At 60.9% G+C, this 54047-nt stretch carries 59 protein-coding genes (2 of these 59 cut by a window edge); 32 read left to right on the top strand and 27 right to left on the bottom strand.

The annotated features are described in order from the left end of the window. The 4 genes from groL to AC2FNL_RS13990 form a co-directional block, all read left to right on the top strand. Positions 1–790 carry the 3' portion of a chaperonin GroEL gene (gene groL / locus AC2FNL_RS14005; protein ID WP_093964651.1) on the top strand. Its footprint begins 854 nt before the window's first position, so the window shows 790 of its 1644 coding nt (coding positions 855–1644); the start codon falls outside the window, past its left edge; its stop codon occupies positions 788–790. A 220-nt stretch (positions 791–1010) separates the two neighbouring features. Continuing rightward, on the top strand, positions 1011–1853 hold the full coding sequence (locus AC2FNL_RS14000) for a DMT family transporter (RefSeq protein ID WP_496834014.1): 843 nt from the start codon (positions 1011–1013) through the stop codon (positions 1851–1853). Positions 1854–1891: 38 nt separating this feature from the next. Continuing rightward, a complete protein-coding gene (locus tag AC2FNL_RS13995; RefSeq protein ID WP_496834013.1) occupies positions 1892–2665 on the top strand; it encodes an alpha/beta fold hydrolase in 774 nt (257 codons plus the stop codon). Next, positions 2662–3822, top strand: coding sequence for an alpha-D-ribose 1-methylphosphonate 5-triphosphate diphosphatase (locus AC2FNL_RS13990; protein ID WP_496834012.1), 1161 nt, complete (start codon positions 2662–2664; stop codon positions 3820–3822). Before AC2FNL_RS13995 ends, AC2FNL_RS13990 begins: the two co-directional genes overlap by 4 nt. Here AC2FNL_RS13990 and AC2FNL_RS13985 read toward each other — a convergent pair. From AC2FNL_RS13985 to AC2FNL_RS13975, 3 genes are all read right to left on the bottom strand, one after another. Then, complete coding sequence (locus tag AC2FNL_RS13985) at positions 3819–4886, bottom strand: 5-(carboxyamino)imidazole ribonucleotide synthase (RefSeq protein WP_496834011.1); 1068 nt, start codon at positions 4884–4886, stop codon at positions 3819–3821. The genes AC2FNL_RS13990 and AC2FNL_RS13985 overlap by 4 nt on opposite strands. Further along, positions 4879–5367 (bottom strand): 5-(carboxyamino)imidazole ribonucleotide mutase, encoded by a 489-nt coding sequence (purE, locus tag AC2FNL_RS13980; protein ID WP_480695658.1) that lies wholly within the window; start codon positions 5365–5367, stop codon positions 4879–4881. The genes AC2FNL_RS13985 and purE overlap by 8 nt, the downstream gene beginning before the upstream one ends. A gap of 81 nt (positions 5368–5448) precedes the next feature. Then, on the bottom strand, positions 5449–5673 hold the full coding sequence (locus AC2FNL_RS13975; RefSeq protein WP_496834010.1) for a YdcH family protein: 225 nt from the start codon (positions 5671–5673) through the stop codon (positions 5449–5451). A 165-nt stretch (positions 5674–5838) separates the two neighbouring features. On the opposite strand from AC2FNL_RS13975, the gene AC2FNL_RS13970 reads away from it, so the two are divergent. The 4 genes from AC2FNL_RS13970 (at position 5839) to AC2FNL_RS13955 (ending at position 8341) form a co-directional block, all read left to right on the top strand. Next, the gene (locus AC2FNL_RS13970) at positions 5839–6252 is read left to right on the top strand and encodes an Hsp20 family protein (RefSeq protein WP_093964658.1); all 414 of its coding nucleotides are present in this window, start codon (positions 5839–5841) and stop codon (positions 6250–6252) included. A gap of 3 nt (positions 6253–6255) precedes the next feature. Next, on the top strand, positions 6256–6480 hold the full coding sequence (locus tag AC2FNL_RS13965) for a DUF1150 family protein (protein WP_093964659.1): 225 nt from the start codon (positions 6256–6258) through the stop codon (positions 6478–6480). 107 nt (positions 6481–6587) lie between these two features. Then, positions 6588–7475, top strand: coding sequence for a PhzF family phenazine biosynthesis protein (locus tag AC2FNL_RS13960; protein ID WP_496834009.1), 888 nt, complete (start codon positions 6588–6590; stop codon positions 7473–7475). Then, on the top strand, positions 7472–8341 hold the full coding sequence (locus AC2FNL_RS13955; protein WP_496834008.1) for a hypothetical protein: 870 nt from the start codon (positions 7472–7474) through the stop codon (positions 8339–8341). Before AC2FNL_RS13960 ends, AC2FNL_RS13955 begins: the two co-directional genes overlap by 4 nt. A gap of 37 nt (positions 8342–8378) precedes the next feature. Here the strand turns inward: AC2FNL_RS13955 and AC2FNL_RS13950 are convergent, their stop codons facing one another. From AC2FNL_RS13950 to trxB, 4 genes are all read right to left on the bottom strand, one after another. Next, positions 8379–8936: a hypothetical protein gene (locus AC2FNL_RS13950; protein WP_496834007.1), complete on the bottom strand. Its 558-nt coding sequence runs from the start codon at positions 8934–8936 to the stop codon at positions 8379–8381. Positions 8937–9130: 194 nt separating this feature from the next. After that, the gene (locus AC2FNL_RS13945; protein ID WP_496834006.1) at positions 9131–10849 is read right to left on the bottom strand and encodes a bifunctional sulfate adenylyltransferase/adenylylsulfate kinase; all 1719 of its coding nucleotides are present in this window, start codon (positions 10847–10849) and stop codon (positions 9131–9133) included. A gap of 195 nt (positions 10850–11044) precedes the next feature. Further along, on the bottom strand, positions 11045–12736 hold the full coding sequence (locus AC2FNL_RS13940) for an adenylate/guanylate cyclase domain-containing protein (protein ID WP_496834005.1): 1692 nt from the start codon (positions 12734–12736) through the stop codon (positions 11045–11047). Positions 12737–12845: 109 nt separating this feature from the next. Further along, positions 12846–13787, bottom strand: a complete 942-nt coding sequence (trxB, locus tag AC2FNL_RS13935; RefSeq protein ID WP_170598760.1) for a thioredoxin-disulfide reductase — start codon at positions 13785–13787, stop codon at positions 12846–12848. Between the two features lie 222 nt (positions 13788–14009). Between trxB and AC2FNL_RS13930 the strand changes: the two genes are divergently transcribed. Then, complete coding sequence (locus tag AC2FNL_RS13930; RefSeq protein ID WP_093964666.1) at positions 14010–14510, top strand: Lrp/AsnC family transcriptional regulator; 501 nt, start codon at positions 14010–14012, stop codon at positions 14508–14510. A 122-nt stretch (positions 14511–14632) separates the two neighbouring features. Here AC2FNL_RS13930 and AC2FNL_RS13925 read toward each other — a convergent pair whose 3' ends face one another. The 5 genes from AC2FNL_RS13925 to lgt all read right to left on the bottom strand — a co-directional run bounded on the left by AC2FNL_RS13925 (position 14633) and on the right by lgt (position 18853). Further along, on the bottom strand, positions 14633–15415 hold the full coding sequence (locus tag AC2FNL_RS13925) for a Hint domain-containing protein (protein ID WP_496834004.1): 783 nt from the start codon (positions 15413–15415) through the stop codon (positions 14633–14635). 1 nt (position 15416) lies between these two features. After that, positions 15417–15602, bottom strand: coding sequence for a hypothetical protein (locus AC2FNL_RS13920; RefSeq protein ID WP_093964668.1), 186 nt, complete (start codon positions 15600–15602; stop codon positions 15417–15419). A gap of 544 nt (positions 15603–16146) precedes the next feature. Continuing rightward, positions 16147–16905 carry a peptidoglycan editing factor PgeF gene (gene pgeF / locus AC2FNL_RS13915; RefSeq protein ID WP_496834003.1) on the bottom strand — a complete coding sequence of 253 codons (759 nt, stop codon included), beginning with the start codon at positions 16903–16905 and terminating at the stop codon, positions 16147–16149. Then, a complete protein-coding gene (locus tag AC2FNL_RS13910; RefSeq protein WP_496834002.1) occupies positions 16902–17969 on the bottom strand; it encodes a class I SAM-dependent methyltransferase in 1068 nt (355 codons plus the stop codon). Before AC2FNL_RS13910 ends, pgeF begins: the two co-directional genes overlap by 4 nt. Next, positions 17966–18853, bottom strand: coding sequence for a prolipoprotein diacylglyceryl transferase (lgt, locus tag AC2FNL_RS13905; protein WP_170585447.1), 888 nt, complete (start codon positions 18851–18853; stop codon positions 17966–17968). The genes AC2FNL_RS13910 and lgt overlap by 4 nt, the downstream gene beginning before the upstream one ends. Positions 18854–18950: 97 nt before the next feature. Between lgt and AC2FNL_RS13900 the strand changes: the two genes are divergently transcribed. The 5 genes from AC2FNL_RS13900 (at position 18951) to AC2FNL_RS13880 (ending at position 22158) form a co-directional block, all read left to right on the top strand. Next, positions 18951–19199 (top strand): accessory factor UbiK family protein, encoded by a 249-nt coding sequence (locus AC2FNL_RS13900; RefSeq protein WP_093964673.1) that lies wholly within the window; start codon positions 18951–18953, stop codon positions 19197–19199. Between the two features lie 322 nt (positions 19200–19521). Further along, entirely contained in the window at positions 19522–20022 is a 501-nt protein-coding gene (locus tag AC2FNL_RS13895) for a type III secretion system chaperone family protein (RefSeq protein WP_093964674.1), read from the top strand. 39 nt (positions 20023–20061) lie between these two features. Continuing rightward, positions 20062–20877 carry a pyrroline-5-carboxylate reductase gene (proC, locus tag AC2FNL_RS13890; protein ID WP_170340011.1) on the top strand — a complete coding sequence of 272 codons (816 nt, stop codon included), beginning with the start codon at positions 20062–20064 and terminating at the stop codon, positions 20875–20877. Then, on the top strand, positions 20870–21208 hold the full coding sequence (locus AC2FNL_RS13885; protein ID WP_496834001.1) for a tRNA-binding protein: 339 nt from the start codon (positions 20870–20872) through the stop codon (positions 21206–21208). The genes proC and AC2FNL_RS13885 overlap by 8 nt, the downstream gene beginning before the upstream one ends. Further along, positions 21208–22158 (top strand): 2-hydroxyacid dehydrogenase, encoded by a 951-nt coding sequence (locus AC2FNL_RS13880; RefSeq protein WP_496834000.1) that lies wholly within the window; start codon positions 21208–21210, stop codon positions 22156–22158. The genes AC2FNL_RS13885 and AC2FNL_RS13880 overlap by 1 nt, the downstream gene beginning before the upstream one ends. Here the strand turns inward: AC2FNL_RS13880 and AC2FNL_RS13875 are convergent. After that, on the bottom strand, positions 22155–22733 hold the full coding sequence (locus AC2FNL_RS13875; protein ID WP_496833999.1) for a thymidine kinase: 579 nt from the start codon (positions 22731–22733) through the stop codon (positions 22155–22157). The genes AC2FNL_RS13880 and AC2FNL_RS13875 overlap by 4 nt on opposite strands. Before the next feature lie 356 nt (positions 22734–23089). Between AC2FNL_RS13875 and AC2FNL_RS13870 the strand changes: the two genes are divergently transcribed. Then, the gene (locus AC2FNL_RS13870; RefSeq protein ID WP_093965032.1) at positions 23090–23551 is read left to right on the top strand and encodes a hypothetical protein; all 462 of its coding nucleotides are present in this window, start codon (positions 23090–23092) and stop codon (positions 23549–23551) included. A 91-nt stretch (positions 23552–23642) separates the two neighbouring features. Here AC2FNL_RS13870 and AC2FNL_RS13865 read toward each other — a convergent pair whose 3' ends face one another. Both AC2FNL_RS13865 and AC2FNL_RS13860 read right to left on the bottom strand, forming a co-directional pair. Beyond that, a complete protein-coding gene (locus AC2FNL_RS13865) occupies positions 23643–24332 on the bottom strand; it encodes a hypothetical protein (RefSeq protein WP_496833998.1) in 690 nt (229 codons plus the stop codon). A 193-nt stretch (positions 24333–24525) separates the two neighbouring features. Then, positions 24526–25650 (bottom strand): beta-ketoacyl-ACP synthase III, encoded by a 1125-nt coding sequence (locus AC2FNL_RS13860; protein ID WP_496833997.1) that lies wholly within the window; start codon positions 25648–25650, stop codon positions 24526–24528. Positions 25651–25816: 166 nt separating this feature from the next. Here AC2FNL_RS13860 and AC2FNL_RS13855 point away from each other — a divergent pair, with 166 nt between their 5' ends. Genes AC2FNL_RS13855 through AC2FNL_RS13845 form a run of 3 tightly spaced genes read left to right on the top strand, consistent with a single transcriptional unit; the run spans position 25817 to position 30377 of the window. Then, complete coding sequence (locus AC2FNL_RS13855) at positions 25817–26284, top strand: MarR family winged helix-turn-helix transcriptional regulator (RefSeq protein ID WP_093964681.1); 468 nt, start codon at positions 25817–25819, stop codon at positions 26282–26284. After that, positions 26281–27318, top strand: coding sequence for an efflux RND transporter periplasmic adaptor subunit (locus AC2FNL_RS13850; protein WP_496833996.1), 1038 nt, complete (start codon positions 26281–26283; stop codon positions 27316–27318). Before AC2FNL_RS13855 ends, AC2FNL_RS13850 begins: the two co-directional genes overlap by 4 nt. Positions 27319–27329: 11 nt before the next feature. Further along, the gene (locus tag AC2FNL_RS13845; protein ID WP_496833995.1) at positions 27330–30377 is read left to right on the top strand and encodes an efflux RND transporter permease subunit; all 3048 of its coding nucleotides are present in this window, start codon (positions 27330–27332) and stop codon (positions 30375–30377) included. Between the two features lie 56 nt (positions 30378–30433). Here AC2FNL_RS13845 and carB read toward each other — a convergent pair whose 3' ends face one another. Continuing rightward, complete coding sequence (carB, locus tag AC2FNL_RS13840) at positions 30434–33787, bottom strand: carbamoyl-phosphate synthase large subunit (protein WP_496833994.1); 3354 nt, start codon at positions 33785–33787, stop codon at positions 30434–30436. Between the two features lie 172 nt (positions 33788–33959). Here carB and AC2FNL_RS13835 point away from each other — a divergent pair, with 172 nt between their 5' ends. The 3 genes from AC2FNL_RS13835 to AC2FNL_RS13825 are packed head-to-tail and all read left to right on the top strand — an operon-like array spanning position 33960 to position 36363. Continuing rightward, entirely contained in the window at positions 33960–35093 is a 1134-nt protein-coding gene (locus AC2FNL_RS13835; protein ID WP_496833993.1) for an aminodeoxychorismate synthase component I, read from the top strand. Continuing rightward, entirely contained in the window at positions 35048–35695 is a 648-nt protein-coding gene (locus AC2FNL_RS13830; RefSeq protein ID WP_496833992.1) for an aminotransferase class IV family protein, read from the top strand. Before AC2FNL_RS13835 ends, AC2FNL_RS13830 begins: the two co-directional genes overlap by 46 nt. Further along, entirely contained in the window at positions 35692–36363 is a 672-nt protein-coding gene (locus tag AC2FNL_RS13825) for a CPBP family intramembrane glutamic endopeptidase (RefSeq protein WP_496833991.1), read from the top strand. The genes AC2FNL_RS13830 and AC2FNL_RS13825 overlap by 4 nt, the downstream gene beginning before the upstream one ends. 5 nt (positions 36364–36368) lie before the next feature. Here the strand turns inward: AC2FNL_RS13825 and AC2FNL_RS13820 are convergent, their stop codons facing one another. Next, positions 36369–37595 (bottom strand): class I SAM-dependent methyltransferase, encoded by a 1227-nt coding sequence (locus AC2FNL_RS13820; protein ID WP_496833990.1) that lies wholly within the window; start codon positions 37593–37595, stop codon positions 36369–36371. 205 nt (positions 37596–37800) lie between these two features. Here AC2FNL_RS13820 and aspS point away from each other — a divergent pair, with 205 nt between their 5' ends. Then, positions 37801–39576, top strand: a complete 1776-nt coding sequence (gene aspS, locus AC2FNL_RS13815; RefSeq protein WP_496833989.1) for an aspartate--tRNA ligase — start codon at positions 37801–37803, stop codon at positions 39574–39576. A 263-nt stretch (positions 39577–39839) separates the two neighbouring features. Here the strand turns inward: aspS and AC2FNL_RS13810 are convergent, their stop codons facing one another. Further along, the gene (locus tag AC2FNL_RS13810; RefSeq protein WP_496833988.1) at positions 39840–40559 is read right to left on the bottom strand and encodes a response regulator; all 720 of its coding nucleotides are present in this window, start codon (positions 40557–40559) and stop codon (positions 39840–39842) included. Between the two features lie 134 nt (positions 40560–40693). Between AC2FNL_RS13810 and mce the strand changes: the two genes are divergently transcribed. Together mce and AC2FNL_RS13800 are read left to right on the top strand one after the other, a co-directional pair. Continuing rightward, entirely contained in the window at positions 40694–41098 is a 405-nt protein-coding gene (mce, locus tag AC2FNL_RS13805; protein WP_170340045.1) for a methylmalonyl-CoA epimerase, read from the top strand. A gap of 22 nt (positions 41099–41120) precedes the next feature. Then, positions 41121–41396 (top strand): DUF1467 family protein, encoded by a 276-nt coding sequence (locus tag AC2FNL_RS13800; protein WP_093964691.1) that lies wholly within the window; start codon positions 41121–41123, stop codon positions 41394–41396. On the opposite strand, the gene AC2FNL_RS13795 is transcribed toward AC2FNL_RS13800, so the two are convergent. Both AC2FNL_RS13795 and AC2FNL_RS13790 read right to left on the bottom strand, forming a co-directional pair. Then, on the bottom strand, positions 41397–42098 hold the full coding sequence (locus AC2FNL_RS13795; RefSeq protein WP_176432506.1) for an EI24 domain-containing protein: 702 nt from the start codon (positions 42096–42098) through the stop codon (positions 41397–41399). Then, complete coding sequence (locus tag AC2FNL_RS13790; protein ID WP_093964692.1) at positions 42095–42673, bottom strand: nitroreductase family protein; 579 nt, start codon at positions 42671–42673, stop codon at positions 42095–42097. Before AC2FNL_RS13790 ends, AC2FNL_RS13795 begins: the two co-directional genes overlap by 4 nt. Positions 42674–42796: 123 nt before the next feature. On the opposite strand from AC2FNL_RS13790, the gene AC2FNL_RS13785 reads away from it, so the two are divergent. Further along, a complete protein-coding gene (locus AC2FNL_RS13785; RefSeq protein ID WP_093964693.1) occupies positions 42797–43072 on the top strand; it encodes a DUF167 domain-containing protein in 276 nt (91 codons plus the stop codon). Here AC2FNL_RS13785 and AC2FNL_RS13780 read toward each other — a convergent pair. Next, complete coding sequence (locus AC2FNL_RS13780; protein WP_093964694.1) at positions 43069–43308, bottom strand: DUF8831 family protein; 240 nt, start codon at positions 43306–43308, stop codon at positions 43069–43071. The two genes, AC2FNL_RS13785 and AC2FNL_RS13780, sit on opposite strands and share 4 nt — an antisense overlap. Before the next feature lie 118 nt (positions 43309–43426). On the opposite strand from AC2FNL_RS13780, the gene AC2FNL_RS13775 reads away from it, so the two are divergent. The 5 genes from AC2FNL_RS13775 to AC2FNL_RS13755 all read left to right on the top strand — a co-directional run bounded on the left by AC2FNL_RS13775 (position 43427) and on the right by AC2FNL_RS13755 (position 45355). Next, a complete protein-coding gene (locus tag AC2FNL_RS13775; protein WP_093964695.1) occupies positions 43427–44125 on the top strand; it encodes a M48 family metalloprotease in 699 nt (232 codons plus the stop codon). Beyond that, complete coding sequence (locus tag AC2FNL_RS13770; RefSeq protein ID WP_093964696.1) at positions 44122–44490, top strand: YigZ family protein; 369 nt, start codon at positions 44122–44124, stop codon at positions 44488–44490. Before AC2FNL_RS13775 ends, AC2FNL_RS13770 begins: the two co-directional genes overlap by 4 nt. Positions 44491–44559: 69 nt before the next feature. After that, the gene (locus AC2FNL_RS13765) at positions 44560–44811 is read left to right on the top strand and encodes a DUF6455 family protein (RefSeq protein WP_093964697.1); all 252 of its coding nucleotides are present in this window, start codon (positions 44560–44562) and stop codon (positions 44809–44811) included. 17 nt (positions 44812–44828) lie between these two features. Continuing rightward, positions 44829–45101 carry a DUF6455 family protein gene (locus tag AC2FNL_RS13760; protein WP_496833987.1) on the top strand — a complete coding sequence of 91 codons (273 nt, stop codon included), beginning with the start codon at positions 44829–44831 and terminating at the stop codon, positions 45099–45101. Beyond that, positions 45098–45355 carry a DUF6455 family protein gene (locus AC2FNL_RS13755; protein WP_093964699.1) on the top strand — a complete coding sequence of 86 codons (258 nt, stop codon included), beginning with the start codon at positions 45098–45100 and terminating at the stop codon, positions 45353–45355. The genes AC2FNL_RS13760 and AC2FNL_RS13755 overlap by 4 nt, the downstream gene beginning before the upstream one ends. 5 nt (positions 45356–45360) lie before the next feature. On the opposite strand, the gene AC2FNL_RS13750 is transcribed toward AC2FNL_RS13755, so the two are convergent. Continuing rightward, positions 45361–45603, bottom strand: coding sequence for a CDGSH iron-sulfur domain-containing protein (locus AC2FNL_RS13750; protein ID WP_093964700.1), 243 nt, complete (start codon positions 45601–45603; stop codon positions 45361–45363). A 229-nt stretch (positions 45604–45832) separates the two neighbouring features. On the opposite strand from AC2FNL_RS13750, the gene AC2FNL_RS13745 reads away from it, so the two are divergent. Continuing rightward, on the top strand, positions 45833–46021 hold the full coding sequence (locus AC2FNL_RS13745; RefSeq protein ID WP_244952318.1) for a hypothetical protein: 189 nt from the start codon (positions 45833–45835) through the stop codon (positions 46019–46021). A gap of 58 nt (positions 46022–46079) precedes the next feature. On the opposite strand, the gene rimO is transcribed toward AC2FNL_RS13745, so the two are convergent. Next, positions 46080–47471, bottom strand: a complete 1392-nt coding sequence (gene rimO, locus AC2FNL_RS13740) for a 30S ribosomal protein S12 methylthiotransferase RimO (RefSeq protein ID WP_093964702.1) — start codon at positions 47469–47471, stop codon at positions 46080–46082. 98 nt (positions 47472–47569) lie between these two features. On the opposite strand from rimO, the gene AC2FNL_RS13735 reads away from it, so the two are divergent. Further along, on the top strand, positions 47570–49549 hold the full coding sequence (locus AC2FNL_RS13735) for an AsmA family protein (protein WP_496833986.1): 1980 nt from the start codon (positions 47570–47572) through the stop codon (positions 49547–49549). A 30-nt stretch (positions 49550–49579) separates the two neighbouring features. On the opposite strand, the gene AC2FNL_RS13730 is transcribed toward AC2FNL_RS13735, so the two are convergent. The 4 genes in view from AC2FNL_RS13730 to AC2FNL_RS13715 are tightly spaced (at most 15 nt apart) and all read right to left on the bottom strand, a layout consistent with a single transcriptional unit that may run on beyond the window. Continuing rightward, complete coding sequence (locus AC2FNL_RS13730) at positions 49580–51076, bottom strand: phosphomannomutase/phosphoglucomutase (protein ID WP_496833985.1); 1497 nt, start codon at positions 51074–51076, stop codon at positions 49580–49582. Positions 51077–51091: 15 nt separating this feature from the next. Further along, the gene (kdsA, locus tag AC2FNL_RS13725) at positions 51092–51925 is read right to left on the bottom strand and encodes a 3-deoxy-8-phosphooctulonate synthase (RefSeq protein ID WP_496833984.1); all 834 of its coding nucleotides are present in this window, start codon (positions 51923–51925) and stop codon (positions 51092–51094) included. A 5-nt stretch (positions 51926–51930) separates the two neighbouring features. Beyond that, positions 51931–53505 carry a KpsE/RkpR family capsule polysaccharide export protein gene (locus AC2FNL_RS13720; RefSeq protein WP_496833983.1) on the bottom strand — a complete coding sequence of 525 codons (1575 nt, stop codon included), beginning with the start codon at positions 53503–53505 and terminating at the stop codon, positions 51931–51933. Then, positions 53483–54047 carry the 3' portion of an ABC transporter ATP-binding protein gene (locus AC2FNL_RS13715; RefSeq protein WP_093964707.1) on the bottom strand. Its footprint extends 95 nt past the window's final position, so the window shows 565 of its 660 coding nt (coding positions 96–660); its start codon lies off the right edge, out of view; the stop codon is at positions 53483–53485. Before AC2FNL_RS13715 ends, AC2FNL_RS13720 begins: the two co-directional genes overlap by 23 nt.

Genomic DNA, 54047 nt, shown 5'->3' with positions numbered 1-54047 from the left:
CAAGGCAATGCTGCAGGACATCGCAATCCTGACCGGCGGTCAGGTCATCAGCGAAGACCTGGGCATGAAGCTGGAAAACGTCACCATGGACATGCTTGGCACCGCCAAGAAAGTGTCGATCACCAAGGACGAAACCACCATCGTCGACGGTGCTGGAGAGAAGGCCGAGATCGAAGCACGCGTTGCCCAGATCCGCACCCAGATCGAAGAAACCACCAGCGACTACGACCGTGAGAAGCTGCAAGAGCGCGTTGCCAAACTGGCAGGCGGTGTTGCCGTGATCCGCGTCGGTGGCATGACCGAAGTTGAAGTGAAAGAGCGCAAGGACCGTGTGGACGACGCTCTGAACGCAACGCGCGCCGCCGTTCAGGAAGGTGTCGTTGTGGGTGGCGGTGTTGCCCTGGTTCAGGCCGGCAAGGCTCTGGCCGATCTGAAAGGTATCAACGCCGATCAGGACGCCGGTATCAACATCGTTCGCAAGGCCATCGAAGCGCCGCTGCGTCAGATTGCTGAAAACGCAGGTGTCGACGGTGCCGTCGTTGCCGGCAAGGTGCGCGAGTCCTCGGACACCGCCTTCGGCTTCAACGCTCAGACCGAAGAATATGGCGACATGTTCAAGTTCGGTGTGATTGACCCGGCCAAAGTGGTGCGTACCGCTCTGGAAGACGCTGCCTCGGTTGCAGGTCTGCTGATCACCACCGAAGCCATGGTTGCCGACAAGCCCGCCAAAGAAGGTGCAGGCGCCGGTGCTGGCATGCCCGACATGGGCGGCATGGGCGGCATGATGTAAGACTGTCCGGGCTCGCGTCAGCGAATTCAGACAACCCGCAAGGGAAAGTCATACCAAAAAATTCAACGGGGTCGCCTTCGGGCGGCCCCGTTTTGTTTATTCTGGTGTTCCGCAGGGGTTCGGCCGGCGTTGCTTGCAATGCTGGGGAACGCCGCAGCCGGTCACGCGGAAGTGCAGGAAACCGGGTGTCCATTGCACGCGGACACGATATTGGTGGGGCATGCAGCTGTTTCTTCTGACCGCCCTGACAATGTGTGCCTTTGCGGCGAATTCCATTCTGAACCGGTTGGCCGTTGAGAGCGGAGCCAGCGACCCGGCGAGTTTTGCCGTTGTTCGCGTGCTCTGTGGTGCGCTGGTCCTTTGTGCATTGGTCGTGTCGCGGGGTGGCAACCTGCGGGTGTTCGACAGGCGCCGAGTAATCGGAGCAGGGTCCTTGTCGTTGTACATGGTCGGGTTCTCGGTGGCCTATCTGTCACTTGATGCGGGATTGGGCGCCTTGATCCTGTTTGCAGTGGTCCAGATATCGATGTTTCTGGCCGGCTCCCTTGCCGGGGCGATCCCGACTTTTCGACAGGTGGCGGGGGCAGCAATTGCGATGGTCGGATTGGCCTGGGTGCTGTGGCCAGGCGCTGAGGCACGTGTGGACCCGACAGGGGCAGCCTTGATGGCCGCCGCAGGGGTCGGGTGGGCTGCGTATTCGATTGCCGGTCGGTCCGAGCCCGATGCGCTGGCAGGAACGGCCTCGAACTTTGTGGTGGCCCTGCCGGTGACCGCTGGCATTTTGGTCGCGGGCGCTCCGGCGTGGCATTTGACCTGGGCGGGTTTGGGGCTGGCGGCCGTATCCGGCGGCATGACCTCGGGGTTGGGGTACGCCCTGTGGTATCGTCTGCTGCCCCAGCTGGCGCCTGCGGTTGCAGCCGTAGTTCAGCTGAGCGTCCCGGTGATTGCGATCATTGCCGGTGTGGCGCTGCTCGGCGAGCAACTGAGCCTGCGGCTGATGGCCGGGGCAGGGTTGGTTTTGGGCGGTATCGCATTGGCAGTTATGCGCGTGAGGCGGCGCTAGGTCTTTCCTCTCTGAAGAATTGCCATTATCTGGCAGCCATGCGGATCTTCTTTTTCATATTGATTTGCCTGATGCCGATTGCCGCGCAGGCAAAATGCGTTGTCCTGCTGCATGGGCTTGCCCGGACCGAAGCATCGTTTTCGGTCATGGAGCAGTTGTTCAAGGTGCACGGGTACACCGTTGTGCGACCGGGTTATCGCTCGACGGATCTTCCGATTCCGGAACTGGCCGACCGGACCATACCCGAGGCGTTTGCGGCATGCGGAGATGACACCGTCAACGTTGTCGCGCATTCGATGGGGGGAATCTTGTTGCGCTACTGGCTGCAGGATCACCATCCGCAAAATCTGGGCCGCGTCGTCATGCTTGGCCCGCCCAACCAAGGCAGCCAATTGGTCGATGAACTGGGCGATTGGGAAGTGTTTGGTCTGTTGAACGGCCCCGCCGGCCTGCAGCTGGGTACGGGTCCCGAAGGCATTCCGCGTCGCCTGCCGCCGGTCGACTTCGAGCTGGGGGTGATTGCAGGCGAGAACTCCTTGAATCCGGTATTTTCGTCGCTGGTTGATGGGCCGGATGACGGCAAAGTCTCTGTCGAAGAAACCAAGGTCCAGGGCATGGCCGATCACATCGTGCTGCCGGTGACGCATACGTTCATGATGAACAACCCGCAGGTCATGGCGCAGGCTTTGCACTTCATCGAGTTCGGTGAGTTCGATCCCAGCATAACCTGGCTGGACGGTGTGATGGACATCATCGATGAGATCTGCATCGGAGAGGACTGCGCCGAACCCGCCTCGGAACCCACGCGATGACCGCATTGGAACTGACCTTTTCCGGGGCGCAGGTTCTGCACCCTGACCGTGGACTTGTCGGTGACGACCTCTCGATCGCGGACGGCTTGATCCAAGAAGGCGGCGCTGCGCCGGTCGTTGATCTGAGCGGCTATCTGATCCTGCCTGGCATCATCGACCTGCACGGGGACGGCTTCGAGCGTCACATCGCCCCGCGCCGGGGGGCCATGAAGCAGATGGACGAGGGCATCCGCGCTGCCGAGGCCGAGCTGGCGGCCAATGGCATCACCACAGTCGTGCTGGCGCAGTTCTACAGTTGGGAGGGCGGCGTACGCGGCCCAAAGTTCGCCGCCGACGTGTTCCGCGCGATCGCGGCGGTGAAGGGCAGCGTGGTCACCGACCTGATCCCGCAGTTGCGGTTCGAAACCCACCTGCTGGACGATTATGCCGACCTGCCGGGGCACATCGCCGACTGGCAGGTGCCCTATGTCGTGTTCAACGATCACCTGCCCCATGACCGTCTGGCGCAGGGGCGTACCCCGCCGCGTTTGACCGGGCAGGCGCTCAAGGCTGGTCGCAGCCCCGAGGCGCATCTGAAGATGCTGCAGCAGATGCACGCCCGCACCTCCGAGGTGCCCGCTGCGCTTGATGCGCTGTGCGCGGCGTTGGCCCAACAAGGCGTGCGTCTGGGCAGCCATGATGATGCGACGGCAGAGGCCCGTTCCCACTGGCGCGCGCGCGGCGTGGATATCGCCGAATTTCCCGAAACGATCGAAGCGGCCGAGGCGGCCAAGGCCGCGGGCGATCACGTCATTCTGGGCTCGCCCAACGTGGTGCGGGGCGGATCGCACAAGGGCAATGTCAGTGCGCTGGATCTGATCGCCATGGGGCTGTGCGATGCGCTGGCGTCGGATTACCACTATCCCAGCCCGCGCAGGGCGGCTCTGATGTTGATGAAATCGGGGCTGATGGATCTGGCGGGCGCATGGGCGCTGGTGTCGTCGGGTCCCGCGCGGGTGCTTGGCCTTGAGGACCGGGGGTCGCTGCACCCCGGCAAACGCGCCGATCTGGTCATTCTGGACGCTGAAACGCAGCGCGTGGCGGCCACCATCGCCGGCGGCCGGGTCAGTTTCCTGTCGGGGGATGTCGCCGGGCGGTTCGTCGCCGCGGCACGCTAGCGTTTGATCCGGTTGAAATGGCCCATCTTGCGGCCCGGCTTGACCTCGGCCTTGCCGTACAGGTGCAGGGCCACGTCGCGCTGTTGCGCAAGCTCGGGCACGCGGTCCATGTCGTCGCCGATCAGGTTTTCCATCACCACATCCGCGTGACGCTGCCCGTCGCCCAGAGGCCAGCCGGCCACGGCGCGGATATGCTGTTCGAACTGATCGACCGCACAGCCGTTCTGCGTCCAGTGACCCGAGTTGTGAACGCGTGGCGCGATCTCGTTCACGATCAGGCCCTGCGGTGTCACGAACAATTCGACCCCCATGACGCCGACATAGTCCAGCGCGTTCAGGATATTCGCGGCCAGCAGCACTGCGTCGGTCCGCAGGGCGGGGGACAGGCGCGCGGGCACCGTGGTTGTGTGCAGGATGCCGTTGCGATGCACGTTCTCGCCGGGGTCGAAGCAGGCCACCTGGCCGTCCAGCCCGCGGGCGGCAATGATCGACACCTCGTGGCTGAAATTGACGAAGCCTTCCAGAATCGCGGGTGCGCCCTGCATGTCGGCCAGTGCGGCCAGTGCGTCCTCGGGCGACTTCAGCCGCGCCTGCCCCTTTCCGTCATAGCCGAAGCGGCGGGTCTTGAGGATCGCCGGCGTGCCGATCCGTGCGATGGCGGCCTGCAGGCTGTCCAGGTCGGTCACATCGGCAAAGGGTGCGGTGTTCAAGCCCAGGCCTTGCAGGAATGTCTTTTCGGTCAGCCGGTCCTGACTGACCCGCAGCGCCTCGCGGCCGGGTCGGATGGGGCGGTGCGATTCCAGAACGTCCAGCGCTTCGGTCGGGATGTTTTCAAACTCGTAGGTGATGACATCGACCGATTGCGCAAAAGCGGCCAGCGCCTCGGCATCCTCATAAGGTGCGGTGGTCACGCGATGCGCCACCTGGCCCGCGGGCGGGTTGGCGCCCGGCTCGAAGATATGGGTTACAAAGCCCAGCCGCGCCGCGGCCATCGACAGCATCCGGCCCAGCTGGCCGCCGCCCAGAATTCCGATCACCGCGCCCGGCTGCAAGGGGTCACTCATCGCGGGGCTCCTCGGGGATCGAGTCCGACAGCGCCGCGCGCCAGGCGTCCAGCCGGTCGGCCAGGGCTGCGTCCTGCAGGGCCAGAATACCGGCGGCCATCAGGCCGGCATTGGCGCCGCCGGCCGATCCGATGGCCATGGTCGCAACCGGGAAACCCTTGGGCATCTGCACGATGGAATAGAGCGAGTCGACACCGGACAGAGCCCGTGTCTGCACCGGAACGCCGATCACCGGTACCCGCGTCTTGGACGCCATCATCCCCGGCAGATGTGCGGCACCGCCGGCGCCGGCGATGATCACCTGCAGCCCGCGCTGCACGGCGGTCTTGCCGTACTCCCACAAACGATCCGGCGTGCGGTGGGCCGAGACGATCTTGGTCTCGTAGGCCACGCCCAGTTCGTCCAGTATCTCTGCAGCGCCTTTCATGGTGGGCCAGTCCGACTGGCTGCCCATGATGATTCCGACCTTGATCTCGCTCATCCGCCCTGTTCCCCGCCTGCGTTAGGAAGCGCGCACTATAGTGAAATCCGCTTGCGTGGCAATGCGGTTGACCGCGACGGATCAGGCGATGATGTCAGGGGTCAGGCGATCCTCGATCAGCCGGATGATATCCTTCAGGCGCAGCTTTTGTTTCTTCAGCCGCTTCACCGTCAACTGATCGGCGGTGCCGGTCGATTCGAGCGCCTTGATTGCCTCGTCCAGGTCGCGGTGCTGCTGGCGAAACACCTCCAGTTCGACGCGCAGAACCTCGTCGGTTTTCATCGAAATGTCGGTGGGCGCATTCATGGGCGACTCATGTGTGGCTGGTGGTGCGTGTTACACAAGATAGTGCGTTCAAGTGAATCCGCCTAGACCTTGTGGAGACACACGTTTCATCCCATATTGTCTTGTGCGCAGCTGCCGTTACGGGGCCGCGCATCACGTCGCTTTGACAAAGAAGGACGAGAAAACGTGTCAAAACTTACTCTTGGCTCATACCCGCATCTTCTGGGGTTCGAGCAGCTGGAACGCCTTCTGGAACGGTCTGCAAAGGCCGGAAACGAAGGGTATCCGCCCTACAACATCGAACAGACGTCGGATCATTCCTACCGCATTACCTTGGCCGTGGCCGGGTTTGCCGAGGATGACCTGTCGATCACCATCGAAGATCGGCAACTGGTGATCCGGGGCCGTCAGCGCGACGACAGCGAGGGGCGCGTGTTCCTGCACCGCGGCATCGCGGCCCGTCAGTTCCAGCGCATGTTCGTGCTGGCCGACGGTGTCGAGGTCGGCGAGGCCATCATGGAAAATGGTCTTCTTCATATCGACCTGACCCGCGCCGTGCCCGAAACCGTTGTGCAGACGATCAACATAAGGAAGGGGTAAGCCATGAATACACCGTATGAAATCAACACCGAAGGCAATCGGATCGTCTATGTGAAGGCCGTGAACGTGGCCAACCTGCCGCACGAGGTGCGCACGCAGGTGGGTGATCTGGATCATCTTTATGCCGTTCACGATTCAGATGGGCAGCAACTGGCGCTTGTCGCCGATCGAAAGCTGGCCTTCGTACTGGCGCGGCAGCATGACCTGTCTCCGGTGGCCGTGCACTGACACGGGCACAGACCGATTCAGCGTGACAAGCGGCGCGTGAGGCGTCAAACATGCCACCCGCGGGTTTGCATTCCCGGCACTTTCTGACTGCAAGCACGAGAGGGCGCATGAGCTGGTTCGATTTCGATTGGGTGGATGCCTTCAGCGACACGGCATTCGGCGGAAATGGCTGTGCAGTCGTGCATGGTGGCGCGCATTTGCCGGAATCGGTTTGCACGGCGTTTGTCCGCGAGACGTCTTTGGTCGAATGCACATTTACCGGACCATCGGATGTGGCGGATATTCGAGTGCGGTACTTCCTGGCCAGCCGTGAAATTCCCTTTGCCGGACACCCGACGATTGCGACTGTGGCTGCCATGCGCCATCGTGGAATGATATCTGGTGACGCACTGACGCTGGAAACCGGAGCAGGGATCGTGCCAATCCAGCTGCATGGCGACCAGATCGAGATGACCCAGATCGCGCCCGAATTCGGCACGCGGGTGCCGGAAGACCTTGTTGCCGCTGCGATCGGCCTACCTGCAAATGCGATCATTTCGCCGCCGCAGATGGTTTCGACCGGGCTTCCATTTTGCATTACAGTTCTGCGGGATCATGCAGCCTTGCGCGCGGCACAACTGAATGTGGATGCACTGCAACGGGTGGCGGAAACTGCCGGATATGCCGGGTCCGACATGGCCGAACCCTTTCTGGTGACCCTGCAGGGGGCCACGGCTCAAGGGGATACGTTCTCGCGTCTGTTGCTGGCACCGCCCAGCCCACCCGAAGATCCGTTCACCGGGTCCGCCACCGGTGCAATGGCGGCCTACTTGTGGAAATTCGGGCTGATGCAGAAAGACAGCTTTGTCGCCGAACAAGGCCACGACATGGGCCGCCCTGGCCAGGCGACCGTAACGCGGGTCGGGCCAACGGATGCGATGACAGGCATCAAGGTTGCCGGCCGCGGGTTTGTCCTGATGCGCGGCCAGACCGACCTGCCGGACAGCCTGCAATGACCGAACCTGCGATCGCAATCCTGCCCTATGGGCACCGCTTGGGGCCGAAACTGGCCTCGGTGCCGCTGTCCGATCTGATCTGGCCTTTGGGTTGCCCCGAGCGCCTGTCAGGAAAGACCGTTGGTGACCTCGCGCCCTCCGACCACCTGATCATGTATCCCAATTCCACCGTACACCTGCGCCTGCGGCGCGGCACGCGGGCTCGGATATCGCTGATGATGGGCGAGCCATCGGCCATACATGGCAAGCACGACCGGATGCTGCGCTGGACCTGGCGGCGGTTTTTCCGGGTGTTCACCTTTCACGACGTATTGCTGAACAGCCTGCCCAACGCGGTTTTCCTGCCCTATGGCGTGACCCAAGTCCCCGAGTGGCAGGATCTGAGCGTCGTCAAGACGCGGTCATGTTCGCTGATCGCGTCGGCGAAGCGCGATCTGGAGGGGCACCAGCTGAGGCACAGGCTGATCGATTGGGCCCGCGACACAGGCGCTGACATCGACATCATGGGCCGCGGCTATCAACCGTTCGAGCACAAGTCAGACGGGTTGGCACCTTATCGTTATTCGGTCGTCATCGAAAACGTGCGCGAGAGGAACTACTTCTCGGAGAAGCTGATCGACGCCGTTCTGTGTTCGACAGTCCCGATCTATTGGGGGTGCCCCAATATCGGCGACTTCCTCGATACCAAGGGGATGATCCTGTGCGAAACCGAGGCGGACATCCAGCAGGCCGTGCAGATGCTGTCGGTGGAAGACTATGAAAAACGCCTGCCGTATCTGCGGGCGATGCAGCCGCAAGCCGCCATCTTTGGAGAGTTCGAACTGAGGGCTGCCGAGGCCCTGCGGGATCAGCTCTCAACAGGCTGACTGTGCAACACGCGCACTTTGGCTCTGCCGGAGTGGGTCAGCGCCGCGAGACACGTTCCAGATAATCGATCGCGTCCTGCAATTCCTCCAGAATGTCATACCAGCCATCCACGTCGTTCAGCCGGCGGAACTCGGCTTTGACCGAGTCGTGGTGCATCATGTCCTTGGCCTCTTTGAGACTGTCGCGCGCCGAGTCTGGCTCCATGTTGCCGGCAGCGGTCTTGGCCGCATCGATGACCTCAAGGATCTGGCGAAGACGGGTCGTGCCGGGCGTCGGCGGAACCGGTGGCACGACAAGCCCCAAAGGGTGATCCTGGGGCGGCGGCTGCAGTGTATCCAGCGCCTTTTGAATCTTGGCTTTGATCTTGTCGCATTCCTTCACCCAATCCGCGTAGGTGCGGATCGACTTCAGAAGGTCCAGCAGCCAGTCTATGGGGATAAACGGTGTCAGGCACCCTGCCACAGCCGGCGAAGCCATCAACGCCGGAAGTTGCAACCGGGAAAACTGGGCGATCTTGTAGTCGGCAATTACCGCTGCGCGGTTGTCTCCCGCAAACATGGCTCCGCCATCGTCGGTATTTTTCTGAGTTGCCATATGTTCACCCTCCCAAAGGATGCAGATTAATTATGTCTGCGCAAAATATGCCAAATAGTAGCATTTTCTGGAGGAAACGTCGAACTACCGCAAATCTGCGCGGATGGAAGGGGGGTGTTCAAAGCAGTGTTCAGGAAATGAAAGACCCCCGGAGATGTCTCCGGGGGTCAGTGTTGATAGCAGTTGGCTGTGGCTCAGGATCCGGCGATCAATCCCATGCTTTCCAGCTTCAGCAGAACCTGATGGGCGCAGTTGTCCACGTCCACATTCTCGGTCTCGACGCGCAGTTCCGGGTTTTCCGGCACATCGTAAGGGTCCGAAATACCAGTGAACTCTTTGATCTTGCCTTCACGCGCCAGCTTGTACAGGCCCTTGCGGTCGCGGCGCTCGCATTCCTCGATGCTGGTGGCCACGTGAACTTCGCAGAACGCGCCGAATTGCTCGATCTCCTCGCGCACGGCGCGGCGGGTGGTGGCGTAGGGCGCGATCGGGGCACAGATGGCGATGCCGCCGTTCTTGGTGATCTCGGAGGCCACATAGCCGATGCGACGGATGTTCAGGTCGCGGTGTTCCTTCGAGAAGCCCAGTTCCGAGCTGAGGTTCTTGCGGACGATGTCACCGTCCAGCAACGTGACTGGACGGCCGCCCATCTCCATCAGCTTGACCATCAGAGCGTTGGCGATGGTCGATTTGCCCGAGCCCGAGAAACCGGTGAAGAAGACGGTAAAGCCCTGCTGGCTGCGCGGCGGATAGCGGCGGCGCAGCTGCTCGACCACCTCGGGGAACGAGAACCACTCGGGGATCTCGAGCCCTTCGCGCAGACGGCGGCGCAGTTCGGTGCCCGAGATGTTCAGGATCGTGACGTTGTCCTTGTCCTCGATCTCGTCCGCGGGTTCGTACTGGGCGCGCTCCTGCACATAGACCATGTGTTTGAAGTCGACCATCTCGATGCCGATCTCGTCCTGGTATTTGCGGAACAGGTCCTGCGCGTCGTAGGGACCATAGAAGTCCTCGCCCTGGCTGTTCTTGCCCGGGCCGGCATGGTCGCGGCCGACGATGAAATGGGTGCAGCCGTGGTTCTTGCGGATAAGGCCGTGCCAGACCGCTTCGCGCGGGCCTGCCATGCGCATCGCCAGGTTCAGCAGGCTCATCGTAGTTGTCGAGGCCGGGTATTTGTCCAGCACCGCCTCATAGCAGCGTACGCGGGTAAAGTGGTCGACATCGCCGGGCTTGGTCAGGCCTACGACCGGATGGATCAGCAGGTTGGCCTGCGCCTCACGCGCGGCACGGAAGGTCAGTTCCTGGTGCGCGCGGTGCAGCGGGTTGCGGGTCTGAAACGCGACGATGCGGCGCCAGCCCAGCTTGCGGAAATAGGCGCGCAGCTCGTTCGGCGTGTCGCGGCGGGCTTTGAAGTCGTAATGCACCGGCGGCTGGATGCCGGTCACGGGACCGCCAAGGTAAACCTTCCCGGCCACGTTGTGCAGATAGTTGACGGCCGGGTGCGCCAAGTCGTCAGCACCGAAAACCTTTTCGGCCTCGCGCGACTTGTCCGGGGTCCAGCGGTCGGTCACCGTCATGGTGCCCAGGATCACGCCTTCCTGGTCGCGCAGGGCGATGTCCTGACCCAGCTCGATCTGTTCGGCGAACTCTTCACTGACATCCAGTGTGATCGGCATCGGCCAAAGGCTGCCATCGGCCAGGCGCATGTTTTCGACCACGCTGTCATAGTCTTCCTGACCCAGAAAGCCCTTGAGCGGGCTGAACCCGCCGTTCATCAGCAACTCCAGATCACAGATCTGGCGTGGGGTCAGGTCCCAGCTGGTCAGGTCGGCGGCTTCGACTTTCAGCTTTTGGGCGGATTCATAGGAAACATACAGTTCTGGGATCGGAGCCAGGTTACTCAACATCGTCATCGCAATACTCTTGAGGCAGTGTGTTCGGTCAGTGATTCAGGTGCATTTCCGGGCCATGTGCCCCGGTCGTCAGTCGAAGTCCATATACATTCATGAAACAAAGGAGGATATGCGCGGTTTTTCCCCGGAATGGAAGGTTTTTCCGGGCCTGAACCAAAAAAGCGACGAAAATCCCACCGGATGGGGACAATATCGTCAACCGGAGGCGATCTGTTCTGGAGAGGCCAGAAGTTGGTCCAGATCCAGAGCGCGCTCGACGGGCAGGGCAGGGACGGGCTCGGTTACGCCCCGCAATTGGAACAGACGCAGGTCAAGCCCATCGGTCTCAAACCCGGCCGCGCGCAGCACGGCTTCCGAGACCAACAGCTCGGCCCCGAGCGCCTTGGTTTCTCCTTCCAGCCGGCTGGCGACGTTCACGGCGTCTCCGATGATGGTCCGGGCGGCGTGGCCGGCAGCGCCGATCTCTCCCAACACAAGGTCGCCCAGGTGCAGGCCCATGCCGATGCGGATCTCGGGGCTGTTTTCCTGAGACAGTTGTTGGTTGAACTGCGCAAGCGCATGGCTGATGTCGATCGCAGCTTTCAGGGCAGAACGGGCCGAGCTGGACGTGTCGGGTGTTTCGAACACGGCCAAAAGGCCATCGCCCATGTATTTGTCGACGACCCCGCCGTCTGCGGTAATGGCTGGAACAATGGCGTCAAAGAACCGGTTCAGCAGGAATACGATGTCATAGGGCAGTTGCCCCGTTGTGCGCGCGGTGAACCCGCGCATGTCCAGAAAAAGCACGGCCAGTTTACGCTCTTGCCCCTGACTGGCATGCGCCCGCTGGCGTCCACCATCCGGCCGGAAAACACGGAAAACCGTCAAGGGGCTGGAGGGGCGGACCTGGCAGGCAAGGCGCGTGCGCTGTGTGGCCCCCACGGCTTTCAGGCTGCGGGCCTCGACCTCGCTGGGCGGTGGCAGTGACTCGGCGCCATCCTCGACGATGACGCGGCAGGTGGTGCAGCGCCCCCGGCCGCCGCACAGCGCGGTATGCGGAATACCGTTGGCTTGTGACATCTCAAGCAGGGTCATGCCTTTCTCTGAGGTCACCTCCGGCCCATCGACATATCTGACGCGCACCGAGTGTCGTCTGCGCCAAAGCTTGCCCCCGAAATGAAACGCAAGAGCGGCGCCAAGCGCGATCCAGAAGGCCATCAAGGCATTGTCCTTGACGCTGAACAAAACCTGGAACTCTTCGGGGCCGGGCCAGTTGTAGTGTTCGATATACTGTTCGCGTAGATCTGGGTCCGAAAAATCCATCCAGATGCGCCGCCCTTCGGTCAGCAAACCGGCCAGGGCAAAGCTTGGGATGAAGACGGCAACTCCGATCAGATAGGGTACGGTTTGGCGCCACCACGAGGTCAGTCGCAACCAGATATGCAGTCCGACGCACCCGTGTATCCAGACGATCAGCATCAGCAGACTTTGCATCCAGATGGCCGAATTTGGCCACATCAGAATAATGATGTAGCCCATCTCGTCATTCACGTCGAAAACCTGATGCGCATAGCGTGTCTGTACGATGTGCGAGATCAGTTGCAGCGGGATTAGAAGGCCAAGAACGATCTGCAGGCCCGTATGAAAGGGCATTCGCAGGGTTCGGCGCTGGGCGATCGACACCAATGCCAGACCTGCATGCACGATCAGGGCAAGATACAGGACCGCGCTGCCAATCGAATGGCGCGTGACCGTTTTCCGAGAGTCCTGCATGTCATGCAGGTAGTCGGTGTGAAACAGCCCCAACCCGATATTGATGAAATGGAAGAAAGCAAAGGCAAATAGCACAAGACCACTGATGATCCTGAGACGGGTCGCCCAACTGCCCTGCCAAAGGGGGGTGTTCAAAAGATCACCTGAAATCTGCCGCGCTCGGGGCAAGTCTGCGTTGCCGCGCGGTGCGGGTCAAGGTGCCAGAGGAGGGCGGTGCGCAGCGCCGAAACGCTGCGCGTCGCGGTCATTCCTGTTCGGCAAGGAACCGTTCGGCATCCAGTGCCGCCATGCAGCCCATTCCGGCCGAGGTCACGGCCTGCCGGTACACATGGTCGGTCAGGTCACCGGCGGCGAACACGCCGGGGATCGAGGTCTGCGTAGTGCCGGGGTTGGTTTTGACATAGCCGCCCATATGGGTTTCCAGCACGTCTTTTACCAGTTCATTGGCTGGCGCGTGGCCGATGGCAACGAACACGCCTTTGCAGGGGATCTCTGTGATTTCGCCCGTCTTGACGTTCTTCACCCGCACGCCTTCGACACCCAGCGGGTTATCGGTGCCAATCACTTCCTCCAGCTGGTGGAACCACAGCGGCTCGATCTTGTCGTTCTTGAACAGGCGGTCCTGCAGGATCTTCTCGGCCCGCAGCTCGTCCCGGCGGTGGATCAGGGTGACCTTGCTGGCGAAATTGGTCAAGAACAGCGCCTCTTCCACAGCGGTGTTGCCGCCGCCGATCACCACGATCTCCTGCCCGCGATAGAAGAACCCGTCACAGGTGGCGCAGGCCGACACGCCAAAGCCCTTGAATTTCTCCTCCGATGGCAGCCCCAGCCATTTGGCGCGTGCGCCGGTTGCCAGGATGACCGCGTCCGCAGTGTAGACGGTGCCGCTGTCGCCCTTTGCGGTGAAAGGACGCTTGGACAGGTCCAGGTCGTTGATGATGTCACCGATCACCTCGCAGCCCATGGCCTTGGCGTGATCCTGCATGCGCACCATCAGGTCGGGGCCTTGAACCTCGGTGTCACCCGGCCAGTTCTCGACCTCGGTGGTGGTGGTCAGCTGGCCGCCCGGTTCGATGCCTTGCACCAGAATCGGGTTCAGCATCGCGCGGCTGGCATAGACGCCCGCAGTGTATCCGGCAGGCCCCGATCCGATGATCAGAACCTTGGTGTGTCGTGTCTCCGCCATGGAACCCCCACTCGATTATTGCCTGAGCGCCGTCGTGGGCGCCGGGCTTCGATATAGCGACAGCATCGGTCAGCTTAAAGCCCCTTCGTCTCACGCGTCCGTCATGTGGTTCCAAGGTGCCGGCTTGCCTGATCGACAGACAAAGATTATTGCGCTGGTGCGAAAGAATATTGCGCATGGCACCTGCGCTGATATAAGAACCGAAAATTTCAGGAGCACCGCATGGTCACGACACGGCTGGACGAGATCGACCGAAAGATCCTTGCAGAACTGCAGGCAGACGGGCGAATGACCAATGTCGAGCTCGCAAAACGTGTCGGAATCTCGGCCCCACCCTGCCTTCGGCGCGTGCGCACGCTGGAGGAGGCCGGCTTTATCCGGGGATACCACGCCGAGGTCAACGCCCGGGAACTGGGGTTCGAAGTTCAGGTCTTTGCGATGGTTGGCCTTGAAAGCCAGGCCGAGGCGGAATTGCGGGCGTTCGAAGACCGCTGCCGAGACTGGCCGCTGGTCCGGGAATGCCACATGCTGAACGGCGAGGTCGACTTCATCCTGAAATGCGTCGCCCCCGACCTCAGCAGTTTTCAACAGTTCCTGACGGGTGAGTTGCTGACCACGCCGAACGTGGCCAGCGTCAAGACTTCGCTTGTCATCCGCGGTGCAAAAGACGAACCCGGCGTGCCGTTCGACGTATTGGAAGAACGGATGAACCGGACGGCGTAAAGCCGGCGCGTCTGGTTTGCGATGCGCATGGCGGCAGCACCGCCACGATGGCCAGAGAAATGGCCCAACTCAGTAAAATCTGCATGTTGCCCCCCAAAATGCAGTGGTGATGGTTAAAGCTGTCACGCCGTGATGGCGTCGATCTCGCCCTCCCCGGCGCGTGCCATAAGCAGCGGACCGAAGTCGTGCAAGGAATGGATATGCGCGAACAGGTTCAGGTAGATCGAGCGCAGCGAGTGGCTCATCATCCGGACCGCGTTCACGCCGGGATGATAGGTTTCGAACTGCAGCCCATCGACATTGATGACCGCGTGGCGCTCCAGGCAGATATGGAACAGCTCGACCGGAGTGGGCGGCTGCGTTTCGATCACGGACATGCCGTCCTGAAATTCGGCAACGGGTGTCAGCATCGGCTGGCCACCTCCAAGATGCCTCAGATGCGCCGGCGTCGCCAGCAAGCGGGCCGCGGGGCCGGCAATGACGCCGGACAATGGTTTTTGCATGCCGAACGTGTCTGCCATGATGCGGGTCAATGGGCGTGTCCGCCCGCGCGAGTCTTCGCGGCCAGGTACCAGAGTGACCGAGCCTTTCCACAACATCTTTTCGGATGCGCCGGTCTGGGTCAGGACCGTGTCGCCCGGCATCAGGTCCTCAATGGCGACCGGGCCGTGTTCCGTTTCGACCAGAGACCCACGTGTAAAGGCGCAGAACGCGTCTTCGAAAACGGGCAGAGCCGGAGCGATGTGGCGTGTCTGCGAAACTTCACCGTTTTTCAGCAGCGCACTCACTTCGTATCGACGCAGTTGCGCCTTCTGTTTGGTGCCTGGACGCGGTGCTTCGCGCAGCAGTGCCGAAGTGTCGACGGCATTCTGCGCGGCACGCGCCAGTGAATTTGGAATAGTCATATTATTCCGTTCCTTCCAATACGCCGAACAGGCGGGAAACATCCCCGTGCAGGCCCGCCTGACAGCTTGATTCTTTGTCTTGAAAAAAGTGCGCCACCTCCATGCGGGTGCCGACATGGCCGCGCATGGCGAATGGATTTCGCATTCGTTTGGTCAACACAATGACCCCCCAGACAAACTCGTACATTGCGAACGTAATTGTCCGCACACAAACGCCCTGAAAAACGTCGGCTGCGAATACCAGCCTCGGTTAACGCACCGGCCCAGAGCAGCTTCCGGCGCGCGTCTTGCCCTGTTGAGGCCGGCAGCTGGCCCCAGAGGGATTTCGTATCAGCGTCGCGCGGCCAACCGGCGCACGACCCTTGCAGAGTGACTGGAAACCCGCTTCCAGGGCATTTCCGGTTGTTGGTCCCTGGCGGCCGCGACAACGGCGCGAAGAAAGCGAGATTTCAACTTCATATTCATGTCCTGCTCGATGTTCGGGGCTAAGCCCTTTTCCCTTTGTAAAGCCAATGTGACGCGTCTTTGCGGCAGCGATGTGGCTGTTCCGGGATCAATTGAGGACAAAGATGAAGTCTTGCGGCACCCCCTGAGTTCGGATGCCAGAAATCAGAAGTTCGGAGAACGGATAACCATCTGAGCACTGGCAAAAATTAACAACGATTCTGATGACAGATAGACACAATAAATGTGGCGGAAAAGTGGCGCTTTCGCCTCAATTCGGCCGATCTTTACAATCGTATGGCGGAAATCAGGCGGCCGTAATCCGCCTCGCCGGCATGGGTCGCGCGCCGGTAGGAATAGAACTTGTCGTGATCGGAATAGGTGCAATGCCGCGTCCATTCTGCCTGCCTGACACCGGCCTGACGCAGCTTGTGAAGGCCAAAGGCCGGCAGGTCGAAATGCATCCGGTCACCTTGCCCATTTGCAAAGAAACGCGCGTTGTCCTGGCTGTCCAAAAGGAAGTCATCCAGAAACTCGGGGCCAACCTCGTAGGCGCGCTGCGAGATCGTCGGGCCGATGACGGCGGTGATGTCTTTTCGGTGCGCGCCCAGCGCCTCCATGGCGTCCAGCGTCGCCTCTAGGACACCGTCCAGAGCACCGCGCCATCCTGCATGTGCCGCCCCGATCACTTTCGCTTGAGGATCCGCAAACAGCACCGGCTGGCAGTCGGCCGTCAGGATCGTCAGCGCGAGGCCCGGCGTTGCGGTAACGATTGCATCGGCCCTTGGCTTCTCGCCTGCAATCGGCTTGTCGACGGTGATCACGTGCGGGGAATGTACCTGATGCACGCCGACCAATGCATCCAGTTCAACGCCCATGGCCTCGGCCACTCTGCTCCGGTTCAGCGCGACCGCCTCGCTTAGGTCGGACGAGCCGGTGCCGCAATTCAGTCCGCTGAAGATACCGGAAGAGGCGCCGCCCTTGCGACTGAAGAACCCGTGTCGAATCGGTGACAGCAAATCCGAGGTCAGAATTTCCAGAGTCATGTCCCAAGTCCCGATGGTGGCATCGCAGTTTTCGGGTAGAGGCCCAGCACCTTGAACAGGTTTCCCATTTCCTCGGGATGCGTCAACCGCCGATGTGCGCGAACCAGCGTTTCCAGTTTTGATCCGGTCAATGCGCTGGCCAGAGATTGTGCGCGTTGTGTGATGCCCAGACGCTCAAGAAACACACCCTGAGGCGTTAGCCGCGTATGGGCGCAGCCCGTCGCGCGCGACGCCAATGCCAGCGTTTCGAAATCCACATGTGCAGTCAGGTCGGCCTGACCCGGTGTGGCGAGCGGATCGACGTATTCGTGCCCCTTGACGGCCTGCAGCGTATCGCCCAGCGAACGCCAGTCGCCATAGTCGATAACGAGAGCCATACCACCGTGGCTGCGGATGATGCGGGCCGTTTCGGTCACGATGGGAACGGCCGCCGCGCACAGCTCGACCAGATCACCGTCCCGTGTATCCTCGAGGCGCGTCGCCAAGGCCGCCTGCGTCGCCCTCGGGCCAAGGCCGAATGCCAGCTGATCGCCCTGCAGACCCACAAGACGTTCGCACCAGCCGTCGCCGTCGCGCAGAAACTGGCGGATGGGCAGGGCGTCGAAGAATTCGTTGGCCACAAGAAACAGCGGAAGCTCTGGGAGATCGCCCACCGAAACGATCCATTTCGGTGCGTGCACATCCAGGGCCTCGGCTTGAAGTCCGCGCAGAACGGGCGAGGCTTCGAGCAATACCACCTGCGCGGCGTCGTGGAACCCGGGCACGCCCCGGGTCGCCCGTAGAATGTCGGCCATGAGTGTTCCGCGCCCCGGGCCCAGCTCGACCAGCGCAAACCGGCCGGGTCTGCCTTGATCAATCCAGCTCTGCGCGAGGCAAAGACCAATCACTTCGCCGAACATCTGGCTGATTTCCGGAGCGGTGACAAAGTCTCCATGTGTGCCTATTGGGTCGCGGGTGGTGTAGTAGCCGTGTGTTGGATGCAGAAGGCATTCGGCCATATAGTCCGCCACGCTCATCGGCCCGTCCTGCCGGATGCGGTCGGTCAGATGGCCAAGCAGGCTCATGCCGCCCGCCGTGCCCGTAGGGCAAACCACAAGCCGACTGCGATCATCGGTACAGATAGGATCTGGCCCATCGTCAGGCCGTAGCCGCCCACATGCCACGCAAGTCCAAGCGGGTTTCCGGCCGAGACGAATTGCGCATCGGGTTGGCGAAAGAACTCGACGATGAAGCGCGAAGCGCCATAGCCCGCCAGAAATACGCCCATGATGCGACCGGGCCAATGAAATGCGCCGCGCCGATAGACCAGCCACAACAATAGCAGGCCCAACAGCACGCCTTCCAGCGCAGCCTCGTACAACTGCGACGGGTGGCGGGCGCAAAGCCCAGCAGCGACATTGGCGCAGTCCTGAGCTGCTGCTCCGGGAAAGATCACCGCCCAGGGCAGTTCGCTGGGTCGGCCCCAAAGCTCGGCATTGACGAAATTGGCCAAACGGCCAAGCAACAGGCCGGGAGGGACGGTATGGGCGATCAAGTCGGCCAGTGAAAGCAAGGGGGCCGAATGGCGTCGCGCGAAGACCAGCGATGCTATCACCACACCCAGAAGGCCGCCGTGAAAGGACATGCCACCCTGCCAGACCTTAAGGATCTCAAGCGGGTGGGACAGGTAGTATTCGGGCTGATAGAACAGAACAAAGCCCAATCGCCCGCCGATGATGACCCCCAGGATGATCCAGGTGATCAGGTCCTCCAACTGGTCCGGTCTCAAAGGAGGGGATTGATCCGGCCACAAAGCGGGACGGCGCACCGCCATCACCGCCATGCGCCACGCGATCAGAATGCCGGCGATATAGGCCAGCGCATACCACCGCAGCGCGAACTCGATCCCGAAGGCGGAAATCGAGAACAGCTCGGGCGACAGATCGGGGAAATTCAAAACAGCTTGCATGTGCGTCTCATTGCCCGGGGTTGGCTGACCAAGTCAACCTTGAGACTGGGCTCTCTATCCCCCATATAGAAGGCATTCGCGATTCCGGAGTAGACACATGCAAACCCGCAACAAGTTTCTGGACGATATGTCCCAGTTGATGACCAACGCAATGGGCGTGGCGCAGGGTGCGCGAGAAGAGGCTGAAACGGCGATGAAGTCCTTGGTCGACCGCTGGCTGGCGGATCGCGACTTTGTCACGCGAGAAGAGTTCGATGCCGTCCGCGCGATGGCCCAGAAAGCGCGCGAAGAAAACGCGGCGCTGGAAGCGCGGATCGCCGCGCTTGAAGCCAAGCTGGACAAATAAGCCCAGCCGCAGATCGGCATTTCAGAATTTTTGGCAAGACCCTACACCGCTCAACCCGCGCTGGGTGTCGCAGTGTGGGGAGTCTCGCCGCATTGCAAAAATAAATCAAGGCAAAGCTGCAGGGTGCGCCAATATTTTGGTGGCCGTTGCCAGCTGTCCACAACTTATTGCTGTTATCCCCAAGAATGGGGGTTGCCAGAGTCCCAGCCACAGCGCACCATATTTAGTACAGGCCTATGGGGGAAGCCCGGCTTGTAGAGCAGGCAACTAGCGCTGGGGCGCTGCCAGCCCCGAAATGCTAGGTATTAAGTGAGGTGGCACCATGGCACTTTCCGAGCAGTATTTCGAAGAAGACATTCATCCGATTGATATTGTCGAACATCTGGCTGAACACCACGATTGGGATTTCGACCGGATCGGTGACGACCAGATCGCCATGGCGGTCGAAGGACAGTGGCGCACCTACTCGATCACGTTGGCCTGGTCCAACTATGACGAGACCCTGCGGATGGTCTGCTCGTTCGAGATGGAGCCGCCCGAGGACCGGGTTTCCGATCTCTATGAATTGCTGAACCGCATGAATGACCAGTGCTGGGCCGGCGCCTTCACCTACTGGGGCAATCAGAAGCTGATGGTCTACCGCTACGGTCTGGTGCTCAGCGGCGGGCAATCGGCCAGCCCCGAACAGATTGACACGATGATCACCGCCGCTGTCCTGAGCGCCGAGCGTTACTATCCTGCGATCCAGTTGGTAACCTGGGGCAACCGTACGCCCGAGGATGCGATGCAAGTCGCCATTGCAGAGGCTTACGGCCGCGCGTAAAGCTTTGCCCCAAACCGCAAAAGCTGGGGAGGGGCAATCATGGACATGTCACGCGTCGCGGATCAGGGGCTGGTGCTTCTGGGATGCGGCAAGATGGGGTCGGCCATGTTGGCCGGTTGGCTCGAACATGGCCTGCCATCCGCATCCGTATGGGTGATCGACCCCAACCCTTCCGATTGGCTCAGGGCGCAAGGGGTCAATATCAACACCCCACTTCCTGAAAGACCTGCCGTCGTTCTGGTTGCCGTCAAACCTCAGATGATGGGCGAGGCATTGCCGGCAATTCAGGCGTTTGGGGGAGGTGGAACCCTGTTCATCTCGGTCGCCGCTGGAACTTCCATCGCCACGTTCGAGCGTGTTCTGGGGGCTGGCACGCCGATCATTCGGGCCATGCCGAACACGCCCGCGGCGATCCGGCAAGGCATTACCGCGCTGATTGGAAACGCCAGCACGTCGGGTTCTGACATGACCCTGGCCGAAGATCTGCTTTCGGCCATCGGTGATACAGTGCGCCTGCAGGATGAGGCGCAGATGGACGCGGTCACCGGTCTCAGCGGCTCGGGCCCGGCCTATGTCTTTCATCTGATTGAAACGCTGGCTGCCGCGGGTGAGGCGCAAGGGCTTCCGCATGATCTGGCCATGCGCCTGGCCAAGGCGACGGTTGCCGGGGCAGGGGCTTTGGCGATAGCGTCCGAGGAAGATCCGTCGCAATTGCGCATCAATGTCACGTCACCCAACGGAACGACGCAGGCAGCGCTGGAAGTCCTGATGCATGAACAGGAAGGGTTTCCAAACCTGTTGCACCGAGCCGTAAAGGCGGCAACCGATCGATCCAAGGAGTTGTCCGGTGAGTGAAATATCCTTCGACGACTTCCTCAAAGTCGACATCCGCGTAGGTGAAGTCACCCGGGCCGAACCCTATCCCGAGGCGCGCAAGCCCGCGATCAAGATGTGGATCGACTTCGGCGACGAGATCGGCGAGCGCAAGACCTCGGCACAGGTTACCGCGCATTACACGCCCGAATCCCTTTTGGGCAAACAAGTGCTGGCCGTGGTCAATTTCCCGCCGCGTCAGATCGGACGGTTCATGTCCGAGGTTCTTGTTCTGGGTCTGCCCGACGAATCGGGCGAGATTGTTTTGATCGGTCCTGATGGCAAAGTTCCCGTGGGCGGGCGGATGCACTGATGAAGCTGTTGATCACCCGACCGATGACTCCCGCCGTAACTGCCCGCGCGCGGGATGAGTTTGACGTCGACTTCCGAGATAGCAACGCACCGCTCAGCATTGGTGAGATGGCGCGCGCATTGCGGGACTACGACGTTGTCGTTCCGACCTTGGGCGATGTCTTTTCGGCCAATGTCTTTGAAATGGCCACCGCTCCGCGGTGCAAACTGCTGGCCAATTTTGGGGTGGGTTTCAATCACATTGATGTGGCGGCAGCGCAGGCTGCAGGTGTTCGCGTGACCAACACACCGGGGGCGGTCACGGATGCAACGGCGGACATTGCCTTGACCCTGCTGCTGGCAACGGCCCGCCGCGCGGGCGAGGGTGAACGGCTGGTCCGGTCCGGCAATTGGCAGGGCTGGTACCCGACCCAAATGCTGGGACAGCACGTCACCGGAAAACGGGTCGGAATCATCGGAATGGGACGGATCGGGCAAGCCATTGCCCGGCGCTGTCATTTCGGATTCGGGATGCAGGTCAGTTATCAATCCCGCACGCCCAAGGATCTGGATTTCCCTGCCGAGTTCGTTCCCGACTTGGCGACCCTGGCTGCTGTGGTCGATTTTCTGGTCGTCGCCGTCCCCGGTGGTGTTGACACCTTCCACCTCATAGACGCTTCGGTTCTTTCGGCGATGCGGCCGTCGGCCATTCTGGTCAACATCGCTCGCGGAGAAGTCGTGGACGAAGCCGCACTGATCCATGCGTTGAAAACCGGCCAGATCGTCGGTGCCGGGCTGGATGTCTATGAGTTTGAACCGGCCGTGCCGCAGGCCCTGCGCGAGATGGAGAATGTCACCCTGCTGCCGCATCTGGGCACCGCGACCGAGGAAGTGCGCACGGATATGGGGCACATGGCGTTGGACAATGTGTCGGCTTTTGTCGCCGGGCGACCGTTGCCAAATCTGGTCTAACTGCCCACGGCCTCGCGCCAGTGTCTCCGGCAGAGTGAAACATAGGTCTCGTTTCCGCCGATCTGCACCTGCGCACCTTGAGTGATGGTTTTGCCGGTTTCGTCCTGACGGATCACCATCGTGGCTTTCCGCCCGCATCTGCAGATGGTGCGGACCTCGCGCATTTCATCGGCCAGGGCCAGCAGAGCCGCTGAACCGGGGAACAGCTTGCCTTGAAAATCCACCCGCAATCCGTAGGCCAGAACCGGTACTTTGAGGTCATCCACCGCGCGGGCCAATTGCCAGACCTGTTCTTCGGTCAGAAACTGCGCTTCGTCCACAAAAACACAGGCCACTTTCCCCTGATCAAGACGGTCTTGAATCATCGCAAACACATCGTCGCGGGGATTGAACGTATCGGCCTGTTCCGAGATTCCGATCCGCGATGCTATACGTCCCTGGCCCGCGCGCCCGTCAATGGCTGCGGTCATCAGATAGGTGTCCATGCCGCGCTCGCGATAGTTGTGCGACGCCTGAAGCAGCACCGTGGACTTGCCTGCGTTCATGGTTGAGTAGTTAAAGTACAGCTTGGCCATGGGGTGGGTCTAATCGGCTCACGCTGCGCGAGCAAGTCGTCAATGTCCTGAAAGGAATCGACGCCGCCATTGCAGTCGCAGAGGCCGAGCAGATGCTCTTGGGGATGGATAACCCCGCTTCCACAACAGCGACACCGCCGGCCACGAAATGGCCGAAACAGCGCAGGGCCTGAAATACTGCCCCACAAACACTCTTTACCGGCATTAACTGCCGCCACTCACTCACAAAACCCCCGCATATCTGAGGGATAGCCAACATATGACATTTCAATTATGACTCGAGTATGGGAAATTTCCCCTCCCTTTCCCCGGTGCGGACAGCCGGGCAAGAGGGCGCAGCGAACAAAGGTACAAAAATGGCAGATATCGGGGCCTATCTGAAAAAGCACACCGAAGCTTTGGTCAAGGACGTGGGGATCGAGGCAGCATGCGAGATCACAGGGAAATCCAAGGCCACATTAGGCCGGTATTACTCCGACAATCCCGAGCACAGTGACCGGTTCATGCCGGTGGATGCGGTTGCACGTCTGGAAAACGCGGCCAGCTACCCGCATGTGACCTCGGCCCTGGCGGACCTGAAGAACATCACCTTGTCCTATGATGAGCGCAATTCGACCGGTACGCGCACCGGGGGCGTCAATTCGGACGTGATCGCACTGAGCCAGCGGTTTGCGATGCTGATGACCGAATACCAGGCCGCGATCGAGGATGGCATCATTACCGTCAACGAAGCCAAGCGTCTGCTGAAAGAAACCTCGTTGCTGCAACAAGTTCTGATCGAGATGAAATTGCACCTCGAAGAGGAAAGCGTCAGCTGAATTAGTTTCCCGGCAAGCCGTCAAGGGGCGGTAAGAAGGCGATGTGCGCATCGCCTTCTTCAAGCTGAGCTGAAGAAGCTCTTAGCCTTTGTCAGTTTTCGTCGTTGTTGGCGTTGTTCCCGCGTCCAGGGCTTGAGCCTTCGGGCCCATTTCCGCCCCCGTTGTTGCCTTTGCCGCCGCCATTGTTGCCCTTGCCGCCGCCGTGACCGCCACCCTTGCCGGGCTTGCCGTCTCCATGGCCTGGCTTGCCGCCGCCCTTGCCGGGTTTGTCTCCACCCTTGCCGGGCTTGCCACCGCCATCGCCAGGCTTGCCGCCGCCGTTGCCCGGATCGTCGGATCCGCCATCACCGGGGTCATCGTTCCCCCCGCCATTGCCGGGGCCACTGTTTCCGCCGCCCGACCCGGATCCGCCGCCGGCGGCTGGGCCGGTGCTCGATGCGGGTTGAAATCCGCTGGGGTCGTTTTCGCGGCCGTCAAAGCTGTTGGCGTTGGAAATCGATCCGGTCGGCAAATCGCTCAGCAGATTGGCCAGCCCCGGACACTGCTGCGAGGTATTGGCAAGAACCGACCCGAAATCTGCCCGTTGTTGCAGATGCGAGAGGAAACTGGGCGTAACCTGCGAACAGCCGCAAAGGGCCGCATAGTCACCATTGTTGGCCGCGACCCGTGCTGTGTTGGCGTTGCAGACTTGGGGCTCGGCCATGGCCGCGCTGGCTGCAGCAACCCCCCAAAACGGGGCGACAACCCAGGCCGCCATTCCTGACTTAGAACTCTTGAACATGGCGCACCTTTCTAAACCTAGCGTCACCTGACATGCGGAATTGCATGGCCTTCCAGATGGAGGCCGCGGGTTAAGCTGCGCTGTATCAATTCTGAAGAAGTGTTCAGGAACGCCAAAAATCGCCCGCCTGCGCGGGCGAAACAATCGAGGTTATCGCTTGTTGCGCCGGACGTGGACCGGCGGCGCTGGCGTGTCAGGCGTGGCGTTTGACGATGACGGACCCCACCGAATACCCTGCGCCGAACGAGCAGATCAGGCCGACATCGCCATCCTGAAGATCGTCTGAATATTTGGAAAAGGCGATGATCGACCCGGCTGACGATGTATTGGCATAGTCCTGCAGGATGTTGGGCTGTTCGCCCGGCTCGGGCTCGCGCCCCAGAACCTTCTTGCCGATGAAATCATTCATCGTTTTGTTGGCCTGGTGCAGCCACAGCCGCTTGAGATCGCCGCTTTCGATCCCTTCGGAATCCATGTGGTCGCTGATGTGTTTGCTGACCATCGGCAGCACTTCCTTGAACACCTTGCGGCCGTTCTGCATGAACTGCATGTCGCGGCGGTCGGTCAAACCATCTGGGCGAGTGCGCCGCAGAAAACCGTTGTTGTTGCGGATGTTGTTCGAAAACTCGGTCGCGCAGCGGGTCGACAGGATTTCGAAATGCGGGCCCTTTGCATCCTCGATCCGTTCGATCAGCGTGGCGGTGGCAACGTCACCGAAGATGAAGTGGCAATCCCGGTCACGCCATTCCAGGTGTCCTGAGCAGATCTCGGGGTTGACCACCAGCGCCGCCCGTACGGACCCCGACCGGATCATGTCGGCCGCAGCCTGAATGCCGAAAGTCGCCGAAGAACAGGCCACGTTCATATCGAACCCAAAACCGGTGATGCCCAACGCGTTCTGGATTTCGACCGCAATGGCGGGATAGGCGCGTTCATGGTTCGACGCGGCACAAATCACCAGATCGACATCCGCCGCCGTCCGCCCGGCCTGGGCCAGCGCTTTGTTGCAGGCGTCCAGTGCCATTTCGGTCATGATGCCCGGCTCGTCATCGCTGCGCTGGCGCAGCAGGGGGTGCATCACGTCCGGGTCCAGCACGCCGGTCTTGTCCATGACGTACCGGTTCTCGATGCCGGATGCCTTGACGATGAACTCTTCCGAGGAATGCTGCATCGGCTCCATCTCGCCCGCGGCGATGGCATCGGCGTTGGCAGCATTCATCTTGTCGGCATAGGCGTTGAAGGCTTTGACCAGCTCGGCATTGGTGATGACGTTTTCGGGCGTGAAAACCCCGGTACCGGTGATTGCGGGCGTGTACATGTCGGGTCCTGAATGTTTCGGATTCGCCCAAAATGCAGTCACAGCGTCCCCAGATCAAGAGATGTTGACCCAAGGGAACGGCATAGGTTTGCGCAAATTCAACTTCACATCTTGAATAGTTCAGAATCCGAAGTATATCACCGCTCGACTCGCGCGGAGAGCATCCATGACCAAAGACATCAGTGAACGGCTGGCCCGACTGACCCCTGAGATCCAGGCGATGATGGGCGTCTATGCGCTGTACTGGAAACTGGAAGAGAGTTTTGGCTGCATCGACACTGATCTCAGCCATCAGGAATGCCACATGTTGATCAAGTTGGATCAGCCCAAGCGGATGGGAGTGTTGGCAGCCGACATGCTGACCGTGCCGTCGACCATTACGGCCACCGCCGATGCGCTTGAGGCGGCCGGTTATCTGACCCGCCAGCAGGACCCCGATGATCGCCGTGCGTGGTTGCTGGTGTTGACCGACAAAGGTGCCGAAGCCCGCAACATGCTGGTTACCACCGCCGGAGAGCTGTTTCACCGTGCCTCCGGGTTGGATGACGAGGAAACCGCTCAATTTGCCCGGCTTGCCCGCAAGATCCGGGACAACATTCTGAAAACGGGAATACCCGAGGGATTGACGAAATGAAGCTGCTGAATTCGCTGGGCCTTGCCCTTGCCGTACTGGCCGCACCGCTTGCGGCGCAAGACGACACCAAGCCTGTGAAACTTATGGTGGTGCATGAGACTGCTCCCGGATTTTCACGCCAGTTCTTCGGGCGCGTGGCCGCGCGGCAGACTGTCGATCTGGCGTTTCAGGTCGCCGGGCAGATCGTGGAACTGCCCGTCAACGAAGGGTTCCAGGTGCCCAAGGGCAGCCTGATTGCAAAGCTGGACCAAGAGCCGTTCGAACTGGCACTGGAACGTGCGCGTCTTCAGAAGGATCAGGCTGACCGCACCGTGGCCCGCCTGTCGCGCCTGCGGGGGACGACTGCGAGTCAGGTCGCTGTCGATGACGCTGAAACCGCCGCCCAACTGGCCGCGATTGCGGTGCGTGACGCCGAGTACAACCTCGAGCACACGACACTGACCGCGCCGTTCGACGCGCTGGTATCGCGGCGTGAGGTCGAGAACTTCACCACCGTGGCCGCGGGAACGCCGATCGTCCGGATCCACGATCTGTCCGAATTGAGGATTGAGGTCGATGTGCCCGAAATCCTGTTTCAGAGAACCAGCCAGGAAGATGGCATTTCGATCACGGCGAAATTCCCCGCTAGTGACGAGGTCTTCCCGTTGGAAATCCGCGAATTCGACGCCGAAACTTCGAGCGTCGGCCAGACGTTCCGGATTCAGTTCGGCCTCACGCCGCCGGAAGACTTGCGGGTGCTGCCCGGCTCGTCGGTAACCGTCAATGTTCAGGTCGATGACAAACGCACTGGCATCATCGTTCCCCCGACCGCGATTGTCGCCGACGCCGAGGGCAATCTGGGCGTTATGGTCTTTTCGCCGGTCGGTGCAGATGTCGGTACTGTGCGGCGTGTTCCCGTGACCATCGAGCCTACCCAGACCGGTGACGTCCGGGTTTTGACCGGTTTGTCGGACGGCGACGAAATCGTAGTGGCCGGAGGGTCCGTTCTGACCGATGGGCAGACCGTGCGCCGCTTTGCCGGCTTTGCGAACTGAAGGGGGCGAGGATGAATATCGCACGCGCCTCTATCGACAGGCCGATCTATACGTGGCTGGTGATCCTGATTGCACTGCTGGGTGGTATCTGGGGGTTTTCGTCGCTCGGGCGGCTCGAAGATCCGGCGTTTACCATCAAGAACGCCGTAGTGTTGACCACTTATCCCGGTGCGACGGCTGAACAGGTGGCCGAGGAGGTCTCGGAACCCTTGGAATCTGCTATCCAGCAGATGGGCGAGGTCGATGTCATCACTTCGGTCAACCGTCCCGGTCAATCGCTGATCGAAGTCGAGATCAAGTCCACCTACGATGGCAGCGAATTGCCGGATATCTGGACCCGACTGCGCGCCAAGGTCCGGGATGCGGCCCGTGGATTGCCGTCCGGTGTCAGCCAACCCTATGTGAATGACGGGTTCGGTGACGTGTTCGGTCTTTTCTATGCGGTCACCGCGGAAGGGTTCAGCGACGCCGAAAAGCACGAATTGTCGACCTTCTTGCGGCGCGAGTTGCTGACCGTTGAGGGTGTTGCAGACGTTGAAGTGCAGGGCTTGCCCGATGAAGCCATTTTCATCGAGCCGGATCTGGCCATTTCGGTCAACCAGAATGTGCCGTTGCAGTCGATCAACGAAGCGATCGCCAACGCTAATTCGGTCCAGTCGTCAGGGACGCTCCGATCAGATGACGATCGCACCACGATCCTGACGGCCGACGGATCGGACAGCGTGTCCGAGATCGCAGGGCTGTCGGTTGGCTCTCAGGGGCAAGTGATCAACCTCTTTGACATGGCCGATGTCTACCGGGCCCGCCAGACCGATCCTGATATCATGATCCGGTTCAACGGCGTCGAAGCGTTCACCCTGGGTATTGCTGGCCTGTCGACGGAAAACATCGTGGAAGTCGGAAAGCGCGTCGACGCCAAGCTGGCCGAGCTGGATGTGGAAATTCCCGCAGGCGTCGATGTATTGCCGATCTACCAGCAGCACGTCGTGGTCGAGCAGGCTTCGAACGATTTTCTTGTGAACCTAGCCATGTCGGTTGCCATCGTGGTGGCGGTGCTCGGAATATTCATGGGTTGGCGCGCGGCAGTAGTTGTGGGCTCGACCCTTTTGTTGACCGTTGTCGGGACCTTGCTGTTCATGGCGCTGTTTTCCATCGAGATGGAACGCATTTCGCTGGGCGCTCTGATCATTGCGATGGGGATGCTGGTCGATAATGCCATCGTGGTGGCCGAGGGGATGCAGATCTCCATGCTCAAGGGAAAAAACTCGCGCGATGCTGCCGACGAGGCCGCGTCCAAGACACAGATCCCCCTGCTTGGGGCCACGGTCATCGGGATCATGGCCTTTGCCGGGATTGGGCTCAGCCCGGATGCGACGGGCGAATTCCTGTTCTCGTTGTTTGCGGTGATCGCGATCTCTTTGCTGCTGAGCTGGGTGCTGGCCATCACAGCAACACCGTTGTTGGGGCATTATTTCTTCAAACAGGGCAAGGACGTGGATGTCGACGCCTATAGCGGTATCCTGTTCCGAACTTACGGGGCGATCCTGCGCTGGGCATTGCGGTTCCGTTGGCTGGTGGTGGCCGGTTTGTTCGGGGTCACCGTGGTCTGCTATGCCGGCTTCGCGATGGTGAAACAGCAGTTTTTCCCGGACTCCAACACGCCGCTGTTCTTCGTTCATTACAAACTGCCGCAGGGGACTCCGGTCGCGCGGACGAGTGCCGATATGCAAGTCTTTGAAGACTGGCTGGCCCAACGGGATGATGTCGTCTCGGTCACCACGTTCGTGGGGCAGGGCGCGACGCGGTTCATGTTGACCTATTCGGCCGAGAAGCCCAACCCAAGCTATGGGCACATGATCATCCGGACCGAAACGCTCGAGGACATTCCTGTCCTGCGCGCCGATCTGGAGGCCTTTGGTGAAACTCAATTCCCCGAAGGCGAATTCCGGACCAAGCGTCTGGTCTTCGGCCCCGGCGGCGGTACCCCGATCGAGGCGCGGTTCTCGGGCAGCGATCCGGTCGTCCTGCGGCAACTGGCCGACGAGGCGGTGCGGCGCATGTCGGCGGCATCGCCAAATGCGCTGGACGTGCATCACGACTGGCGTGAAATGGAATTGGCGGTCCAGCCGATCTATGCCACCGAGCGTGCGCAGACGGCCGGTGTCACCCGCGAAGACATCGCCGCCACCCTGCAATTCTCGACGGACGGCATCACCGGCGGCGTGTTCCGCGAGAGGGACCGCCTGATCCCGATTATCCTGCGTCGCCCGGCGGACGGAGAATACTCGATCGTGGATCAAGTGGTGTACTCGGACCAGTCACAGAAATTCGTTCCGATCGAGCAGATGGTGGACGGGTTCCAGTACAAAGCGCTCAATACGTTGGTGCATCGGCGCGATCGCGTTCTGACCGTCACGGTGGGCGCAGACATCCCGGCCGGCCTGACCGCAGCCCAGGTCCATTCCGAGGTTCGCGATGCGATCGAGGACATGGAACTGCCGCTGGGCTACAAGCTGGAATGGGGCGGCGAGTTCGAGGATTCCGGCAAAGCGCAAGCCAGCCTTGGCAAACAGTTGCCACTGAGCCTGTTGATCATGGTTCTGATCTCGGTGCTGCTGTTCAACGCGATCCGGCAACCGGTCATCATCTGGCTGCTGGTGCCGATGTCGGTGAACGGTGTGGTGATCGGGCTGCTGGGCACGGGCCTGCCCTTTACCTTCACCGCGCTTCTCGGGCTGCTCAGCCTGTCAGGGATGCTGATCAAGAACGGTATTGTTCTGGTCGAAGAGATCGACCTTGTCCGCGCCACGGGCAAGCCTCTGCGCGAAGCGATCATCGAAGCCTCGGTCTCGCGTCTGCGCCCGGTCATGCTGGCGGCGATCACCACGATCCTGGGGATGGCGCCGCTGCTGACCGACGCGTTCTTCGTGTCGATGGCAGTGACGATCATGGGTGGTCTGGCCTTCGCGACGATCCTGACCATGGTTGCCGCGCCGGTGTTCTACATGCTGTTCTTCTCTCGGGAAGAACAGCGCAGGTTGGCGGCGCAGACTGCATGATCCCACAAAAAAGCCCCGGCGAACGGCCGGGGCTTTTTGCTTGTCCGCTGCGGGCGTCAACCCTGTAGCGATTTGACCTCCACATCCCCTTCAGCCTGCGCCTTGATCGCCAGCGCGGCGGCGTGGCTGGCCGCAGCCGTGGTGTAGTAGGGGATCTTGTCATACAGCGCGATCGAGCGGATCGCCTTGCTGTCCTCAACTGCCTGCGCGCCTTCGGTGGTGTTCATGACCAACTGGACCTGACCGTCCTTCAGCATGTCCACCACATCCGGGCGGCCCTCGTAGACCTTGTTGACCACGTCACAGGGCACGCCCTTGGACTCCAGCCATGTCTGTGTTCCGCGGGTGGCCACCAGCGAGAATCCCTGCTCGACCAGAACCTGCGCAGCCTCGATCATCGCCGGACCCTTGTCGGCATCCTTGATCGAGATGAATGCCCGTCCCTTGGACGGCAGCACCATCCCCGCGCCCATCTGCGCCTTGAGGAAGGCCCGCGGGAAGTCGCGGTCCCAGCCCATGACCTCGCCGGTCGAGCGCATCTCGGGGCCGAGGATGGTATCGACACCGGGGAAGCGGGCGAAGGGCAGCACCGCTTCTTTCACCGAGAACCACGGCATATCCGGGTCGGCCAGGGTCATCTGGTCGGCGATCTTGGTGTCCTGGCCCTCCTTGTAGGGCGGGCGTTGCGGGAAGTTCGACAGCGGCTCGCCCGCCATCACCCGCGCGGCGATCGAGGCAATGGCGCTGTCGGTCGCCTTGGCCACGAAGGGCACGGTGCGGCTGGCGCGCGGGTTGACCTCGATCAGGTAGATCTCGCCATCCTTGATCGCGAACTGCACGTTCATCAGGCCCACGACGTTCAGCGCCTTGGCCAGCTTGTAGGTCTGGTCCTTGATTTCGGCGATGATCTCTTTCGACAGCGAATAGGGCGGCAGCGAACAGGCCGAGTCGCCCGAGTGCACGCCGGCCTCTTCGATATGCTGCATGATGCCGGCCACATGGACATCCTTGCCGTCGCACAGCGCGTCCACGTCCAGCTCGACCGCGCCGGCCAGATAGCTGTCCAGCAGCACGGGGCTGTCGCCCGAGACCACCACGGCCTCATTGATGTAACGTTTCAGCTGATCCATGTCGCGCACGATCTCCATCGCGCGGCCGCCCAGAACGTAGGAGGGGCGGATCACCAGAGGGAAGCCGATTTCCTCGGCGATTTCCAACGCCTGCGCGTCGGTCGAAGCGATACCGTTCTTGGGTTGTTTCAGGCCCAGATCGTTGACAAGCGCCTGGAACCGTTCACGGTCTTCGGCCAGGTCGATCGCGTCGGGCGTGGTGCCCAGGATCGGAATACCTTCGGCCTCGAGCGCATTGGCCAGCTTCAGCGGAGTCTGACCACCGAACTGCACGATCACGCCGTGCAGTGTGCCGTTCTGCTGCTCGGTCCGCAGGATCTCCATCACATGCTCGAAGGTCAGCGGCTCGAAATACAGCCGGTCCGAGGTGTCGTAGTCGGTCGACACCGTCTCGGGGTTGCAGTTGACCATGATTGTTTCATAGCCCGCGTCGGTCAGCGCGAAACAGGCGTGGCAGCAGCAATAGTCGAACTCGATCCCCTGGCCGATCCGGTTGGGGCCGCCGCCCAGAATGACGACCTTCTTGCGGTCGCTGGGGCGGGCCTCGCATTCGACCTCGCCCATCGTTGGGGCCTCGTAGGTCGAATACATGTAGGGCGTCTGCGCCTCGAACTCGGCGGCGCATGTGTCGATCCGCTTGAACACGGCGGTGACGCCCAGATTGTGGCGGGCGCGGCGCACGTTGGCCTCGTCGCGGCCGGCCAGATTGCCCAGACGCGCGTCGGTAAAGCCCAGCATCTTGAGCCGGCGCAGGCCGTCCTCGGTCATCGGCAGGCCGTCCTTGCGAACGGTGCGTTCCGCGTCGACGATCTCGCGGATACGGGCCAGGAACCACGGGTCGAACTTGGTGACGGCAAAGATTTCGTCGTCGGTCAGACCGTGGCGCATCGCCTGCGCGATGGTCCGCAAACGGTCGGGTGTCTGCTGGCTGATGGCCTTGATGACATGTGCCTTGTCGTCGCTGCTTTCGACCGCATCCCATGGGCCGATGCTCAGGCCCGGAATTTCAACTTCGTCAAACCCGGTCAGGCCCGACTCCATCGAAGCCAGCGCCTTTTGCATCGATTCGTGGATCGTGCGGCCGATCGACATCGCCTCGCCCACCGATTTCATCGCGGTGGTCAGGTAAGGCTCGGATCCGGGGAATTTCTCGAAGGCGAATTTCGGGATCTTGGTGACGACATAGTCGATGGTCGGCTCGAAGCTGGCCGGTGTGACCTTGGTGATGTCGTTGTCCAGCTCGTCCAGCGTGTAGCCCACGGCCAGCTTTGCGGCGATCTTGGCGATCGGGAAGCCCGTCGCCTTCGACGCCAGCGCCGACGAGCGCGACACGCGCGGGTTCATCTCGATCACGACCATGCGGCCGTCTGCCGGGTTGATCGCCCATTGCACGTTCGATCCGCCCGTTTCGACGCCGATCTCGCGCAGAACGGCGATTGAGCCGTTGCGCATGATCTGGTATTCCTTGTCGGTCAGCGTCAGGGCAGGGGCCACGGTGATCGAGTCACCGGTATGTACGCCCATCGGATCGACGTTTTCGATAGAGCAGACGATGATCGCGTTGTCGGCAGTGTCGCGCACCACCTCCATTTCATATTCTTTCCAGCCCAGCAGGCTTTCGTCGACGAGGATCTGGTTCACCGGCGAGGCATCCATGCCCGAGCGGCAAAAGTGGATGTAATCTTCACGGTTGTAAGCCACACCGCCGCCGGTGCCACCCAAGGTAAAGGCTGGGCGGATGATCGCGGGCAGGCCGATGTTTTCCAGCTCGTCCAGGGCCATTTGCACGCCGGCATCCAGATCGGCAGAGCCGTCGGCTTTTTTGGGGGCGGTGACGATGGTGGCCTTGGGGTTCTCAAGACCCAGGCGGTCCATCGCCTCACGGAACAGCTTGCGGTCCTCGGCCATTTCGATAGCCTCGCGCTTGGCGCCGATCATCTCGACGCCGAATTTTTCCAGCACGCCCATCTCCTCCAGCGCCAAGGAGGTGTTCAGGCCGGTCTGACCTCCCATCGTGGGCAGCAGCGCGTCGGGACGTTCCTTTTCGATGATCTTGGCGACGACCTCGGGCGTGATCGGCTCGATATAGGTGGCGTCGGCCAGTTCCGGGTCGGTCATGATCGTGGCAGGGTTCGAGTTCACCAGGATGACCCGATACCCTTCCTCGCGCAGGGCCTTGCAGGCCTGGGCACCGGAATAGTCGAATTCGCAGGCTTGCCCGATGACAATGGGCCCCGCCCCGATGATCATGATCGACTGGATGTCGGTTCTCTTCGGCATGGCCTGGTCCCTTCGATTTTGCACGAGTCGCGGGCGCCGCCCATGCGCCCAAATTGTCGTGGGTTATAGGGACCCGGGCAAAAGGTGCAAGGGGGATCGGAAACGGAAGCGAAATTGCCGCTTTCCCCCCTTTCCCTTGGCACCGTATTCTCTATATGCCGCTGAACGGCAGATGAGGAAGCAATTGCGCATTCGTTTCGATCAGGGACCCGCCGGTCCGGGCACCGGTTTCGACCGGCCCGCCCAGGTGATCCGCGCCGACCGGGCGGAGCAGGTGCCCCAGGCATTGGCGGCGCTGGATGACGCGCGCGCGCAGGGCGGCTGGCTGGCCGGATATGCCAGTTACGAGCTGGGCTATGCGCTTGAGCCCAAGCTGGCCGCAAGGCTGCCCGCGAACCGTCGATTGCCGCTTTTGTGTTTTGGGGTGTTTGATGGCCCGAGCGCCCAGGACCTGCCGTCCGGTGCGGCCGGGCTGACCGCGTTCCAGCCGCGTTGGAGCGAGGCGCGCTATGCCGAAGCCTTCCGTGCCGTGCATGATGCAATCGGGGCCGGGGACATCTATCAGGCCAACCTGACCTTTCCTATAGATCTGGAAACCGAGGGCGACAGCGCCGCGCTCTATGCCGCGCTGACCGCCGGACAACCGGTCGGCCATGGCGCGCTGGTCCAGCAGGACGGGCTGCCCGATCTGCTCAGCCGCTCTCCCGAGCTGTTCTTCCGCACCGATGCCGAGGGGATGATCGAGACCCGGCCGATGAAGGGCACCCAGCCGCGCAGCGCCGACCTGGCCGAGGACGCGCGGCGGCGCGATTTCCTGTCCTCGGACGAAAAGAACCGGGCCGAGAACCTGATGATCGTGGACCTGCTGCGCAATGACATCAGCCGCGTGGCGCTGCCGGGAACCGTTCAGGTGCCCGAGTTGTTCAAGGTCGAGACCTACGCCACCGTGCATCAGATGGTGTCGCTGGTGCAGGCGCGGCTGCAGGTGGGGGCGGGGCTGTCGGACATCCTGACGGCGCTGTTTCCCTGTGGTTCGATCACCGGGGCGCCCAAGATCCGTGCGATGGAGATTCTGTCGGATCTGGAGCCCTGGCCGCGCGACATCTATTGCGGCACCATCGGCTGGGCCGCCCCGGACGGGCGGTCGGAATTCAACGTCGCGATCCGGACCTTGATGGTCGAGGGCAACCGGGCCACGTTGAACGTCGGCGGGGGCGTCGTCTGGGACAGCACCGCCGAGTCGGAATACGAGGAAGCGCTATGGAAAGCCCGGTTCGCGCACCAACTGAGCCTGATCTCCGCCTGATCGAAACCTTTGCGTTTCGGCCCGGGCAGGGGTTCGTGCGGCTGGAGCGCCACCTGCTGCGCATGGCGCGGACGGCTGACTGGCTGGGTGTTCGGTTCGGCGAGCGGCGTGTGGGCGAGGTGGTGGCCGGCGTGTCCGGCGCGGACCCGCTGCGGTGTCGGCTGACGCTGGACTTGACCGGTGCACCTGAGATCACCACGGGGCCTCTGGCGGACAACCCGCCGGGCTGGACAGTGGGCATCGCCACGCCGCGGTTGGCGTCCTCGGACATCTGGCTGCGCCACAAGACCTCCCGCCGCGCGATCTATGATCAGGCACGGGCGGAATTACCCGACGGCGTGGACGAGCTGTTGTTCCTGAACGAACGGGATGAACTGTGCGAGGGCACCATCACCAACCTGTTCGTCGAAACCGACGGCGGGCGCCTGCTGACACCGCCGATTGCGGCGGGCCTGCTGCCGGGCATCCTGCGCGAGGAGTTGCTCGAAACCGGACGCGCGGCCGAGGCGGTCTTGACTCTGCATGATCTGGCCGCCGCGCGCCGGGTCTGGATGGGCAATTCCCTGCGCGGTTTGATACCGGCCAAGGTGATGCTGCCATGAGCGACCGCAGCTCTGCGCGTGGATTGCAGGTGTCGAACCTGCGCCTGAAGGCTGAGTTTGTGGCGTTCTACGTCGCGGTCCCCTTTCTGATTGCGGTTCTGTTTCCTCCCGACTGGATGTTTCCGGCCCTGTTCTTCTTCACCGCTGTCGGGATCGCCCTGCTGCACCGCACCTCGGGCTTTTCCTGGGCTGAGCTGCGCTATGGCTGGCGCAACTGGCGCTGGGCCGAGGTGATCGGGTTTTCATTGGCAATGGCGGCGATCTGTTTGGCCCTGGTGATGGCCACGCGTCCGGATGCGGCCTTTTTTCTGCTGCTGAACCGGCCCGAATTTCTGGCCGTGATCTGGCTGGGCTATCCGTTGCTGTCGGCACTGCCGCAAGAGCTGCTGTTCCGCACGCTGTTCTATCGCCGCTATCACGCGGTCCTGCCTAACGGCGCGGCCTTGCCGTTGCTGAACGCCGGGCTGTTTGCCTTTGCCCACCTGATGTATTGGAGCTGGATCGTCACCGTGATGACATTCGCGGGCGGACTGCTGTTTTCCTGGGCCTACCGCAAGCGTGGGTCGTTCTTCTATGCGGTGCTGCTGCACGCGATCGCGGGCAACATCATCTTTGCCGCCGGGCTGGGCGTGTTCTTCTATTCCGGAAACGTGCAGCGCCCGTTCTAGGGGCGCTACTCGGCGGCGTCGCGCATGTCTTGACCGGGCTGATACAGATAGTCCCGCGTCAACGGCACCGCGTCGCGGCGATGACCCAGCTGCAGTTGGAAAACGGTCTGGTCGCGCTCTTCGAACACCAGGATGCAGGCGGTCAGGTAGAACCGCCACATGCGGATGAACCGGTCGTCATACATCGCGCGCACCTGATCCAGATTGCTCTCGAACCGGTCGCGCCAAGCGCGCAGGGTCAGGGCATAATGCAACCGCAGGCTTTCGACATCCAGAAACCACAGACCGGTGCGCGCCACGGGTTTGACGATTTCCTCGAGCGACGGGACATAACCGCCCGGGAAGATATATTTGTTCAGCCAGGGCGACTGGCCGGTGGGCGGCCCGTTGCGGCCGATGGAATGGATCAACGCCACACCGTCGGGCTTCAACAGGGCTGCGACCCGGTCGAAATAGGTGCGCAGCTGTGGCGCGCCCACATGCTCCAGCATCCCGACCGAGACGATCCGGTCGAACTGATCCTGCATCTGCCGGTAGTCCATCAACCGAATGTCGATGCGGTCGGTCAGCCCGGCCTGCTGCACCCGCGCGGTGGCGGTGCGGTGCTGGTTTTGCGACAGGGTCAGCCCGGTCACCTGCACGCCGTGGTCACGCGCCAGCGTCAGGGCCAGACCGCCCCAGCCGCAGCCGATGTCCAGCACGCGCATTCCGGGCTCCAGGCACAGCTTGCGCGCAATATGCGCCTTTTTGGCGGCTTGTGCCTGTTCCAAAGTCATCCAGGGCTGCTGGAAATAGGCGCAGCTGTACTGCATGTCAGGGTCCAGCATCAGCCGGTAGAAGTCGTTGGACAGGTCATAGTGATGCGCAACATTGCGCCGCGCCGAGCGGACCGAGTTGCGCTGCAGGATCGGCCGCAGCAGATACCCGGCCCAGTCCTGAATCTGCTGCAGCAAGGGCAATGACCCGCTGGCCGCGCATCGAATCGCGATCCGCATGGCTCTTTCAAGGCCGCCCTCGTCGACGGTCAGCGTGCCATTCATGTAGCCCTCGCCAAAAGCCATCTCGGGGTTGCGCACCAAGCGCGCCATCAATGCGGGGTCATGAAGGGTGACATGCGCCTCGGGCTGCGTGGCGTCACCATAAGTGCGCGCCGTCCCGTCCGGGAAGGTGATCCGCAGAGTTCCGCGGGTGATGAAACCCCGCAATACGCGATCCAAAACAGTTTGCCACATCGGCCGAACACCTCCTTGCTCAAGGGGCCTAGCTCCCGCGTGCCGGGAAAACTATTTAAGTTCACATGTCCAAAAGATAGCGATTTTTTCGAATTTGTCTGCATTCCGGGCTCCGATGGAGGCGCATCGTGCTCCAACCCTTGACTTCCCGACCCGATCGCGGTGTATCGGCGCGACGAATTCAGCGCCCGAAGGGATATCATCCATGCACGCCTATCGCAGCCACACCTGCGCCGATCTGACCGCCGCAAATGTCGGTGAAACCGTCCGCCTGTCGGGTTGGGTTCATCGGGTGCGAGATCACGGCGGCGTGCTGTTCATCGACCTGCGCGACCACTATGGCGTGACCCAGGTTCTGTGCGACGGCGACAGCGCCGCGTTCAGCGCGTTGGAGAAAGTGCGCTCGGAATGGTGCATCCGCATCGACGGCACGGTCAAGGCGCGCGACCCCGAATTGGTAAACCCCAAGCTGCCCACCGGCGAGATCGAGGTTTATGTCCGCGAACTCGAGGTGCTGGGCGCGGCCGAGGAGCTGCCGCTGATGGTATTCGGCGACCAGGAATACCCCGAAGAAACCCGCCTGCGCTATCGCTACCTGGACCTGCGTCGCGAGGTGATGCAGCGCAACATGGCACTGCGCTCGGACGTGGTGGCCAGCATGCGCCGCCGCATGTGGGATCAGGGCTTCCGCGAATATCAGACGCCGATCATCACCGCCTCGAGCCCCGAGGGCGCGCGCGACTTCCTGGTGCCCTCGCGCCTGCATCCGGGCAAGTTCTATGCGTTGCCGCAGGCACCGCAGCAGTTCAAGCAGCTGATCATGGTGTCGGGCTTCGACAAGTATTTCCAGATCGCGCCCTGCTTCCGCGACGAAGACCCGCGCGCCGACCGCTCGCCCACCGATTTCTACCAGCTCGACCTCGAGATGAGCTTCGTAACCCAGCAGGACGTGTTCGACACGATCCAGCCAGTGCTGACAGGGATCTTTGAAGAATTCGGCGGTGGCCGGAAGGTTGATCAGGAATGGCCGCAGATCTCCTACAAGGACGCGGCGCTGTGGTATGGCACCGACAAGCCCGATCTGCGCAACCCGATCAAGATGCAGGTGGTGTCGGAACACTTCCGCGGGTCCGGTTTCGCGATCTTCTCCAAACTGCTGGAACAGGAAGGCACCGAGATCCGCGCGATCCCCGCGCCGGGTGGCGGCAGCCGCAAGTTCTGCGACCGCATGAACGCCTTTGCCCAGAAAGAAGGTCTGCCCGGCATGGGCTATATCTTCTGGCGCGATCAGGGTGAGGGGATGGAAGCCGCCGGCCCGCTGGCCAAAAACATCGGCCCCGAACGCACCGAGGCAATTCGCCAGCAGCTGGGCCTTGGGGTCGGTGACGCGGCGTTCTTCCTGGGTGGTAAGCCCAAAGCCTTTGAAAAAGTCGCCGGCAAGGCGCGCGATGTTATCGGCGAAGAGCTGGGCCTGACGGAAAAAGACCGGTTCGCCTTTGCCTGGATCGTGGATTTCCCGATCTATGAGAAGGACGAGGAAACCGGCGAGATCGATTTCGAACACAACCCGTTCTCGATGCCGCAGGGTGGCATGGAGGCGCTGCAGGGCGACCCGCTTGAGGTCAAGGGTTATCAGTACGACCTGGCCTGCAACGGTTACGAGCTGGTGTCGGGTGCGATCCGGAACCACAAGCCCGAGATCATGCTCAAAGCGTTCGAGCTTGCCGGTTATGGCGAGAACGAGGTCAAAAGTCGCTTTGGCGCGCTGTTCAACGCGTTCCACTATGGCGCTCCGCCGCACGGAGGCTGCGCCGCCGGCATCGACCGGATCGTTATGTTGCTTGCGGACGAGGCCAACATCCGCGAGGTCATGATGTTCCCGATGAACCAGCGCGCCGAAGACTTGATGATGCAAGCGCCGTCGGACCCGACTTCGGATCAGCTGATGGAACTGGGCCTGCGGGTCATCCCTCAGGAATGAGCCAAGGACCGTACCCAGAGTGTGAAAAACCTTTGGGTGCGGTCGAAACTACGGCGACGGCGCGAAGCGATCTTTCTGCTAAGTGCTTCAGCGCGTATATGGGCCCGCGTTCTGCAGGCGGCTAAAACCAAAGGAACTTGAGATCAGTCCAGCCAGTTCGGCTGTTTTTTGCGGTTAGCGCGAATGGTCCGTGCGGATCTGCGGGTGTGCCAATACCACCAAGCGCAGAGCATGGTTGTTGTCATGAAATAGGCCAACGTCATTCAGATCGCCTTTCGTCTTTCAAGACGGCTTTGGACAAGACCGGCAACGCGCGCTGCCAAGGCTGTTACCGGAGCGCCCTCGGCGCGCGAGGATGCGAGGTCATGGGCCGCCTGCTCCAGAACCGTGTCCTCGGCATCTCGGGCTACACCGCGCAGGAATTGCGCGGCATAGTCCAGCATGCGTGAATCCGCAGGCCCAGTCAGAACATCTGCGATATGCGCCATGTCATCCTGATAAGCCAGCGGATCGGGGCAGATCTGTTCGTCTTTGACGGATTGGAGTGTACCCGGGCGACGGTCTTCGGGGAGGTTCTCCAGGATGGCCCTTTGGAAGCTGATCAGCGAATTCAACGGTTTCGCCAGAAAACCATCGGCCCCGGCTTGCAAGGCAAGCGTTTCGGCGCAGTCGTCGCCGGACATACCAAGGATGACGCTGATACGGGGGGAAACCGCGTTCAGTTCCGCGATCAGGTCTGCGCCGGAGCCGTCCGGCAGGCCCATGTCCACTACGATCACCGACGGGCGGTAGATCTGAAGGTGCCTGCGCGCAGACCTCAGGCAATCGGCCCGGCGAATGCGGGCGCCGCTGTGCAGGCACATCAGTCGCATCGCATCACAGGCATAACGACTGTCCTCGACAACCAGAATGGTTTGACCCAGCAAAGGCCGAGTGGCGCTGGGGGCAACGGCGGATGGGGCGAACGGCACCGAATCGTCCATGGCAGAACTCCTTTCAGCAGATGCCCCACGCTAGGAACTCCTGGCTAACACAGGGTTAACGCGCGTTTTGGCGCACTTGCCCTTTGACAGGGCAGCCCCCATAAACGCTGCAACGCAGAACAGAGGAGACTGCCATGATTGGCCGCCTGAACCATGTCGCCATCGCCGTGCCCGACCTCGAGGCCGCATCCGCCCAATACCGCAACGCGCTGGGCGCCAACGTTGGTAAACCTCAGGATGAACCGGATCATGGCGTGACGGTGGTCTTCATCGAACTGCCCAATACCAAGATCGAGCTGCTGTACCCGCTGGGCGACGACAGCCCGATCAACGGCTTCCTGGAAAAGAACCCGGCGGGTGGCATCCACCATGTCTGTTATGAGGTCGAGGACATCATCGCCGCACGGGATCACCTGAAGGCGACCGGTGCCCGCGTTCTGGGAACCGGAGAGCCCAAAATCGGCGCGCACGGCAAGCCTGTGCTGTTTTTGCACCCCAAGGACTTCAACGGATGCCTTGTGGAGCTGGAGCAAGTCTGAGCCGGGCTGAGGAGGCGCCGAAATGACAATCACTGCTGCGCTGGTATTGTTCGCCGTGATCTGGTTCATGACCTTGTTGGTCGTGCTGCCGGTCCGCATCAAAACGCAAGGCGATCTGGGCGACATCGTGCCGGGGACCCATGCGGGTGCTCCGGAAGTTCACCACATGAAGAAAAAGATCTGGATCACCACCGGTATTTCCATCGTTTTGTGGGCGGTGATCGCAGGGATCATTGTTTCTGGCGTGATTTCAGTTCGTGATTTTGACTGGTTGAACCAGATGGAACCGCGCGAGTAATCAGCGCTCAGCCTGTCGCGACAGTCCATGAAAGATATGCGTGAACGTTGCGGCTCCGATGATCGGAATGACAAGGTTCACCAACGGGATCGACAGGGGAATGGCCATCAAGGTTCCGGCGACCCAGATCGTCCCGGCATGGCGTGCCCGCAACGCCCGAGCACCGTCGCGCCCGATCCGGCGCATGGCCGCCAGCGTGAAATACTCCCGCCCCAGCAAAAACCCGTTCATTCCCCAAAAGATGAACGGAGCGAGGGGTGTGAACAGCGCGTAAAGGACCAGCGCCATTACGTTGGCCACAATCAAAACGCCCAAGAATCCCAACGAGTCCAACAGCGCATCCCAGATCGGGACGGACGGAACAGGGGGTAGGTTCGGATAATGCCGGTCTTCAACGGCCTGTGCGACCTCATCCAGAAACATCGATGTGATGGCTGAGGCCACCGGCACCATCAGAAACACCGGCAGGATCAGAACCAGAAAGATACCTGAATAGTTCAAAACGTCGTTCAGCCACGGGACGTCGCCGACAAATGGCAGCGAGATCTCCTGACCAGAAAGGGCGTTGATGCCCCAAATCGCCAGCACACAGGCAACAACAAGTAGCACAATCGTCAGGCCGACACCGCGCAGTAGCACCGATCGGAAACGGGCATCTCCGAGCTGCCCCAAGGCAGCGAAGAACGCATTGAGGATAATCATTCCGTCACCCACTCAGTGATCGCGGCTACGTCCGGGCGAGGCCGTTCGGGCGGCGTGGCCCCTTCGGTTGCGATGTGAATCAGTCCGGCAATGCGTTCATTGTCGGCCAGGCCCAAACCGCGTTCGCAGAATTCGCGGTCGTGCGACTGCCAACCTGAAAGCCAATTGGCACCCCAACCCGCTGCAAGGGCTGCGTTGAGCAGTGCAAGGCAGACCGCCCCGGCCGAGTAGGTTTGTTCGATTTCCGGGATTTTCGGCGATGGCTTCTGCACTTCGATGACGGCAACAGCGAGATGCCCCATATCAAACTGACTGCGGGCCTTGGCGATGTCTTCGGGGCCTTTCCCCAGCGCAACGCCTCGTTCCTCGGTCAGATCGGCCAATCGCGGCATTGCGCCTTTTTCGATGACGATGAACCGCCAAGGTTCCAATTTGCCATGATCGGGGCTGCGAGCGGCTGCGGTCAGCAACGGGATCAACTCGTCGCGGGTCGGCGCCGGGGCCATCAACGTCTTGGCGGGCCGCGACCTGCGCGACTGCAGGAACTCGAACGCAGCCGGGTTTTTCAGCGTCATATGTTAATTTCCTTTACATGGTCCTGTCGTATCTCGGTCAGACACGCGCCGGTTTCAAGGGCAAGATGCAAAACTGTTGGATATTGTGCCACCCGGCACCTTCCAAATACGGAAGAGAATGTGATGGCAAAACCGAAACTGCGAAACCTGCCGGACCTTGCGCATCTGACGCGACCCGGGCAATCGATTCCCGTGCGAGTAACCCCCAAAGCTGCGGAGGACCGGGTCTCTTTCGACGGGGCGACAGTGCACATCGCTGTCACCGCCGTGCCCGAGGATGGAAAGGCGAACCAAGCCGTGGTCAAGCTGCTGGCTCGGGCCATGGGTGCCTCACCGTCGGCTTTGACGCTGAAAAAAGGCCATACAGGGCGCGACAAGGTCTTTGTCTACGATCCCTAGGCCGGTGTCTCCCTGATTTGATACACCCCTTCGGGCAGATCCAGGGCGGCCGCAAGATCGCGCACCTGTTCGGGCGAAAGGGTGATTTTCTGCATCTGGTCCGTTCGGGGGTCCAACTGCTCGATCGTGACGCACTCGGCGAAACTGTTGATCACCACGTCTTCTTGCAAAGGCTCCGGGCCTTCGTCCACCAGGGTAATGACTGTCGAGTCGAATTCATGCTCAATCGAAAACATGTTCCCAGACTGCCCAGCCTGCGATCGCAATGCAACCCGCTGATTGGGTTTCGGGCTGTGGTCAGGGGGGCCACATCGCGCTAAGCTTTCCTGCCGGCACGAACAGAAAGGATCCGGAATGCACCGCCTCAGGTTTTTGCTGGTCTTGGTTGTGTCCGCGTGCACTGCGGGAGGGTTCATTGCGGTTGATGATTGGTCACCGTCCTCGCCCGAACTGCGCGACTCGGCACTGACGTTTCAGCAGGTCAGCAGGTCGGTCGGGGCTGCCGCGCAAAAAGTCTGTCAGCGCGAGACACGGGGGCAGAACTGCGATTTCGGCATTCTGATCGACACGGATCCTTTTGCCGAGCCAAATGCGTTCCAGACGTTGGACAAGGATGGGCGCCCGTTCATCATTTTCACGCAGGAAATGGTCAAGTCGACGCAGAACGCTGACGAGATGGCGTTTGTGATGGGGCACGAGGCGGCGCATCACATCCTGGGCCACATCGCCCGGCAGGTAAAAAACGCCAAGGAAGGGGCTCGAATTTTTGGAGAACTGGCTGAGGCGCAAGGCGAGGACGCGGCCGGAATTGAACGTGCCCAGAAGCTGGGTGCCGAGGTCGGAGTTCAGAGCTATACGAAAGAATTCGAGCTGGAAGCGGACAGGATGGGAACTTTGATCACCTACTCGGCCGGGTACAATCCGCTGGTCGGCATGGCCTATTTCAGCCGGATTCCCGATCCGGGTGACCGCTTTCTGGCGTCTCATCCGCCCAATGCCAAGCGCATCGAAGTTGTTCTGGAAACAGCCGCCCAGCTAGGCCTGACCCGATGACCCAGATCCAACGGATGGGGGTCGTTCTGACGGACCGAGGCTCGAAATACGCGGTGAGTGGTGCGCCCGTCAGGTCGCGGGATGAGGTCGATGCGGTGTTGCGCGACCTTAAATCGGACAAGGCATATGCCAAGGCGACCCATAACACGTGGGCCGCGATTTTGCCGACCGGCGCTCTCAAGGCCGATGATGGCGAAACTGGTGCGGGGATGGTCATATTGCGCATGTTGGAACGCGCCGGTGTGCAGGATCACCTGGTCATTGTGACCCGGTGGTATGGCGGCAAAAAACTGGGCGGCGATCGTTTCAGGCGGGTCCAGGACGCTACACGGGCCTACCTGGACGACCTGGGGGTCGTCTCTTGACCTGAATCAAGGGCGCCGTCGGGTTATGGGGGTAGGGTTCTTTTCAGCGAGACAGCGAAAGGAACTCGGATGTCCAGACGCGAAGAATTGCGCCGCCATGCCGCTTTGGTGGATCGAATGGCCCTGAAACTGGGCGTTGACCTGCAGGAGGCCGCGATTGGCGGTTCGGTTTCGATCGACGAAATCACCGACGCGGTGCTGCGCTGTACAGGCTGTTCGAACCCCGATCACTGCGACCGCGCGCTGGCGCTTCAAAGCAGCGACGGACCACCACCGGAGTATTGCCGAAACCAGGAATTGCTGGCCAGGCTTGCACCCTAGAGCGGACGGGCAGAACCATGAACGTCCTTGGCCAGACCATGAAGCATGTACGCCTTGTTCTGCGGATGGGGCAGGCGACCGGCGTTGACCTTGTAGATGCCCATCGCACGGGTCGGCTCAGTCCCGACGAATGGGCGCGCATGGTGGGACGGTGCCGAGGCTGCGAGTGGGCTTGCGACTGTAGCGATTGGCAGACGCACCGAGGTGGCAGGGTTGAGGCCCCAGAGACATGTCCGAACCGGAACCGATTCGCCAAACTTAAGACGCTGCAGAATCAGGAAAAACAATGAAACATGTGCGACTCGGAGACATAGAAAAACACTTCTGGCTTACGCGGTCGGTTGCGCGCTGCATGGAAATCTCGCTGTCCGAAGCTATCGCCGAAGGGCGGCTGACCGCGCAGGGATACAGCGAAATGGTGACCCGTTGTCGAGCCGCTGACTGCAGCGAAAGATGTGCTGTCTGGCTTGCGTGCCAACAAAGCCGGGCGACCGCCGCCCCGGAATTCTGCGCCAATGCCAAAGCTTTGAATGCTTTGACCTGATTGGCCTATAGCTTGGAATGGCTCCCGTCGCACAGCGGCGGACTAGCGGTTTGCTTGCATCCGCAGAAGAAGACCTTCTTGCTTGATTCTGCTACATATTTTACCGGCTCGATCCCGGTTTCCTTGTGCGAGCCGTCGCAGAATGGCTGACGGTTGGAGCGTCCGCAAGCGCACCAGAAGTAGCTTTTGCCCTCAGTCACTTCGATGGGGTAGGGTGATTTCTGGGCGATTTGAGATCCTTTTGGCATTCTGGCGCTCCGGCTGTTGAAAGGGACATCCGAGAGCTTAGCCCAATGCAGAGAAATGTGTAGTTCGCGCGTCCGGGTTCTGCGGTGTCACGTCGTGGTGCAAGCGTGGATTCGCCTCTGATCACACGGATGTGACCGTATCTGTTGCCAGAAAGCCGAACTGCCCGTATCCTTAACCTGGCCCCGAAAAGTTGGGCAATATCAGAAAAGTATTAAAGGATTGATGGACATGAAACTGAAATTCGCTGCCGCCGGCGCCTTTGTTTTGATCCTGACTGCTTGCTCGCAGCAGGAAGAGCCCACCCCGGTTTACGTTCAGCCAAGCTATGACAAATATGGCTCGCCCAGCTGTTCGGCAGGCTATGAACTGGCCACCACCGAGGCCGGCCAGACCGTGTGTAACCCGGTCACTCAATAAGCTTTTTGCAGACGGTCCCGATTTGGGGGCCGTCTGCCTTCTTCCGCCGGATGGCGGTTCAGCGCACCAGATTCCCCCACAGATCGTATTCACCAGCCTCGTCGACCTGAACAAGGACGATGTCACCGGGTTTCAGATTTTCATGACCGTCGTCGATGAACAGGTTGCCGTCGATCTCGGGCGCGTCTGACTTGGTGCGGCAGGTGGCGGCCTCAGCATCCACCTCATCCACGATCACTTGGATCCTCTGACCCACTTTCGACGCCAGTTTTGCTTCGGAAATCGCCTGGGCCTTTTGCATGAAACGCTCCCAGCGCTCTTGCTTGATCTCATCCGGGACGTGATCCGGCAAGTCGTTCGAGCGGGCCCCTTCAACGTTTTCGTATTGGAAGCACCCGACGCGATCCAACTGCGCCTCGTCCATCCAATCCAGCAGGGTCTGGAACTCGGCCTCGGTCTCCCCGGGGTAGCCGACAATGAAGGTAGATCGCACCGTGATGTCGGGGCAGATCGCGCGCCAGGCGGCGATCTCGTCCAGTGTCTTGGCGCCGGCTGCCGGTCGCGCCATCCTTTTCAGAACGTCCGGATGCGCGTGTTGGAACGGGATGTCCAGGTATGGCAAAAGGTTGCTGCCTGCATCCGCCATAAGCGGGATCAACTCGCGCACATGTGGATAGGGGTAGACGTAGTGCAGCCGTATCCACGCATCCAGTTGGCCCAGTTCACGGGCCAGATCGGTAATGTGGCTGCGCACCTCCCGGTCTTTCCAGAGGTTCACATCGTATTTGCGATCCAGGCCAAAGGCCGAGGTGTCCTGGCTGATCACCAGCAATTCGCGTACACCGCTGTCGACCAGTTTTTCAGCCTCGCGCAGAACGGCGTGGGCCGGTCGGCTTGCCAGTTTTCCGCGCATGTCCGGTATGATGCAGAACTTGCACTTGTGATTACAGCCCTCGGATATCTTAAGATAGCTGTAGTGGCGCGGGGTCAGCTTCACACCCGAAGCCGGCAACAGATCCACATACGGATTGGGATCAGGCGGAACGGCGGCGTGAACGGCATCCAGCACCTGTTCATACTGGTGCGGCCCGGTCACGGCCAGGATACGCGGGTGATGTTCGCGGATGTAGTCCGGCTCGGCGCCCAGGCACCCGGTCACGATGACCTTGCCATTCTCCACCAGAGCCTCGCCGATTGCTTCGAGGCTTTCGGCCTTGGCACTGTCCAGAAACCCGCAGGTGTTCACGATCACGGCATCCGCACCTGAATAGTCGGGCGAGATCCCGTATCCTTCGGCGCGCAGGCGCGTCAGGATGCGCTCGCTGTCGACCAGTGCCTTGGGACACCCCAAGGACACCATTCCGATGGTGGGTTGGCCGCTGCGCGGTGCGTCGGTGATCCGGGCTGCGGGTGCCAGATCGGGGCGTAGGTTTGGCGGGTTGGTGCTCATTGCGCGGCATATAGTGGGGAAATCTTCCCCTTGCAAATCCTTCGCACGCGAGGAACATCGAAGCTGAGGCAAAAAGCCGGCAAGGCAGAGAGCAAATCATGAAGTGGCTGATACGCATTCTATTCATTCTGGTTGCGGTCGTGGGGCTGGTGATCGGGGCGTTGCTATTGATGCCCGGCGACAAGCTGGGCAAGATCCTCGCCGAACAGGTCAAGGCGCAGACCGGACGTGAGCTGACGTTGTCCGGCGATGTCCGCCTGTCCTTTTGGCCGGTTCTGGGAATGGAAACCGGGCCGGTTACGTTTGGGAACGCGCCCTGGGCCAGCTCCGAACCTATGCTGAGCGCGCAAAGCCTGGCAGTTGGCGTCGATGCCTCAGCGCTGCTGGCGGGGGATGTGCGTATCCGGCGCGTCGTGGCTGAGGATCCCGTCTTGCGGCTGGAACTGTCACAAGGGCGGGGCAACTGGGAAATGACGGCGCCGCAAACCGGAGCGTCAAACACGGGCTCTGGCAATGCAAATGTACCCGCACCCAACTCTGCGGCGCCGGCCGAAACAGGAACCGTGACCCTGGACCGATTGGAGCTCAGCAACGCGCGTCTGGTTTATGTGGAAAACGGTGTCCCTCAGATGGGCTTTTCCGGGGTCGATCTGAAGGCCAGTTGGCCCGATGTCACTGCGCCGATGAAGATGAGTGCATCAATGCCGGTGCCCGGTGGCGCGGTTGAGGTTGATCTGGAAATTCCGGATCTACCTGCATTCTCCAGTGGCGCGGTGACGCCATTGGTTCTTGGCCTGACAGCGCCGGGCGGAGAGATCAGCTTTGACGGACGCGTCAACCTGGCCGGTGAAATGGACGGCAAAACTCATGTCCGGACCACAAACACCGACGCGATGCTGGCCGCTTTTGGTCAGGGTGGGGTGTCAGTCCCCATGGGACTTGGACGGGTCGCGGATGTGTCCAGCCAGATGACCTACACCAAGGATGGGCGCATTTCCTTGCGGGATATGCGCGCCGTTCTGGATCAGAACAGTTTTGACGGTGCCGCAGATATTGTTATCGCAAACCCACCAAGGATTACTGCGCGGCTGAGTACCGGTGACCTTGACCTGACGCAGGCAACAGCCGGCAGCGCGCCCAGCAGCGGCGGCGGCACGGGCGGAGGGAAACAGGCGCCCGAAGGCTGGTCCCAGGCGCCGATCGACGCGTCACCCCTTGCATTGGCAAATGGAACGATCCGGTTGAAAGCCAATTCGATCGCCATTCCTGATATGACCTTTGGCCCCAGCGATCTGAGCCTTAGTTTGGATCGGTCGCGTGCGGTTCTGAAAATGGAACCGGCCACGCTGTTTTCCGGAAAGCTGACCGGAGAAGTCGTGGCCAACAATAGAAACGGACTGTCGGTCGGGGGCAACCTGACCGCCACGGGTATCGACCTCAAGCAGGCTTTGACCACGTTGGGCGGTGTCGAACGTCTGTCCGGTACTGCGTCCGGAACGTTGCAATTCCTGGGGGTGGGGCAAACCGAAGCGCAAATCATGCGCTCGCTCAGCGGCAAGGGCAGCGTGGACGTCGGCAAGGGGGTGATCTCCGGGTTTGATCTGGATCGTTTGATGGGGCGCGGCGAAGGCAGTGGAGGGACCACCGTCTTCAACAGCCTGACTGCCACCTACACGATGCAGGACGGCAACCTGACGAACAACGACCTTCTGATGCAGCTTGACAATTTCCGTGCCGATGGCGCGGGCCGTGTCGGGCTGGGCGCGCGGGATATCGACTATGTGTTCACGCCGGTCGCGCTGCGGGCGAACGGCGGCAATGGCATTGCCGTGCCTGTGCGGATCAAGGGGCCGTGGAGCGATCCGTCGATCAAGCCCGACCTGAGCAAGGTGATCGAAGCCGCGACGGAAGAGAAGCTCAAGGAACTGGAGCAGGACGCGAAGGACAAGGCGCTGAAAAAGGTCGGAGAGGAGTTGAATACAACCATTTCCGACAGCGAACAGGTCGAAGACGCGCTAAAGCAGAAGCTTGAAGATGAGGCCAAGAAGGGCTTGCTGAAACTGCTCGGACGGGATTGAGAAAGGGGCGCCGCAGCGCCCCTTTTTTGCTCAGATCGTCTGGTCGTAGTCGCCCACACCCGGCTCGGTGCGGATTACGGCATCGATATCGGCGAAAATTGCCCGCATCTCATCTTCGCTCTCGCTGCTTTCGCAGACCACCACCAGGTTGGGCGTGTTCGAAGACGCCCGGACCAGGCCCCAACTTCCATTGTCGAGGATGACGCGGGCACCATTGACGGTCACGACTTCCTTGATAGGTCGACCTGCCAATGTTTCACCCGCCTCGGCCTTGGCAACGAGCTTGTCCACCAGTCGGGCGAGGATGTCATACTTCTCGGTATCGGCAGCATAGGGCGACATGGTCGGGGTCGACCATGTCTTGGGCAGGGCGCGACGCAGATCGGACATGCTCTGTCCCGGGTTTCGGTCCATCAGTTTGCAGATTTCCACCGCGACCCGCATTCCGCAATCGTATCCGCGCCCGATTGGCTCGGCCAGAAAATAATGGCCCGACTTTTCGAACCCGGCCAACGCGCCGATTTCCTTCACGCGCCGTTTCATGTGGCTGTGGCCGGTTTTCCAGTAATCCGCCTTGACACCATGGGCCTGCAGCTCGGGATCGCTTGCAAACAGGCCGGTCGATTTCACGTCGGCCACGAAGGTCGCGCCGGGGTGCAGCTTGGCCAAATCGCGCGCCATGATGACACCGACCTTGTCGGCAAAGATCTCCTCGCCCTCGTCATCGACTACACCGCAGCGATCGCCGTCTCCGTCAAACCCAAGCGCCAGGTCCGCCCCGCTGGCTTTGACGGCGTCAGCCATGTCGTGCAACATCTCCATCGCTTCGGGGTTCGGGTTGTAGTTGGGGAAGGTGTAATCCAACCGGTTGTGGCTGGGTACGACGTCGACGCCGATCCGCTCAAAGATCTCGGGGGCAAAGGCAGATGCGGTGCCGTTCCCCGTCGCGCAGACCACCTTGAGGGGGCGCGACATTTTGAAATCACCCACCAGATCGTCGATATAGGCCTCTTTCACGCCGTCCACGAATTCATAGGACCCGCCGGGGCGCGCCACGCCTTCGCCGTTCAGCACGATGTCGCGCAGCTCGGCCATTTCGTCAGGGCCGTGGGTCAGAGGGCGGTCAAAACCCATCTTGACCCCGGTCCAACCGTTGGGGTTGTGGCTGGCCGTCACCATGGCGACTGCATGAACATCCAGATGGAATTGGGCGAAATACGCCATCGGGCTCAGCGCCGGGCCAATATCCTTGACCTGGATACCGGCCTGCATGAGGCCCAGAATCAACGCATTCTTGATCGCCAGAGAATAGTCGCGGTAGTCGTTGCCGACCGCGATCACCGGCTCGATCCCACGTTTGTGCATCTGAGTGCCCAAACCAAGTCCAAGAGCCGTCATCCCCGGCAGGTTGATCTCGTCAGGGTATTTCCAGCGGGCATCATATTCACGAAACCCGGTCGGTTTGATCATCGCATCGCGCAGAAAGCTCCAGGTGTTCGGGGTCACCTCGGGGATTGGTTTGGTCATGGAAAATCTCGATCGTTAAATCTGAACTGGGTTGGCCTTGGCCAGGGCATCGAAACGCATCAATGTGTCAATCAGTTGGCCCATTTGGTCCAACGGGATCATATTCGGCCCATCAGACGGCGCCGTGTCCGGATCCTGATGCGTTTCAATGAACACGGCACCGACGCCCAGGGCCACGGCCGCGCGGGCCATTACCGGTGCAAATTCCCGCTGTCCGCCGGACGAGCCGCCTCGGCCACCGGGTTGTTGAACGGAATGGGTTGCATCCATAACAACCGGATACCCGGTTTGCGCCATTTGCGGCAGCGATCGCATGTCGGCGACCAGCGTATTGTAGCCAAACGAGGTTCCGCGCTCGGTCAGCAGGATGTTGTGGTTGCCCGTGCTTTCGATCTTTTCGACGATGTTCGGCATTTCCCAGGGGGCCAGGAACTGACCCTTCTTGACGTTGACGGCCTTGCCTGTTTCTCCGGCTGCCAGCAGCATGTCGGTCTGGCGGCACAGGAAGGCTGGGATTTGCAGAATATCCACCGCCTCGGCTGCGATGGCGCATTGCGCTTCGGTGTGGACATCCGTCAGGACCGGAATACCCATCGTTTTGCGAATGTCATCCAGTACCTTCAGCCCGGCCTCGATCCCCATGCCGCGTTTCCCGGACAGGGACGTGCGGTTGGCTTTGTCATATGAGGCCTTGAACACATACTGTGCCCCGGCGGCTTTACAGGCTTCTTTCATCCTTCCCGCGATCATCTGTGCGTGATCCGCCGTTTCAAGCTGGCAAGGGCCCGCGATGATGGTCAGCGGAAGGTCGTTGCCAACGGTGACGTTGGCTATTTTTACATGTTTCATGAGCTCTACGAGGATACCTGTTCACGAAGGACTGACGTTGTCAGCGAAATCATCAGGTAGATACCAGCAAACAACAGGAAAGCCAAAATCGTATTTTCGAACTTTCGCGGATAGGTGGGCTCCTGACTGGCGACCGGGTTTACGGAAACGGTGAGGTATCGAACCTTGCGGTTGGCCTCGGTCCGGGCGGTTTCCATTTGCTGCATGGCCGATTGCAGCATCATGTCCCGTGCGGCCAGATCGGCTTGGGCCATCTGGATCCGAACGCTCAACCGCGCCAGCGAGTTTTCGCCGGCGGAGGCGTCCAGCATCTCGGCATTGAGCTCTTCGAGCACGGCCTCAAGCCGGCTAATATCGGCTTGAACACCGTCGACCTTGGCTTTGTTCGGTCGCAAGTTGTCCAGCAACGCCGCCAGTTCCAATTCCTTGTCCTGGAGCTGTATCTCGATCTCGTTGATGCGGGCGCGCAGCCCGGCAATCACGTTTTCGGGGTCCAGAACGGCACCCTGCAACTGCAGTTCGATCAGCGCTTCCTGGGCTTTGCGCCGCTCCTCCTGAGCGTCTTCGAAGGACTGCAGAGCATCCCGCATCTGATCTTCGCGCTTCAGTTCGGTGAGGCCGTTGATCTTTTCTTCGGCGTAGGAGATCAGCAGATTTGACAGGTCGACGGCAGTGTCCGGGTCGGGTGCTGCAACCTCCATCCGGATGATACCGTCGCTGGGGTCATAGCCGATTGTGACCATGCGCTTGTACAGTTTGAACGCCTCTTCCAGCGTGGCGTCCTGAGGCAGTCTTTGAATCGGATCTATCCAGTCCTGCTTGAAAATCTCGGCAAAACCAGTGTCCCGTTCCAGACGGTTGAGCGCATCCTTGGATTCAAGGAACTCCTGAGTCGCGACCGAGTCCTGCGTGGTTGCGTATTGCGTCCCGGCCAAAAGCCCGCCGATCTCACCAGCGCCACCATCTGCCTGGAGAATGGAAAATGCGGACTCGCTGGCGTACATCGGAGTGGCTATGCGATAGAAGTAATAGCCGACAATGATCGTGGGCAGCAGAACAAAGGCGAATAGACGGGCAAACAGACCAAACAGCTTTCGTCTGCGCCGACGGGCGATGTCCTTCTGAATCTGGCCGATTTCGAATTCGCGCCGCTGTGCCGGGTTCCATTCGGGGCCGGGAAGGGTCTGCTGCTTTTCTTTCACCGTTTGCGGCAGCTGGATCGTGATCTTGTCCTTCGGTTGGTCTTCCGCATCCGCGTTATCGGAAGATCCTGCCGCAAAATCCAGAAGGTTGGAGCGGGGAAACGGATCGATCCCCTTCTTTCGTAGCAGACGCACGGCATCGTAGTCCGACGTCGCAGCCAGACCGTGTTTCTGCGCCATGCGCCGGGCTATGCGCAGCTGACGACCGGTCAACCCTTCTTTCTTGATGGCATCCAGTTCAGTTCCGGCCGGGGCTTCCTCGGCCGGTTGGGTTGCTTTTCGGATGCGCGAAATCGCCTCGGCACGCGCCTCGACCGTGCCTTCGGCCTGCGAAGCATGGTTCGGGTCATATTTTTTAACCTTGGGTTTGGTAGTCATATAGCTGCGTCGCCTCTTCCAAGGAGTCAAACATATGAAGCTGCCCATCCACAAGCACGGCGGCCTGGCGGGCGAATTTTTCGAGGGTTTTGGGATTGTGTGACACAATCACCAAAGTCGTGGTTCGCAAGCGTTCCTGCAGGATTGAACCCGCTTTTTTGTTGAATTCGACATCGGTGGTGGCAGGCATACCTTCGTCGATCAGGTACATGTCGAAGTCCAGAGCCAGCATCAACGAAAAGGTGAAGCGGGCGCGCATGCCGGCTGAGTATGTCGCCAAGGGTTGGTTGAAATACTCGCCCAAGTCGCACATCCAGCTGCAGTAAGCCTCGACATAGTCGGGGTCCATTCCATAAATCTTGGCGATGTAACGGGCATTCTCGAGCGCGGACATCTTCTTGGAAACGCCGCCGGCAAAGCCCATGGGGAAAGACACCCGGCACTCTCGGCGGATCACGCCTTCGTCGGGCTTTTCGAGGCCGGCCATCATGTTGATAAGTGTGGTTTTTCCGGTGCCGTTCGGAGCCAGAACACCAAGTGAT

This window comes from Ruegeria sp. CRTD044 (assembly GCF_059613485.1).
The sequence above is the reverse complement of the archived record's forward strand: the minus strand, read 5'-3'. Positions and strand labels throughout refer to the sequence as shown.

Bases quoted from the DNA above. Each gene is read 5' to 3' on its own strand.
- AC2FNL_RS14000 (WP_496834014.1), top strand. From the start codon at position 1,011: ATGCAGCTGTTTCTTCTGACCGCCCTGACAATGTGTGCCTTTGCGGCG.
- AC2FNL_RS13995 (WP_496834013.1), top strand. From the start codon at position 1,892: ATGCGGATCTTCTTTTTCATATTGATTTGCCTGATGCCGATTGCCGCG.
- AC2FNL_RS13990 (WP_496834012.1), top strand. From the start codon at position 2,662: ATGACCGCATTGGAACTGACCTTTTCCGGGGCGCAGGTTCTGCACCCT.
- AC2FNL_RS13985 (WP_496834011.1), bottom strand. From the start codon at position 4,886: ATGAGTGACCCCTTGCAGCCGGGCGCGGTGATCGGAATTCTGGGCGGC.
- purE (WP_480695658.1), bottom strand. From the start codon at position 5,367: ATGAGCGAGATCAAGGTCGGAATCATCATGGGCAGCCAGTCGGACTGG.
- AC2FNL_RS13975 (WP_496834010.1), bottom strand. From the start codon at position 5,673: ATGAATGCGCCCACCGACATTTCGATGAAAACCGACGAGGTTCTGCGC.
- AC2FNL_RS13965 (WP_093964659.1), top strand. From the start codon at position 6,256: ATGAATACACCGTATGAAATCAACACCGAAGGCAATCGGATCGTCTAT.
- AC2FNL_RS13960 (WP_496834009.1), top strand. From the start codon at position 6,588: ATGAGCTGGTTCGATTTCGATTGGGTGGATGCCTTCAGCGACACGGCA.
- AC2FNL_RS13955 (WP_496834008.1), top strand. From the start codon at position 7,472: ATGACCGAACCTGCGATCGCAATCCTGCCCTATGGGCACCGCTTGGGG.
- AC2FNL_RS13950 (WP_496834007.1), bottom strand. From the start codon at position 8,936: ATGGCAACTCAGAAAAATACCGACGATGGCGGAGCCATGTTTGCGGGA.
- AC2FNL_RS13945 (WP_496834006.1), bottom strand. From the start codon at position 10,849: ATGACGATGTTGAGTAACCTGGCTCCGATCCCAGAACTGTATGTTTCC.
- trxB (WP_170598760.1), bottom strand. From the start codon at position 13,787: ATGGCGGAGACACGACACACCAAGGTTCTGATCATCGGATCGGGGCCT.
- AC2FNL_RS13930 (WP_093964666.1), top strand. From the start codon at position 14,010: ATGGTCACGACACGGCTGGACGAGATCGACCGAAAGATCCTTGCAGAA.
- AC2FNL_RS13925 (WP_496834004.1), bottom strand. From the start codon at position 15,415: ATGACTATTCCAAATTCACTGGCGCGTGCCGCGCAGAATGCCGTCGAC.
- AC2FNL_RS13920 (WP_093964668.1), bottom strand. From the start codon at position 15,602: ATGTACGAGTTTGTCTGGGGGGTCATTGTGTTGACCAAACGAATGCGA.
- pgeF (WP_496834003.1), bottom strand. From the start codon at position 16,905: ATGACTCTGGAAATTCTGACCTCGGATTTGCTGTCACCGATTCGACAC.
- AC2FNL_RS13910 (WP_496834002.1), bottom strand. From the start codon at position 17,969: ATGAGCCTGCTTGGCCATCTGACCGACCGCATCCGGCAGGACGGGCCG.
- lgt (WP_170585447.1), bottom strand. From the start codon at position 18,853: ATGCAAGCTGTTTTGAATTTCCCCGATCTGTCGCCCGAGCTGTTCTCG.
- AC2FNL_RS13900 (WP_093964673.1), top strand. From the start codon at position 18,951: ATGCAAACCCGCAACAAGTTTCTGGACGATATGTCCCAGTTGATGACC.
- AC2FNL_RS13895 (WP_093964674.1), top strand. From the start codon at position 19,522: ATGGCACTTTCCGAGCAGTATTTCGAAGAAGACATTCATCCGATTGAT.
- proC (WP_170340011.1), top strand. From the start codon at position 20,062: ATGGACATGTCACGCGTCGCGGATCAGGGGCTGGTGCTTCTGGGATGC.
- AC2FNL_RS13880 (WP_496834000.1), top strand. From the start codon at position 21,208: ATGAAGCTGTTGATCACCCGACCGATGACTCCCGCCGTAACTGCCCGC.
- AC2FNL_RS13875 (WP_496833999.1), bottom strand. From the start codon at position 22,733: ATGGCCAAGCTGTACTTTAACTACTCAACCATGAACGCAGGCAAGTCC.
- AC2FNL_RS13870 (WP_093965032.1), top strand. From the start codon at position 23,090: ATGGCAGATATCGGGGCCTATCTGAAAAAGCACACCGAAGCTTTGGTC.
- AC2FNL_RS13865 (WP_496833998.1), bottom strand. From the start codon at position 24,332: ATGTTCAAGAGTTCTAAGTCAGGAATGGCGGCCTGGGTTGTCGCCCCG.
- AC2FNL_RS13860 (WP_496833997.1), bottom strand. From the start codon at position 25,650: ATGTACACGCCCGCAATCACCGGTACCGGGGTTTTCACGCCCGAAAAC.
- AC2FNL_RS13855 (WP_093964681.1), top strand. From the start codon at position 25,817: ATGACCAAAGACATCAGTGAACGGCTGGCCCGACTGACCCCTGAGATC.
- AC2FNL_RS13850 (WP_496833996.1), top strand. From the start codon at position 26,281: ATGAAGCTGCTGAATTCGCTGGGCCTTGCCCTTGCCGTACTGGCCGCA.
- AC2FNL_RS13845 (WP_496833995.1), top strand. From the start codon at position 27,330: ATGAATATCGCACGCGCCTCTATCGACAGGCCGATCTATACGTGGCTG.
- carB (WP_496833994.1), bottom strand. From the start codon at position 33,787: ATGCCGAAGAGAACCGACATCCAGTCGATCATGATCATCGGGGCGGGG.
- AC2FNL_RS13835 (WP_496833993.1), top strand. From the start codon at position 33,960: ATGAGGAAGCAATTGCGCATTCGTTTCGATCAGGGACCCGCCGGTCCG.
- AC2FNL_RS13830 (WP_496833992.1), top strand. From the start codon at position 35,048: ATGGAAAGCCCGGTTCGCGCACCAACTGAGCCTGATCTCCGCCTGATC.
- AC2FNL_RS13825 (WP_496833991.1), top strand. From the start codon at position 35,692: ATGAGCGACCGCAGCTCTGCGCGTGGATTGCAGGTGTCGAACCTGCGC.
- AC2FNL_RS13820 (WP_496833990.1), bottom strand. From the start codon at position 37,595: ATGTGGCAAACTGTTTTGGATCGCGTATTGCGGGGTTTCATCACCCGC.
- aspS (WP_496833989.1), top strand. From the start codon at position 37,801: ATGCACGCCTATCGCAGCCACACCTGCGCCGATCTGACCGCCGCAAAT.
- AC2FNL_RS13810 (WP_496833988.1), bottom strand. From the start codon at position 40,559: ATGGACGATTCGGTGCCGTTCGCCCCATCCGCCGTTGCCCCCAGCGCC.
- mce (WP_170340045.1), top strand. From the start codon at position 40,694: ATGATTGGCCGCCTGAACCATGTCGCCATCGCCGTGCCCGACCTCGAG.
- AC2FNL_RS13800 (WP_093964691.1), top strand. From the start codon at position 41,121: ATGACAATCACTGCTGCGCTGGTATTGTTCGCCGTGATCTGGTTCATG.
- AC2FNL_RS13795 (WP_176432506.1), bottom strand. From the start codon at position 42,098: ATGATTATCCTCAATGCGTTCTTCGCTGCCTTGGGGCAGCTCGGAGAT.
- AC2FNL_RS13790 (WP_093964692.1), bottom strand. From the start codon at position 42,673: ATGACGCTGAAAAACCCGGCTGCGTTCGAGTTCCTGCAGTCGCGCAGG.
- AC2FNL_RS13785 (WP_093964693.1), top strand. From the start codon at position 42,797: ATGGCAAAACCGAAACTGCGAAACCTGCCGGACCTTGCGCATCTGACG.
- AC2FNL_RS13780 (WP_093964694.1), bottom strand. From the start codon at position 43,308: ATGTTTTCGATTGAGCATGAATTCGACTCGACAGTCATTACCCTGGTG.
- AC2FNL_RS13775 (WP_093964695.1), top strand. From the start codon at position 43,427: ATGCACCGCCTCAGGTTTTTGCTGGTCTTGGTTGTGTCCGCGTGCACT.
- AC2FNL_RS13770 (WP_093964696.1), top strand. From the start codon at position 44,122: ATGACCCAGATCCAACGGATGGGGGTCGTTCTGACGGACCGAGGCTCG.
- AC2FNL_RS13765 (WP_093964697.1), top strand. From the start codon at position 44,560: ATGTCCAGACGCGAAGAATTGCGCCGCCATGCCGCTTTGGTGGATCGA.
- AC2FNL_RS13760 (WP_496833987.1), top strand. From the start codon at position 44,829: ATGAACGTCCTTGGCCAGACCATGAAGCATGTACGCCTTGTTCTGCGG.
- AC2FNL_RS13755 (WP_093964699.1), top strand. From the start codon at position 45,098: ATGAAACATGTGCGACTCGGAGACATAGAAAAACACTTCTGGCTTACG.
- AC2FNL_RS13750 (WP_093964700.1), bottom strand. From the start codon at position 45,603: ATGCCAAAAGGATCTCAAATCGCCCAGAAATCACCCTACCCCATCGAA.
- AC2FNL_RS13745 (WP_244952318.1), top strand. From the start codon at position 45,833: ATGAAACTGAAATTCGCTGCCGCCGGCGCCTTTGTTTTGATCCTGACT.
- rimO (WP_093964702.1), bottom strand. From the start codon at position 47,471: ATGAGCACCAACCCGCCAAACCTACGCCCCGATCTGGCACCCGCAGCC.
- AC2FNL_RS13735 (WP_496833986.1), top strand. From the start codon at position 47,570: ATGAAGTGGCTGATACGCATTCTATTCATTCTGGTTGCGGTCGTGGGG.
- AC2FNL_RS13730 (WP_496833985.1), bottom strand. From the start codon at position 51,076: ATGACCAAACCAATCCCCGAGGTGACCCCGAACACCTGGAGCTTTCTG.
- kdsA (WP_496833984.1), bottom strand. From the start codon at position 51,925: ATGAAACATGTAAAAATAGCCAACGTCACCGTTGGCAACGACCTTCCG.
- AC2FNL_RS13720 (WP_496833983.1), bottom strand. From the start codon at position 53,505: ATGACTACCAAACCCAAGGTTAAAAAATATGACCCGAACCATGCTTCG.